Origin of the sequence: Psychrobacter aquimaris (genome assembly GCF_016107525.1) — a bacterium.
Classification (GTDB): Bacteria; Pseudomonadota; Gammaproteobacteria; order Pseudomonadales; family Moraxellaceae; genus Psychrobacter; species Psychrobacter aquimaris.
This window is the reverse complement of record NZ_JABASR010000001.1, coordinates 288358-346028: the sequence shown is the minus strand read 5'-3', so window position 1 is coordinate 346028 and position 57671 is coordinate 288358. Positions and strand designations below refer to the sequence as shown.

The window sequence follows — 57671 nt, the reverse complement described above, 5'->3', positions numbered from 1 at the left end:
ACAGGCTGCCCTGAAATACACCATGCTAATTGGTGCCACGGGTGGTATCGGACAAGAGATCGCACGGCAATTATGTGCCAATAATCGACCCGTAATCTTGGTCGGGCGTAACAACCAGACCTTGACGCATTTGGTGGATGAGTTAACCAAAGACTATCCTGATGTCCCGCTTCTGTCTCATACGTGTGACTTAAGCTCGCAGGCGTCGCAAACGCTGCTGGTAGAGGGACTGGGTGATATGACACAAGGCCATGAAAACGTCATTGATACGGTCATACTCAACGCAGGTATCAATGACTTTGCATTACTCACGGATCAAAGTGATGGTACGATCGAACAGATGATGTTGGTCAATGTGGCTTATCCACTTCAGTTGATAAAAAGACTGCTACCTATCTTGATAGCGCAGCATAGCCCGAGCCAAATAATCAGTGTTGGCTCAACCTTTGGCAGCATTGGCTACCCAGGTTTTAGTGCTTATAGCGCTAGCAAGTTCGCCTTACGTGGCGCAAGTGAAGCGTTAGGTCGCGAGTATGCCGACACCTCAGTGAAGTTTCGCTATTTTGCGCCCAGAGCCACCAAAACAACCATGAATAAAGACGCAGTCGTCGCTATGAATGAGGCATTGAAAGTAAAAATGGACTCACCTGAGACCGTCGCAAAAGCATTAATTAACTTTATATCAACCAATCAAGCGCACCAGCATTTGGGGTTTCCCGAGCGTTTTTTTGCATGGCTCAATCGATTGTTTCCCAACATCGTTGGCAACGCCATTGTCAAAGACCTACCCACCATCAAACAATATGCTAAAAAATCATGATAATCAGTAATCCCACTATCGTCAAAGATTAAGCATAACAGCAACAACGATACGCCCAAGCGTGCTGATAAAGTCCTTGCCACGATACTGGTAAAATCAACAACGCCCCTGCCAAGACAGCGTTGCTACTGCCCAAGCAACGACCCCTAATAATAGCGCCTTGTACAAGCCAATTTAGCCGATTCTAAAAAACACCACAAAAGTATAAATCAGATGCGGTATGACCCCGAGTATCTAAATATCAATGTGAATTTTAGATGAGCGGGACTACGCTCAGTACAACAATGAAATGACTGATCAAAGTAAAAGTGAGAAAAAGTGGCGCAAGCGCAGCTAAATAGAAAAACTCGTTTGCGCAACCAGTTGAATCATAAAAACAGTCAAAAAAAACCCATTTAGTCACGAAACTAAATGGGTTTTTGCTTTTATAATCAAAACTTAACAAATACTATGAATCGGCTTTCGGCTTAAGGGCGGCGCTGATATCGGCTAGTAATGGCGGAATATCATGCTTGTCTGCAATTACTTCAATCATCACAAGCTTATCGGTAGTAGCGGCTGCTTTGTCGAGAGCAGATTTTAGCTCGCCTGCTGTCTCTGCTTTGAGTAATAAGCTATTCGCTTCTGTCGCGCCAAATGCTTGCGGCATGATCTGCCAGTCACATTTAGGAATATCGTTGTAGTATTGGTTTTCACCATGAATCGCACGCTCTACCGTATAACCGTCGTTATTGATTAGCACAATCACAGGATTGATACGTTCTTTGATAATTACTGCTAGCTCTTGGATAGTCAACAATGCTGAGCCATCACCAATTAGTAAGACACTACGCTTATTCGGTGACGCAATGGCAGCGCCTAAACTGGCTGGCAACGTGTAGCCAATGGAGCCCCACATCGGCTGCCCATATGACGTTACCCCTTCTGGTAGACGCACATCACTGATACCAAAGTACGCAGTCCCTTGTTCAGAAAACACCAAGTTATTATGATCTAAGCGATCAGCGATAATGTGCCAAAGATCATCTTGGCGGATAGCTTCATCGTCTTTGCCATTCTGCTTATGCGGTTTAACCGGCTCACAGAAGGGTTTTGGCACAATATTGATGCCAGAGGTCATCACTTCATGCACAGCCTGTAACGCATCCTTTAAAGCAATCGGTGCAAAATTCTTACCACTGATAGAGGCGCGCTCATAATGCAAATCAACCACGACATTTTCATCGATATCTTGGCTAAATCCTGCGGTGGTGGTATCGGTATATTGCACCCCTATTTTGATTAGACATTCGCACTTTTCTACTGCATCTTTGACGACTGGACGCGAGGCAACACCTGCATAAGTGCCTGCCCAGCGATCGCTGTTTTCATCAAGCAGCGTTTTGCCCCAAGATAGCGTAGTATAAGGCACATCGGTATCAGCGATCAAAGCTTTGAGCTGTGGCTGTAGTCCCAAACGATGCACCATCAAATCTGCCATTAGTGTCGTGGTCTTATTTGGCAAAAACTCTGTTAACGCTTGCTTAAAGTCTGTTAGGGCAGCTTGGCTAGTAATATCTTCTTGGCTGTCATCGAGCTTAGTCGTCGGTGGATAAATAGGCAGACGCGCAACATCAGGTGATAGCAGTAGATAACCTGGACGATGCTTTTTGAGAATCAAGCGAATCACTCTATCGATTTCTGATGCGGCATTTTCAGGCGTAATATGTGCGCGGGCTACCGTAACAGGCTCTACCATCTTGATAAAATGGTTAAATATGCCATCACCCAGCGTATGGTGAATGCGGCGCTTTGAGTCTTGTAATGCGGTACTTGGTGCACCCACGATGTGCAGCACTGGCGCGTACTCGGCAAAAGAGCCTGCGGTCGCATTAATCGCTGATAGTTCGCCTACACCAAAAGTCGTCACCATAGCCGCAAACCCGCGTTCGCGTGCGTAGCCGTCCGCAGCGTAACCCGCATTTAGCTCATTGGTGTTACCCACCCAGCGCAGCTTATCAGAGGCGAGGACATTGTCTAGAAAAGTTAAGTTAAAATCACCAGGTACGCCAAATATCTCAGATGCACCCGCTTCTGCGACACGATCAAACAAATAATCGGCGATGGTATATTGCTGACTCATTTTTTATCCTTATGACTTATCTTTGTAAGTATTGATAATGGTAAATGTAATTGAAGTTCAATTATAAAGTGCATCCCTGCCTATTTATGTAATACAAATCTTTTGGAATACATATCATAATAAACCGTTATAACATACATCCATGGCTAGAGAACATGCCTATTTTATTAACTTTACTTTTTTTCGTCATAAGTGTTGACAGACAAAAAAAACTGCGTATAATACGCCTTCATCAACTGACGATAGTTAATTGATAATTAGCGGGAATAGCTCAGTGGTAGAGCATAACCTTGCCAAGGTTGGGGTCGAGAGTTCGAATCTCTTTTCCCGCTCCAAATACTTAAAAAGCCTCACTTAACAGTGAGGCTTTTTTTTGTCCAATTTTTAGGGGCTACAGCGTTTTTATATACTATTAATCCATCAAACTATTAAGTTAATCTAACGAGATAAAAGTCTCAAAATCAGCACCGTGACCAAAACGTGACCATTTCGTGCCCACGCTATAAACACTGATTTTGTAATTGAGCCCAACTTACTATTCCTACCTTTATAAGAAGCGATGCTAAGAAATATTTTCTTAGCATCGCTTTTCCTTTTCCATTGCTTTTTTACAATTAGCTCATGGCGTGACCAAAACGTGACCAAATCATGAAAAAATAAATATTAAAAATAACCCCAACCTTAATTTTATACTCTGAAGCGCCTTGCATATAAGGCTATACCGCTTTTTCTCTATGCATATATGTCCCGTTTTATAGGTCTTCAGGACTGGTCACCCACATCTTTATTTGGCTTATAGATAAACAAGTCACCCACCTGCACGTCTAAAAACTCACATAGCTGATCAATAGTATTGAAATCAATTCTTGATGACTCTTCATTATATAGTTTATGAAGGGTTGATTTACTCATGCCTGTTGCTCTTACAACATCTGCTACACGCAATTTTTTCTCTGCCAAAATCACAGGAAGTTTAGACACAATCATAATTAATACCTCTTTTCGGGTAAAAATGCTTTACATTGAGGTAAAAAGATAATATAGTACACAAATCGGTTACTAATTACCTTTAAGCGGGTAAATTATAGCTGATACTTCAAAGGTGCATTTTTACAGGCTGATGAAATAATTTTTATTCTATCACTTAATGCAATGACTTAATAACTGAAAAGAGGTAAATACCATGAGCAATACTTATTTAACAACTGATGAGTTAGCCGAACGTATCAAGTACGACCCACGTACTATCCGCAATCAAATGAAAGACACTGTTTTGATTGAAAACATCCATTACATTCGTCCTTTCGGCGGTCGCAAGATTTTGTACGTATGGGAGCGTATCGAAGAAGATATGTGTAAGCCGGTTATGAGCGCTATCAACGGTATGGCACTTCAATAATAGAAGGAGATTTATCATGGCTACTATGAGAGGACGGTTTGGCAAGCTGGTCGTTGACTTCCGCTACTTAGGTAAGCGCTGTCGAGAAAAGACGAGTTTAGAAGACAATCCAGCTAATCGTAAAAAATTAGTGCAAGTAATGAAGAAAATGGAAGCAGAAATCACCCTAGGTATCTTTGACTATGCTGCTTACTTTCCAAAAAGTGAACGGGCACAGGAGATGATGGCACTGGCTGATAGAGCGGAGGCTTGTATCAGTCGCAATCCGACCTTTAGGCAGTTTTCAGAGATATTTTATGAGGAGAGGAAAATTGAATGGCGGCCGAGTTACCGACAAAAAACTCAGATCATTCTATATAAGTATTTATTACCTGAGTTTGGTGGTAAAGCAGTACATGCGATAAAAAAACCAGACTTGCTGACCTTCCGTAGCTCCCTCGCCAAAGTTCGTTACGGTAAAGATGGTCAGTCAAGTCTGTCAGTAGCACGGATCAACCAGATCATGATACTTCTTCGTATGATACTAGAAGAAGCATCTGATCGCCATGAGTTTGAGATGCCTTATAAAAATATTAAGAATCTTAAGCAAGCTCGTCCTGATGTGAATCCTTTTACACTTTCTGAGGTATGGCTGATTTTAAAGAATGTCCGTACTGATTATAGGCCCTATTACACCATTCGCTTCTTTACAGGAATGCGTACCAGTGAGATTGATGGGCTGAAATGGGACTGCATTAATTTTGATCGCCGTGAGATCAGTATCAGAGGCGCATTAGTAAACGGTGAGATGGGTCCAACGAAGACCTTAGGCTCGCAACGTGACATTGCAATGTCACAGTTAGTGTATGACGCCTTGCTAGAGCAGAAGACGCGCACCTTTGGTAAGTCAGAGTTTGTGTTTTGCAATTCACAAGGCAATCCGATGGAGTATCGCAATGTAAATCGGCGGGTATGGAAACCCACACTTGCCCTACTCGGTTTGAAACATAGGCGGGCTTATCAAACTCGGCACACGGCAGCGACGCTTTGGCTCGCTGCTGGTGAGAACCCTGAGTGGATAGCTCGGCAGATGGGCCATAGTAGTACGGAGATGCTGTTTCGAGTGTATAGCCGCTATGTGCCTGATATCACCCGTCAAGATGGTTCAGCAATGGATAACTTGCTACTGGCGAGCAAAGAGAAGTTAACTAGCGCATCAAATAGCTTTGAGGCTAAAGAAGTCGTTACAAGTGCACAAACTGACAAGGAGACGTCACAATGAAAATCATTAATTATGAAGAGCTGTTTGCTGAATTTAAGCCTGATGGTGCGATCAGTGATGATGCGAATGAGATTGCTAATGCATTAATGCGTGAGTTGTATATTTCATCGGGTCATAACCTCGCACGCTTCTTAGGAGTAAAGCACTGCTTTAATAATGATATGGCAATGCGTATATGGGTGCAGAAACGCTTAGATGCTCAGGATGGGTACTTTATAGAAGATATGAGTAGTAAGCTTCAAAGCGAGCTTTATGAGCTATTACCGCAGCCTGGCTATGTCGGCTACTAAGGAGAATGTGATGACTGTAAAACTTCAGCCAAATATAACGCAGAACGCACGAGATCTAAAAATCTGTGAGGATTACTGGTCATATGATAATAAAAGCGGCTTTATCAAACATGTGAAGACACTTTGTGATAAGTATGAGGTAAATCCTCAAGTATTCTTTGAGACAGTCGCTCAGTGTTATGCCTACTTGGACGATGTTGTGTGTGAGTACTGCGGTTATGCTGGTCCAATTGAAGTACCTGCTGATATCCCTTATATGCGAGCAAAAGACAGTTGGTTATGCGCAATATGTGAGCATGCTTTATGGCGGACAGATAAAGAAAACAAATGAGCATTAATCGTCAAAAAAGCCAGACAGCTCAAGCTGTCTGGCTTTTTTGACGATTAATGCCTCTTAAACACTGTCCAAATTTAGTGTGTCACTACACTTTGCTTCTTAAGTGATTATGTATCAACGATGCCCACAATTTCATTCAATCTATATTTATATTTATATTTATACTTAATATAACTACCCAACCATATATATCATACCCATCCAGCAGTGCTCAGGCTCATCGACAACTTCTGTACTATAGAAAATATGTTCATCTTCTATATCCATTTTATCAATAGTATCTGATACAATTTTAAACTCATCAAGCGTAAATTCACGGCTACTTCTAGCGTGAAATATTATAGCTTTTATAGTAATATCCTCAGGAATTTGATCAATCACCTGATTAAATACCTGGCCTGATTTGGACATTTCTAATGCGCTAGCTTGTATAAACTTAGCAGGTCTTGCAAAACTTAGCGCCTCTTCAATATCTGCATGGTCTATAGACACATAACCTTCATAAAATGTAGGTTTAAACATTTCCATTACTTGTTGTACTTCATCAAGCTGGCAAATAATAATGCCATCTATCACATCAAAATTATCAATAGTTTGTTCAGTGGTTTGCAAACCGAGTAAGAAATCTGGTGCTGTTTCGAACTTCAGGTCAATGAGTGCTTTTTCGTCCCAATCATCACTAATAAGAAAAAATTCGTAACGAGATAAGCCATAATTATTTTCCAAGGGTGTATTTAATGCAGTAAAAGCTATACGCTCTATACATAACCTTTCATTTTCATTACGATATTTATTCATAAGAGTCGTGGGTAACTGATTGCTTAAGTGAGTAGGAATGTTTAGTGAATCTAAACTAATTAGTCTAGCAAAGCTCTCAGGAAGTTGCTTAACCTTATCACTAGTAATCGTCAGTCTCTCTAACTGGCTTAACTGCCCTATAGACTCTGGCAAACGCTCAAGCGCTTTGCAGTTTAGCGCTAAATGGGTTAGGTTGTGTAAGTAACCAATACTTTCAGGCAGCTCAGTAATCTGGTCAGAGCAGATATCCAATTCTGTTATCGCTAATAAACTCACTTCGTTCCGTGGTAAATCATTTTCAGAAATCCCATACTCATCGGCCCATGTCCAAAGATCTGCGAGATTTTTTTCGGTTATACTATTTAACTCTGACATATGATCGGACTCCTTAATTATCCAAAATAATCATTTATTTAATAAATCATTATTTTTTAGAGTTTGATAGTAAGCATCCAGCTCCTTAATAATTTTATGTGCCATCTCACCGTTATGAATTTGTTCCCACGGTACAGTTTTAGACCACCAATCGTGTGGTTCAAAATTGTACCAAGCACACCAACAGCCTCCTTTTAATTTATCCTCTTCTCCTTTTAAATTTTCACCAACAATAATGTTACTGGCCTTGCACTCAGTCAGAATTTTTTCATAATATTCATGATTTAGTTCTACATCTTCATTAGCTATAAAGATACCCAAGTAGGGATTAGTAAAAACTGTACCCCCAAACCCTAGACAAAAATCTAGAGCGCTTTCTTTAATCTTAAAAGTGATTTGCTCTTCTTTATTGATACCTTTCAGATCGGTTTTAATCATTGAATAAGGTTTGTTTTCTTTTGCAATAATAGTCATAAGATCGCGTTGTAACTTCTCAATAAGTTGCTTTTTCATGTCATGAGTACTCAAAGCTATTTTTAATGCGCTAGCTATATTTTCTTGGCTAGATAACATCGTATTTAATACAGACTTTGCTTCATTCATATCTTCTATCCCCATAAACGATTTTTGAATAAACTTAATGAGTTGTGCAATAAACTCGCTGACACTAGAGTTTTGGCATTCTACCTGACACGCTTTGAGCCAACCAATCAAATCGCTAAATCTAAGATGACTATATTGATTGCTTGTTATCCAACTGTCTAAAGTTTTAGTATCGACACTATGTCCACTGGGTGTGTCGTTATGCTCGTTTAGGTAAATAATATGTCGATTGATATGTCCTCTTCCCTCAAGTTCTTTATAATAGTCAATTAATTGATTATATTGGTCTGCTGCATAAGGTTTATTCTCGATACAAATACCGTAGCTTTCTCCACCTACCTGACATTTTAAGTAAATATCCATACGGCGCTGAGTACCACTTGCTAAGGCCTGCTCTTCAAGCTTAACTTTAGTTTCATCTAAATGTTCAATAAATGGTTGCCAATTCGGTTTCGAATAGATAGTAGGTAAGCAATGCTCGATAAATAGCTTTAAGAAAATCTCTTGCTGAGCATGACTTCCTTTAGGATCCAGCAGAGCCGCTAGAATACGACTAAGTCCTAATTCATCAGTATTAATATAATCAAAAGTACTGAAGTCTGGAGACAATTGACGGCTATAGAGTGCTTGCGCAGCCTCTAAAGCGTTAATCTTTTGGCTCACATCATTTATCAAATTTTGCACGGTACTCATACATCCTTTTTAAAATATCATGCGGTTATTTTTAGCCTTGTTATTGATCACTCAATTGCTTTAATATTTTTATAGTGTTTATATCGTAACTGCCATCGAAGAACTGGTATAAAAGCTGCTCAAACACACACTTGTTACCAGCTGCAAAGGCAAATAACGTTAGCGAAGATTGCAGTTTCAGATTGTCCGATGAACCAAAGATATCTACAGCGCTTTTATCAGCATGCAACAATAGTAATTCAGCGCACTCTATTAACCGTGCTCCAAGCATCTCATGCTGCAAATACGCTTTTGCTTGCTCCAGACTGTCTATTGCAAAGCGTCGAGACATTGTACTGTGTCCTAATCCTTTAACCTGTGGAAAGATAAACCACATCCAATGCGTACGCTTATGTCCTTCTGTTAACTCTTTAATAACCGATGGATAAACAGCATTTTGAGCTTGGATAAAATCGTTGAACAAAGAATCATTCATAGTGCTACTCCTATGTATTCTCTCGGAAGTTTAAACTTCTAGATTACTTTGAATCTATGAATAACTAAGCCTGATTTTTATAAAGCTCTAACGCACTCTTTAAACGTTCAAGAATTACCTCATGAAGCTCACTTGGCTCAATGACTACTGCTAGCTGTGACATACTTACCAGCCAATCTTGCAGACGAAGCGTATTAGCAACCGTAGCCCTGACTTGATTCCAATTGTCATCAATCTTAGTAATCTTCTGATCTATCGATAATGGACGCTCGAACAAGTGCTGACAGGCATACTTTTGTACTTTTAAAACCAGTTTAATCTGGCTATCAATAGTTGGCTCTAGCTTCCCCAGTTGATGCAAATGCTCTAATGAAAAAGCATCACGCCCTACCCAGTCAGGTATTGGCTTATCTATGATTACGGCCTCGGTAATACGATTGACCGCAAAGTTGCGATGTGCTTTTAATAACACATCATCATTGATATGATCATCAGTAACATTAAAGCCTGTGAGATAGACCATATTTTCAATAAAGATCAGTCCTTTGGGATACACCACTCTTACAGCTTGCTGTCCTTCCCATTTATTTTGATAGACTATTCGTAATTGATGATTTTGTAGCAAAGCCTGATGAATACCGCCAAGTACATCACTATCCAGTTGTGGTGCTTGCACGACACTAGGCAAAGTAATGAGATGATCTTGCCATTGTCCTAACGGACTTTGATGGAAACTCTCCTTATCCTGCCGTCGTAGTTGTGTGAGCTTATCTGTGATCCCTTGTTTAAAAGATACTGGTAAATAGTGTGCGGTATATTTATCTAGCATTTCCCAAAAGAATACGGTTTGCTCGTTAAGGGTATCGATACTAAAACTCGGTTCAATATAAAATCGTGCTGTTTGTCCGCTGATTTTTTCTCCCCATCTCGGTACTCGAACCAGAGCATCACTATAAAAAATATCGTTAAATATTTGATTTAGGCCAATCAAATCGTTCTCTAAATTTTTGCGCTCATTTGTATATTTATCAGGATCATTACCATAGTTTTGCATAAGCTCAGTAAGTGAGATAGCCTTATTTTCGTCACGCGGCAAACGTTGATAGAGAATAAATAAACGTTCTGATTTGTTATAACTGGCTATAGAATGGGGGATCATAGTTATTACTTATTCTGATATCGATGGGCGATAATCTAACTCTAACTCGTTTAAACATCTCATTAGTTCAATAACATTTTTAGAAACCTCTTCTATATTGAAATTGTTAAACTCCCATGAAACGCCCCAAAAGGTGTTATTTGTTTCAAACCAGGTTTTTGAATAGTTTGTTGGAAAGTAATTACTCAGTAAACTCTTAAACTTTGCCACCAGTTCTTCTGACTGATTGCCAATATGTAAGTTAATATGATGTGATACAGTTTCATCGTAGGCTCTTATACACAAAAGAATGTCAGATTGTGTTGTCCAATTCACATTAGAAAATCTTCTTATCGGTTCGTAGTAATTCCATTTGCCGGATTTTTGCTTGCAAATAAAATCGACCAGTCCACTTCCATTTAAATCTGTTTCTATTTTTGCCCCTATTTTTGGCATCAAATCTTCATAGATATATGCGCTTAGCTTTGTAAACTCTTTGAAATTTTCATTTAAAAAATTTACTTCGTTTTCATTAATATCACCCACGTTATCCAACTCCTTTAAATGTAATAAAAACTCTCTAGCGAACAGACCCCATTTGTTATAAGGATTATCTAGTAAAACTTCTGCTAAATGCGGCTCGATACTTTGTGTCAGTTCAAAATAAGAAATACCATACCAACCACTAGCTTTTAGATCGTTACTAATACTTCCATCTAAGCAAAGCACTAATTTAATCAATCGTTTTTCTGAATTGAACTTTCTTCTACGTTGATCACCATATTGGCTATAATCTTCAAAAGGATTGTTTTGATCATGATAAATCTTGCACTCGACTATGATAATCTCAGTATCAGTCTCTAGTAGTAAGTCAATGCGCTGACCTATCATAGTTGAGACCTCAGTCTCTACACTCTCCAAGCTGCCAAGGGTAGTCATTTTGTTTTTGCCTTCTAATAGAGATTTTAGTCCCTTAAAAAAGCACTCACCTAAATTATGAGCTTTAGCGGTATCTAAAAAGAAACTAAGCAGTTCCGTCGTTGGGTTTTCAAAATGTCCACGCACACCAACATCGAATAGAGTTACCTCTTTCGTCGTTATATCTAATTTTTTGAATTTATTGATAAGATTTTTATAGCTCTCTAAATTATGATTACTTTTTGAATCCATCAGTCATAGTCCTTAGTTATAATTGGTCTTATTTTTTATAAGATACGATTTGTCTAATTAAGCAGTTATTAAATAAATAGTCCATTCAATCAAAACGAACCAAAATTGCTGTGCCAGTAGCATAAGCATTTCCCCCTGAGTCATAGACTTTGTTTTTAAGAGCAATTAGCCAATCTTGTAAATCAGTTTCATCATTGACAGACTGCCAATGATAACTCGGTACTAAGTCATGGATACCACCCGTACAAACCAAGATACAGTCGCCGTTATTAATCTCAGTCTTGCAAGAGTTGCCTTTTGGCGTTTCGCTGCTTAGATAACTGTCATCAGCCGTCAATGCAAAGCATTCAGTGATGCTGTATAAGCTGCCTGCCATTCCTTCTCGGTTATAGTCAGCGAACTCTGCTTAGCGGCCTTGCTCTTGTGCTTGCTGATCAATAAGTTCATTTAGCAAGTTATGATCTCGCGTTAGGCACTGCCATTGTGACGCACCTTTAGATAACTGGTAAACACGACTGTCACCCACATGCGTTATCGTCGCCTTTATTGTTCCATTACTATTTGACTCACAGGAAACCATTGCGAGGGTTGCCGCTGCACCATGACGCTTAGAGGAATGCTTGGTTTGATTAATCAGCTGATGAATACTATCTAAGCATATACTCTTCTGTTCATCCCATAGCCTTCTAATTGCTTTTACCACTGCCTTTGAGCAGTGCTGCGATTGATTAGGGCTTGCAACACCATCAGACACTGCCAAGCAAAATAGTGCGGTAACTGGCGTCACGGCCATCATACCTAAATCTTCTTGATACCAATTGTCTAAAAAGAAAAAAGCATCTTGTTGTAGATTATTACTGGCATTACCTTGGAAGATAATTGCACAGGCTTGTGCGATAGATAGAGTTTCTTTGACAGGAAAATTATTAAGAGAAGAAGTCATGATGGCAAACCTATATGTTTATCATAGAGGCTAGTATAGCGAACAACCTATAACTTTATTTTCTAGGTTGACATATAAAATCATTTAAATATCATATGAGTGATACAGAGCTGCTTCCTATAAATAAAAAAGCACCACTGTTTTCGTAACAGGATCCATCACAACCAAGCGATAAGGTTTTTTGTTGACATAGCCTGTGGCATTGGCCTCAAAGATATAGATAATCTGATTACCACTGAAGTACGTTAGGTTTACGCTCTTTGATAACGGTTGTACATCTCTTTAAACGACTGTCTGTACAAAAATTTTCGTCCTCAAAATCAAACTCAACAGGCACAAAAAAGGACACAACGATGACGCTGTGTCCTTTTTTATATTTTATGAATTTTACTATGATTTGATGTAGAGAAATTTTGGAATCATCTGTTCAGACTGAAATGATAATGTAAATCCGCAATCCTATCGAGTCTTAATCCCTTAAAAATCAGGGAGTGTTTCAGACTTTTACTACCACAGCTTTTATATTAGCTAGCAGTCCCATATCACTTTATCTGCAGCATCTTTTAGCAGCTGCCCTAGTGAGCTGACCCTCATACACCAATCTATGGTTTTGAGGACCGCTGAGAACCTCGACCTTTTGAAGGACGCTTGCCATTTGTAGCAGGCTTACCATTGCTCCCAGACTTCTTGCCACGACCGGTAGGACGCCCATCTTTACCTTTAGAACCCGCTGGTTTTCTGGCATCATCCTTGGAGTATTTGTTACGCCCCTTTGCTGCACCTGCTGATTTTGACGACGTTTTTGCTTTTGAAGAGGCATCAGTACGAGGTTTTTTTCGTGGTGCATTACGAGGTTTCTTGCCCGAATTACTGTCTTGCGAAGAAGAGTCTTCTATAGATTTCAGTAAAACAGACAACTCTTTTTGAGTCAAATCGCGCCAATCTCCAACGGGAATACCTTTAAGACTCACATTCATAATCCGCGTACGCTCAAGCTTTACGACTTCGTAGCCAAAGTGCTCACACATACGACGAATCTGTCGGTTTAACCCTTGCACGAGCGTGATGTTAAACACATTGGGCGCTACCTTAGTCACAGGGCATTTTTTCGTCATTTTCCCCAACATAGGCACGCCACCAGCCAAACCCTCAATAAAACTATCCGTTATCGGCTTATTCACCGTCACCAAATACTCTTTCTCGTGATTATTGCCAGCACGTAATACCTTATTAACCAGATCGCCATTGTTGGTCAAAAAGATTAAACCTTGGGAATCTTTATCCAAACGGCCAATCGGGAAAATACGTAAACTATGTCTCACAAAATCGACAATGTTATTTTTCTCGGAGCTTTCCGTGGTACTCACAATGCCCACTGGCTTATTCAAGACAATAAAAACAAAATCATCTGCTTCTCGTGGCTCAATAAGCTGCCCGTTGACTTTTACCGTATCTCCAGCGACCACTTGATCACCCACCGAAGCACGCTTGCCATTGATGTACACATTACCTTGTTCAATAAAGCGGTCAGCGTCTCTTCGAGAGCAAATACCACTTTCGCTGATGTATTTATTTAAACGAGTCGAGGAAGCGTTAAACATAAAGCACCGTTTTACCTGATAAGAAGCCTTTTTTGCTAAAAAAAAAGCCTAAATTGAATGGATCATCAACAACGAAATAGCTCACATTATATAGGAAATACAATGAGCCTTTGAGGAGAGATGGGCAAAAACCTAGAAATATATCCAGAATCGTATAAATTGAGATGGCGTCGAAAGAGCTTCTTCATGATACCAAAGGTTCAAAAAACTTATACAAACTGAAAAGCGTAGGACGGATGAACGAAAAAAACTACGATACAAAAGCTTTTGTATCGTAGTTTTAGGATAGTGAGTTACCTTCTTATTCCAAATTCAGCGCCGCTATAGCGATCAGATCCAACCCTCTTCCAAAAGCTGTTCAGTATTACTTATTTTGAATTCATGATATAGATTAAAAAATACCGCAGGGTCTTCAATATTATCAAGCAACTCGCGTTTATTAAGCGCCACAAACATCGCCAGCGCATAAGCCGCACAATGGATCGTTTTTTTAGGATTAAACTCAAGATCCGTAAAGGCTTGATATTGCATAACTTCTTCATGCAGGTGCGGGTTTTGCTTTAGAGCGTTGACATAGAGCCAGTCATAAAATGTCGTCAATGGCTCTACGCTCCACTCCATGCCAAAATAATTATAGCCAATCAGTTCCCCCGAGGTCATTAATCGCTCGTCTTTTCTGGCTTGTCTTGGCGGCGCACTTAGCAAGTCAGTATAGGGACCACCATCCTCAAAAACCATACTGCTTTGAAAGGCATTTTCGACACTATACTGCTGCCCATCTTGTTCATTCGTTAGCTTTAAGCTCAATGGACTCAGCGGAAAACTCAATTTGTTGCCAGATTTACTCGATAACTCTAAGACGTGATTAAACCCATATTTTTTGCGAATGACTTGATGCATATCATTGATGGATTTTTTCTTCTGGCGACTAGCAAACCCCACATGCCGCTCAAACCTAACCATGTCTGTTTTTACCAGATTGTCACTGTTGGTTCTCGGCATGAATACGGGTCTGTGTTCTACAGCATCTTGTCTTTGATCCACAGATTTCTGTGTTTGTTGCATAGCAATGTGCCTTATATCAATAGTCTTTTATAACTGCTCTCATAAAAACTGACATTAAAACGTATTGTCCTGACATCAATTTTACTGATAGCTACCTACTCAGCAGCATCTAATAACTTGTTAAGCGCCTCTACCATGGCATCATCTATGATACTGTCTTCCACATAGCTTATTATCTCGTCTATCGTGGTCAAATCCATTTCCCGAATACCTAAACTGGCTAGCTGCTCATTGATAGAGTCTAAACTGTCATTATCTTCAGTGTCGTCTAATAGATTTTCTTCAAATCTTCCTCTAACGAACCAGTACATTTTTTCTAGCACGGTTTCTTTTTTGGTTAAAGTAGAATAGCCATCACCATAAATAAACAAGTTGAAATGATAAGGTATTTCTACCTCATTAATGAAAAAAGTACGCTTACATTCTAGTGTATAGGCTTGAATGTCTTTGTCTTCAGCAGCTTCGTCATCTTTATTGCCTTCATCATATTCGATCGCTTCCTTGACCAACCCACCTAGTATTTGATAGTCACCTACTTTGATCTTGTGATTGTAAATGATGGAGGAATCTGCGATTGCATCGAAAATAATGGCGCTAACATCCAAGGTGTGATTATCAATATCATAAAATGCTTTTAGCGCGGGTAAAAACTCAGTCAGCTTTTCTTCAGGTACTTGAATGAGAAATTGCTGCTCATATATTTTAACCATGTCTTCAGGTGCATAGGTGTTGGCAGTATTGGCCTCGTTTCTACCAGTCGGCTGCAAAGGTACAAAATTATACGGGTTAGTATCGGTCATTTGGGACGGCCTTTTTATTTGGGTGTGCTTTGTTAAATTTTTAATTCTACCAATTGATGAGTGGTATATCACATCTTACTCACACTGCGGTAGATCATACTCGATTGTATCAACCATCTCATTACGCTGTTTAATGATAAGTTGATAACCATTAATCACGCCATTATACGGCAAGTGACCGTTATATTCTGCATAATGCGTAGCCAGACATTGTTGAATCACCGACTCACACTTTGCCTCATTCATTTTGGCAATATTTTGCCAAAGGATGGCGCGGTGTATAGTGATGACTATAGTTGGATTACTCAGCATAGTGGTTTTATATCGTGCTGGAAGTTGCAATGTTTGCTAAGTGACGATTCAACCACTTGGCAAACCCTTAAACTCACAATAATTTTATAGTAATTGATAAAGCCTTACTCTAAGGCTGACTGTATTTGCTCTTCCCCAACTTAGTCTTCCCCATGATACGTCGCGTCATCCATCCAAATAATGGGGTCTTCGCACAGATGAACCAAGTGATACCAAATATCTTCGCTACGAGCGATACGGTGATGACCACGCTCAAAATATTCTACTTCCCAGCTCTCAGGCAAATTGACCAGCGTGCGTCTGGCGACTTCCACATCTAAAAATTCGTCTTCGACTTCAATCATGACTATTACCATCTCAGTATTCGAGGTAGGAAATGACAATTTCATATCAGCCACTTTTGGTATGCGATCAGCTAAAACCTCACTGGGATAAATGCAAGGCGCAATCAGTAGCGCACGCAAATTATATTTGTGCGCGAAATGATTGGCAAACCATGCGCCAAGTGAGTGTCCTACTAAGACGACTCGCGGATGCTGCTGCATTTTTTCTTGGATTAATGTGTCATAAATATCGAAAATCTCGTTGAAATTCTCTCGATAATTGACAGTTTGGCAAGTTTTAGGTTCACGGCTAATACAGGTATATTTGCTGGTCTCATTGCTCGAATCCAAACCATGAAAAAACAGTAAAAAGGTATTGTTATTTTCAATAGGAAACATCATAGCGCTCTCCTTTATTTCATTAATTATTTTATTTATTCACCGTATTTTTATGCTTCAACCATAGACCATAAATGTGCTCGGCGACATCCATAGGAACCCTCGTATATCCAGCACCAAATGACACGTCGTAGACCTCAGTGATCATTGCGAGAACCTCATCTGCGCTATCAGCCTCCTCTTTTATCAGCATGTTGGCTATTTGCTCTGCCTCACTGCTGTACTCATCCCAATTATCATTGTAATAACATCCCACAATACCAAAGTCATAACGATAGATCAGATCTGTGATAGACCTCATCAAGCTCGCACTCACATGGTCATAATGTTCCGCCCATTGCTGGTATAACTGCTGACGTATGGGCAATACGCAAGGTAAAATAGGAAGATCTTGGGGTTCACTGAACTTATCGGCACTCACCACGTGTGGAGGCTTTATACCTTCCTCCCAGAGCAATGGAGAGGACGACGAAAACAAGCCTTTTTCGCACACGTTCAAACGCCATACTCCCCACATCTCCTTGCTGGCACGACTCATGGTATACACAATGATTTGATTAATATAATCACTATCATAGATGATATGTTGGCAATCAATTCTCACGCCTTGCTTTGGCAAGACATCGGTATAAGTGAGGGATTTATCACGTTCATTTGGTTCGGCAGCAACCACCACCTCAGGGCAGTCTACATCTCTCTTCATCAGCTCATAGGGAGCAACAAAGCTTAATGTCTCATCGCTGTTGTTCACAAAGTAAATATCATCTTCATAGTTATCGATAGACTCGTTATGCAGATAAAACAGCGGCGTCTTTTGCTTGGTTTGTAAATCATTTTGAATTAATTCAGGAAGTTCTGAGATACCTGACCAATTTAAATTATCGATACGTTTTGGTTCAAAAGCGAAATTTGTATTTGTCATAGTATTTTCCTTATTTTTTAATTTTTTATTTGATTCTCAGAGCAAATTTAAGTCAGCCGAGCGTGTCTGCCGCTTTTAGAGCAACGTTAAAAAGTAAAATGAGTGAATGATAATTTTTTAGTGACTAACTAGGGCATGTTCTCATTTTAAAAATAATGATAAAAATGAGATAAATGGCAGCCAAATAAGGAAAATAGCGAAGATAATATCGAGATATTAACCAGATACTTTACGCAGTTTGCAAACTTTAGCCATTTTTAGCCTAGTTAGGCGCTTTCGTTCAGATTGAGGACATGCCCTAGACTTATTTTGACAGTAAGAAGTCTGTTAACGTCGTCTTCATCATGACTACGATTTATTGTTAGTTTGAGTTTAGTTGCTTATGAGAATAATAAGTGATACCAGTCAGAGTTTTTGATATTTAACAGCAATAGCGGAGTTATAAGGTGAAGCGTTGCGCCTCGAGGGTTAACTCTACATTGCTTTGTTTTATGACTGAATAACTTCCTCACTCAATAACTATAATATAAAAATTGAAGAAAATGAAGCGCCTAATTAAAGCGTACGACAACTGCTGTCGCCCAGCCGTATCGTGTATTTAAGTTAGCAATATACGTTGGATTGAACCATAGGATGGCTTAATAATTAAAGCGTTTATATTAAAAACCGTTCAAATTTATAACCTACTCAAGTCTATAGCTTAATATCACTTATTTAGCGCAATCGCTGCCGATTTCAACCAAGCAGCAGCTTTACCTAATGGGCGCTGCTTGTGCCAAATAAGCTCCAAGGCTACTGGCCAATCATGATCGTCAAAATCCAATATTGGTGCGACCAAATAACCATTATCCAAGGCACTGGCGACTACACGCTCAGGCACAAACGCCCAGCCTAGATTGCGCTGTACCAGTTCAACGATAACCCACTGGCTCTCAACCCACCAAACATCCGCAGCTATTCGCAACCGCGCTTTTTCTTCGCTATGATTGCGAGTGGCGACCATCAATTGCCGATAGGACTGGATAGCGTCCACTGCGGACAAATAAGCTATTGTCTAAATCAATTTCTAAATTTGATACCGCCGTGCTAATGGCTGATTGCGCTTTGCCAAGGTGACGAGCGGCGGCTGAAAAAGAGCCTGTCTCTACCGTGGTGACAAAGGCTTGCAGTTGCTCTAATGAAAGGCTCATCTATCTAAAAATCCTATGGGTTCTAACTTGGTTATAAGAGTTTAACAGATACAATAGCTGGATTAATAACTGATTCAAATTAGGAAGCTTGATGCGTACCGTTAAAGATCGTATTCGCCATACTTTAGGTTTTGAGATAATAGGCTTAATCATATTTGTACCGTTGGCAAGCTGGTTATTTGGCTTTGATATTCATTCGATAGGTCTCATTGCTGTGGTAGGCTCCATTATCGCGACGCTATGGAACTACTTTTATAACTTATTATTCGACCATTCCCTGCTAAAGCTGCGCGGCGATGTACATAAGACCGTTCCGATTCGGGTCTTACATGCCTTTTTATTCGAAGGGGGTCTATTGTTATTGTTCTTGCCAATGATTGCATGGTACTTAGGTATCAGCCTCTGGCAAGCCTTTATGATGGATATTACGATGGCTACCTTTTATCTGATGTATGCTTTCGTCTATAACTGGCTCTATGACAAGGTGTTCCCTATTTCGGCAAACCCTCTGTTATCCCAACGTAAGGATGTGGTCGCCTAATAGCACTTACCTTTTATAAAACGTTTTGCGTTAAACACGCCATATCTGATTTAACCAGTCATATGAATAATATTATTTATTGAGAGCAGCACATGCTGAATACTCAGCCTTTTAAAGACTTATCGATATAAAAACAACTTGGTATTTGAATGGTTACTGGTGCTTGTATCGCTATCATTGCTTTGTAATAATGCCTGCATCTGATAGTGTTTCATGTCAGTAATTGGGACAGCAAGCACGATAATGTTGAGATAAATACCTCTACATAATAATTGCAGCAATAAACAATAAAGGACTTTATATGAAAAATATAACCAAGGTAATGATGGTAGGCGTTTTAGCAGTGGGTACATTGGCAGCAGGTTGTCAAACCACATCTACTCCAAGTGCACCAGTTACCCAGCCTATTACCTCTGATGCCTTGCAAGCCTATAATTGGCAACTCGTTGATGCCAAAAGCACCAATGGTGAGACCATCACCCCATTATTCTTTGATCCAACCAAACCATTAACCCTCAATTTTATGACGGCTAATGGAAGCAACATCGTTACCTTTATGAATACTTGCAATAATATGGCTGCTCAATACAGCGTGGTAAATGGTGAGGTAAAAATAGGCCCAGTCAGAAGCACGAGAATGGCCTGCCCTGCACCACAAGCCAACTTTGATACCGCCACACTAGCAACAGTAAACGGTAAATATAGCATGAGCAAAAATGCCAATAATATGCCTGTATTGACCATTACCAATGCGAACCAAGTGGCGAATTTTAAAGCAGTCGCTAAATAATCATTGCCGAATAGATGGCTAAATAAGCCACTCAATAAAAAAACGCCTCACTATTGATAAGTGAGGTATTTTTTTGTCTATATTTATCTTCTGTATGTTGACTTTATATTTAATATAGAAGCAATGGAGTCAGCAAGTAGTGCGGCTTTTTTGGCAGATAATCCACTATAAATATTGAATTAATAGGTATACGGTAAAATTTAAAAAAGACTACTTGAACCTATCTGCCAACCATATGACAAGCTCACGAGCAGGCGCATTATCTAATGCTTGAGGCAAATAAACATACGTCATGACGCAGTCATTCAGATCCGTCAGCATGTGCAAGACCAAACCCAAACCAATGATTCTATAAGGCTTAGGTAACATTAACATACCCACATATACTGCCATCGCATAATAACTGTGCAGCGGGTGAAAGTTAATACTACAGCGATTAGGCGAGAAGATAGGCGTTGCTAGTAGATGGTCCAAATCAACCAACATAGTGGCTAACAATATTAGATAAACCCTTTTATAGTCATTGCGAAAAAATACATAGGCGATGATAAAAGGCAGACCTAAATGAAAAAAATAGTGAATAAATGTTTGAAGCATTGACCTTTTTCCTATCTCATCGTGACCGTTCGTTTTTTGAGTTTATTTTACTTGAAAAACAGTACCTTGGATGCACCCGTGCTTGAGCAGACCTCATGTGCCAACGCAATAAATGCGTTGGTCGCTGCACTCTGATACGCGCCTTTTCGTTGCAATAATACCGCCGTACGCTGGAGTAAAGACGGCGCTAAGGTAATCGCCACCAGCTCATCATAGTTATGAGCGATGTTGGAGGGCAATAAGGTGGTCAATTGGGTGTGGCGAACAATTTCTATGACGGCGCTGAGCGAGTTTGCCTCCATCAATACGTTTGGCGCAATGTCATGCTGACGACAATAATGCTCAATCTGTTCGCGCGTGGCAAATTCGCGGCTCAGCAATACCAGCGACTGCGCGTGTAGTGTTGGCAAATCAATCGCCGCTTGCTTAGCAAGGACATTATGTTTACTAACAACCAATGCGAGCGTCTCTATCAGCAAGGTTTGTGTGTCGATATCGGCAGACTGTACATCTTCAAAAGCAATACCCACATCAAACTCATCATCAAGTATTTGCTTTTCCATCTGCTCCTGTGACATCTCCTGCACACTCAGCGTGAGACTCGGATAACGAGTATGAAACGCTTTAATTAAAGGTCCAAGCAAATAGGTGGTAAAGGTAGGCGTAATCGCAATCCGCAACGCGCCGCGACTGAGATCTTGCACGTCATGAATGGCGCGCCGTCCTTCCTCCAAATCCTGCAAGGCTCTATGAGCATAGCGTGCATAGACATCACCGGCATCGGTCAATGTGACACGGCGACCAGAGCGATCAAATAAAGTTGTGCCCAGACCTTCCTCCAACTGCTTAATCTGCTGTGATAACGCTGGCTGTGAGACATACAAAGACGCCGCTGCTTGGGTAAAGCTTTGGTACTCTGCCACTGCCAAAAAATACTTAATGTGTCGAAGAATCATGGGGCATCTCTTGTGGATTAGGGATCTATCAAGGTTTAATTATAAGTATTTCTTATCGATATTATAATATACCAGTATTTTACCTTATAACAATAGCGGCGTATCATTCCTCTTATCGACTCCACAGAGACCAACGCGATGAAAGATATTATTGAAGGTTTTCTAAAATTTCACAGTGACGCCTATCCCAAACGCGCCGATTTATTCAAAAACTTGGCGACCAAACAAAACCCACGCACGCTTTTTATTTCTTGTTCAGATAGCCGCTTGGTGCCCGAGCTCGTTACTCAACACGAACCCGGCGGTCTGTTTGTGATTCGCAATGCGGGCAACATTGTGCCCTCTTATGGTCCTGAGCCTGGCGGGGTATCCGCGTCAGTTGAGTATGCCGTTACCGCTTTGAAAGTCACGGATGTGGTGATTTGCGGACACTCTGACTGCGGCGCGATGACTGCGATTGCTAACTGCAGCTGCATGGATCATATGCCAGCGGTGGGCAGCTGGCTTCGCTACGCCGACTCAGCACGAGTGGTCAATGAAGCCCGTGACCACGGCAGTGATAGCGAGCGAGTCGCCTCTATGGTTCGTGAAAATGTCATCGCCCAAATCGAAAACATCAAAACCCATCCTTCGATACGTCTGGCACTAAGAGAAAATCGTTTAGCACTACATGGTTGGGTCTACGATATCGAGTCCGGTGATATCGATGCCTTAGACGGCGCGACCAATGAATTTGTCTCATTGGCAACACACACTGAGGTTCGTGCTTATCCGCTAGCGCCACTTGCAGTCGCCGTTTAGAGTTGCATAACTGTCATTATCAATGACTATGAATAATCCGAAAATTAATTAACCTAAATGATTCGCCAGAGTCATTAACTCAATAACCACCAACAATCTTAAAAGGTATTATTATGATTCAGTCTCAAGTGAGCAACACTGCACGCCAAACATTAACGGATACCATCATTGCTGCCAAAGCGGCAAAAAACCTCTCCTTTGAGCAAATCTCCTCAGGCACAGGCTTGAGTGATGTCTTTGTCACCGCCGCCTTGCTGGGTCAGCATCCGCTACCTGCTGATGCCGCCCAAAAAGTTGGCGAAACTTTAGGGCTTGATGAGGACGCCATCGCTTTACTACAATGCATTCCATCACGAGGCAGCGTTGGTAGTGAGATTCCTACTGACCCGACGATCTACCGTTTTTATGAGATGATGCAGGTATATGGCACCACGCTAAAAGCCTTGGTTCACGAACAGTTTGGTGATGGTATCATCAGTGCCATTAACTTCAAAATGGATATCAAAAAAGTGGCTGACCCTGAAGGTGGCGACCGCGCAGTGATTACTTTAGATGGTAAATTCTTACCCTTCAAACCTTTTTAAATGGCAATTTTTTAAATGACGCTTTAAGTATAAATAGCAGTTTTATCAGCGGTTTTTAAAAATAGCACTTATTGAAAAAGTCGGCGTATAGTAACGTCGACTTTTTTGGCGACTCAGGCGGTGATTTTTTGGTACTGCCTGTCTTAATACGGATTTTACATTATTCATGAGTACCGATCATATCTCCTCCACGGCGCGTGCGTCGATGCTGACCTTGTTGTTTCCTATGCTGGTGATTGCTGGGTTAGCAATGACGCTGCGTCCGACCATTACTTCTACTGGTCCATTGCTGACAGAGATTCGCCTAAGTACAACGATGGGTTTACAAGCTGCCTCATTATTGGTGGTGCTACCCATGCTATGTATGGGCATATTTCCGCTACTGTTGCCTTGGATTGGGCGACAATTTAGTGAAAGCGCATGGATCACAGGCGGTCTGTTGGCGATTGCCTTAGCGGGTTTATGGCGCTTGTGGTTAGACACGGGAGGGATGCTAATTGCCAGCGCCTTAGTAGGCGGTACGGGTATCGCCATCGTGCAAGCAATGGCGCCTGGTGTGGTCAAACGCTGGTATCCTGCACGCGTGCCACTTGCCATGGGTGTTTACTCTGCCGCACTGATGACTGGTGGCGGGGTTGCCGCTATCTTGAGTCCGGTAGTCGCTCAACATTACGGCAGTTGGCAATCCGGTTTGGGTATTTGGCTGATAGTGCCAGTTTTTGCTCTCGTGCTATGGTGGCGTCGCCCCTCTGAGCAGATGAAAAATAAAGACGACGGGGTAAAAATCAACTTTTTTAGCAATCGCCGTGCTTGGCTACTGGCAAGTTATTTTGGTCTGGCGAACGCCGGATATGCTTGTATGATTGCATGGTTGCCAAGCTATGCGCAGACTTTGGGCTGGAGCGCGCAAAATAGTGGCGAGCTGATCGGTATCATGACGATTTTTCAGGTCATTGGTGCGCTTGTTATTCCAATGTTGTCTGCCCATCGTCTCGACCGTCGTCCTTGGTTATTTTTTGCCGTAGGGATACAGATCGCTGGATTTATAGGTTTGATTACAATGCCGACAACTTTGCTAATTTTGTGGGTTGCCTTGATTGGCTGTGGTCTTGGTGCCTGCTTTTCATTGACATTGACCGTCGCGCTAGATCACTTGTCCAAGCCCAAACTCGCTGGGGCACTGGCAGCATTTGTTCAAGGCATTGGCTTTATTATTACCGCCATCGCGCCTTATGTCGCAGGTGTGCTACGCGAGTCGACTGGCAGTTTTCAAGCGGTTTGGTGGATGCTATTAATCAGCCTTATCGGCATGCTGTTTGTCACCATCAAGTTTGCCCCAGCAAGTTATCATCAGGTGATTGGCTTGTCTAAGCTTTGATTCAGGCATATTAATTCACGTCATACGATATTAAAAATAACCTCAAGGACTAACTATGAAAGGACTGATTATGAAAAAACTCGTTATCTATGCCGCGCTTGCAACCTCACTGTTGTCCATCTCCGCGTGTGCCAACACCTCGCAGTATCAAGCGATGAAACCAAACGTAGTAACCCAAGGAGCAGATGTGGCAATCATTCCATTATTGACCGGCGAGATGGCACAAAACATGGTGAATGCCGCCGCATTAGAAGCCAAAAACAACAATTTGATGGTGTCCGTCACCGTCGTTGATGCCTCTGGACAAACCTTAGCAGTGCTCAGAGATCACCGCGCAGGCGTGCATACCGTGCGTGCCAGTTATAAAAAAGCCTACACGGCAAACTCACAAAAAAGAGAAACGGCGGTCATCGCCAAAGGCATCAAAGACGGCACGATTCCTGAAGACCTACGCTATCTTGATGAAAATATCCTTATCTTAGATGGCGGCGTGCCCATTTATATCGATGGCATCGTAGTCGGCGGTATCGGGGTGGGCGGCGCACATGGCAGCGAAGACGTACACATTGCCAAAGCGGGTCTAAAAGCATTAGAGTAGCGCGGACTAAAGCACAGCGGGTAAAGTAGCGGTATCAGAGTATGGATGCGATACTGATGGGCTGAGCAGATTTATGAGTATATGATTGAAGCGACTATTGATGCCCTTAAAACCTTAGTCGCAAGGCAACGTCGTTGGAGTTTTTTAAAGGGCATACACGTATACATAAGCTTGGGTGGTTATTGGAATCACGATCATATATCTCTTTGAAGTTATGACAAGCTAAACAGTATCTTAGATGCATAAGGTTATTTAAGTAGATAAAACAACTATTTCAGTCTTAAGTGAGGAGTACAGTAGTCAAATTTATGACGTTTTTGGGATAAAAATATCAGTTTAAGCTTTAACAATAATTTTATTATTAATTCTGCTTTTCACATGTATACTGATTATTACCTTATAAACCTTTGTATATTCAATGGTTTACAAAAAACACCCAAAACAGCAGGCTAAAGTTTTAACGAATTAGAGATTTTTCTTTTGATTTAATTCAAAGAGCCTAAGGAGTTAACAAATGAACAAAGTCTATCGTGTGGTATGGAACGCAAGATTAGGTGTATGCATAGCCATTTCTGAACTCACTAAAAGTACACCTAAAAACACTCAAGCCGTATTTACGTCAGCATATTCTGTGCCTGATGCCATCTTTGGTTGGTTTGATAATGGGTACCAGCATATTATTAAGTACCACTCAAGCGATAGCAGCTCCGGGGATGGATTCGCTTGCCGCCGGTGTGGGTGCAGAGTCTACAGGGGTGCAGTCACTCGCAGCCGGCGTTAATGCCCTATCTTCAGGTGAAAGGTCGCTTGCCGCAGGTGTTGGTGCGGTATCGTCAGGAGGCAATTCGCTTGCCGCTGGTGTTGATGCCATATCATCAGGTAATTTTTCGCTCGCTGTGGGTTCTGGTGTTGAGTCTGCAGGTACGACCTCTGTCGCTATCGGTTTTGGTTCAGAGTCTAAAGCGGCCAGTTCGCTCGCTATAGGTCAGTTTTCACAGTCTTTAGGAGACAGTTCGATCGCTATAGGTCAGTTTTCACAGGCTACTGCTGATAACTCTGTTGCATTGGGACAAGGTAGCATCGCTGATGGTTCCACATTAAGTACAGCAGCTTATCAACCATTAGACGCTGATGGTAATGCCATCCCTATTAGCCTTGGCACCGCAACCAGTGAAGTTAATATTGGTGACCGACGTATGACCGGTGTGGCTGCAGGTGCTACCGATACTGATGCAGTGAACGTCTCACAGCTGAAGGCTGTTAACACCAGCTTAACTGCTAACACCAACAATATCAGCACCGCTCAATATCAGCACCGCTCAATATCAGCACCGCTCAAAATCAGATCAACCAAGGCATCAATTTCAACCTTAATGGTGATGCAAGAACCTACCAGTTAGGTGACACCATTGGGCTGACCACTGATAGTAATATCCTCACGACCACGACGACTGACGGGGCTAACTTTGCCTTAAACCCAAATATTAACTTGGGCGCAGCAGGTAGCGTGACCACAGGCGCGATGATCATTGACAATAATGGCTTAACCATTACTGGCGGACCTAGTGTTACCACCAGTGGTATCAATGCAAACAACTCTATTATTACTCAGGTTAAAGCAGGTGACGTTTCAGCAGCATCGAAAGACGCTATTAATGGTAGTCAGCTATATTCATTAGGAAACAATGTCACCAATGTATTTGGTGGCAATGCAGAATATGCTAATAATACAATTTCATGGAGCAACATTGGTGGTACAGGTCAAAACACCATTGATAAGTCTATCTAGTATATTAACAAACAGGCTGCAAACGCGAACCAAGGCTGGACAGTAACGACAGACACGGGCAATGATGCAACCAGCACAATCAAACCTGGAGATAATTTAAACATCAAAGGCGATGCTGTTAGCGGAGTGACTGTCACAAACAATAACAATGATATCTCTATCGGACTGGGCAGCCAAGTAACCATTGGTAATGGCAGTAATGCAGTGGTCATTAATGGCGATGATAGTGCAATCAATGTCGGTAATATCAATATCGATGGAATGGCAGGTAATCTTACTGCCGGTCAAGTTGCAGTTAATGGTAAAGAAGGTACAGTAAACGGCCTGACCAATACCACTTGGAATCCAAATAGCATTGTCTCTGGGCAAGCAGCAACGGAAGACCAGTTACAACAAATTGTGCGTGATGCAGCAACGGCAGCGAAATCCAAAGTATCAGCTGGTAGTAATATGACAGTGACACCCACTCAAAATTCAGATGGTAGTTATGATTATCAAGTAGCCACTAAAAAGGATGTCAGTTTCGATTCGGTTCAGGTTGGTAACGTTTCAATTAATGCATCTGGAATCAATGCAGGTGACAAGAAAGTGGGAAATGTTTCTAACGGTGCCATTAACTCAACATCTAAAGATGCCGTGAATGGCTCGCAGTTGTATACGAATAATACCGATATTTACAGCTATTTTGGTGGTGGTGCAAATTACGATACTAACACAGGACCTACTTATGCAGTTAATGGAGGGTCGCAGAGCAACGTTGGTGATGCACTTAATGCTTTAGATAATCGAGATAATCAGTTGGATAATAAAATTACCAATTTAGGTGACCAATTCCAACAGATATCTTATGTCACAAACGAACGAATCGATAATGTAGAAAAAAATGCTAATGCAGGTATTGCGGCAGCAATCGCATTAGAAACGGCACCCTACATTGCAGGCAAATATACTTATGCCGCCGCTGCCGCTTATCATGGTGGTGAAAATGCACTTGGTATCAGCTTGCGTAAAACAGCAGACAATGGACGTTGGTCATTAACTGGTGGTATTGCTGCTGCCTCGCAAGGTGACCCAAGCGTACGTATTGGGATTAGCGGTGTCATAGACTAGAATTTGTTAATTTTTCAGTATTAATACTTTATAATTTAGGTACGCGTTGGAATTTTAGCACAGTTATTTTCAGTCATTAATCCAGCGTATTCTAATCAGCTTAGTCGTATAGACACAATTAAGGCCTCATTTAATACCATTAAATGAGGCCTTACGGAAATATCTGGTAATCAATCATTTGCATTTTCAGACGGTATAAACTAACCGTGAGCGTTGTTGATTGGGTACTAAATTGCATCAAGACTTTTTACTCTCATTGAATGTTGGTATGAATCATGGTTATTGGTGACTAATTATTGCGACTGATGATGGTCATGCTATAGTCATGCAATGTTTCTCTTGAGTAGTCGTTACGCTTCATGAGCCAATTTTCTAAGCTTGTGACGCAGTATTTTGCCGACAGTTGATTTGGGTAACTCGTCTATGAATTCGATATGACGCGGGCATTTATAGGCGGCTAGATTTTCTTGGCACAGCGCTTTAATATCATCCTCATTTAAGCTGTCATCAGATTTTACAACGTAGGCTTTGACCGACTGACCCTGCAACTTATCATCGATACCAACCACCGAACATTCGGCAACCTTAGGATGCTCCTCAATGATGTTTTCTACTTCGTTAGGATAAACATTGAAACCACTGACGATAATCATGTCTTTTTTACGGTCATATATTTTGATAGCGCCCTGCTCGTTCATAGATGCAATATCACCTGTTTTTAAGTAACCATCAGCGGTAAAAAACGTGGCGCTGTCAATATTATGATAATGAGTAATGACGTTATCACCTTTGATGCACATCTCACCAATTTCATTGATAGCGAGGATATTTCCATCGTCATCACGGATACTGATATCGACACTAGGCAGTGGTAACCCTACATTGCCACTATATTCCATGCCATTAAATGGATTGGCGGTACCCACGCCTAGCGTCTCAGACATACCCCAGCCTTCGAGGATAGGTAGACCCGTGACTTCACGCCAGCGCTTAGCAGTTTCAGGGGTCGCTGCCATACCACCGACTAAGGTCAATTTACATTGCGAAAAATCTAGCTCCTTAAACTTAGGGTTCATCAGCAGTGCTTGGAACAAAGTATTAACGCCAGGTAATAGGTGAAACGGATGCTTGCGCAATATCTTGATAAACCCTTCAATATCACGTGGATTGGTGACTAATGTGAGATGCTGACCCATACTCAACCCAACTATTGAGCAGATAAACGCATAGATATGATACAGAGGTAGAGCAACAATGGTATTTATTTGGGTGCTATCAGACATGGTGTCATAGACTGGCTTGAACCATTCGACGAACTGGTAAGTGGCGGCCACAACATTACGATTGGTAATCAAAATACCTTTGGCAACACCTGTCGTACCTCCGGTATATTGCAACATCAATACATCGTTCGCTTGAATAACAGGACGAGAATAGCTTAAATTTTTGCCTTGTTTTAAGACTGCTTTATAGCAGGTCACGGTATAATGGGAATTGGATTTCAATTGATAACTGGGAATGGCTTTTTTGACAGTTTTGGCAGCAATATTGACAAGAGTACCTTTCACTACCCCTAACATATCGCCAATCTTGCTGATGACCACGGTTTTGACAAGCGTGTCTTTGATGATTTTCTCTAATGTTTTGCAAAATGGTTCTAAAATAAATAGTACAGCGGTATCTGAGTCAGCCAATTGATGTCTCAATTCACGAGGGCTATACAGCGGATTGATGAGCGTTGCGACCATACCCGAGCGAATTATCCCTATGACAATAGGCAAATACTGGTTGATGTTGGGCATCATGATGCCTATGACCGAGCCTTTTTCTAGACCCAGACTTTGAATCCAAGCCGCAATAGCCAATGATAGGCTATCTACTTGCCCATAAGAATAAGTGACACCCATGTTGGTGATAAATTCATGGCTGGCATATTCTGTTAATTTGTCATCAAACATGTCAATCACTGTATTATGCGGCGGCTCTATCTGTGCCTTTACCCCTTTAGGATAATGCTGCGTCCAAAACTGATCCATAATTTACCTTCCTTGGTAATTCATTTATGAAAGACTCCATGCTTTTAAAGCGTTTTTTATAACAAATATAACTACTAAACCTGCTGCCATCCTGATGTTGCATCATACTCATCTTGATGGGCAAATAAGGGGTGTACTTTTGCTTCACTGAGGCTAAGCACAGGGGTGACACAAACATCAACGAGCGCAAAAACTTGTTGCCAATGCTCAAGCGTTTGACTGGCAAACTTATCGCTTATCGCCTTAGCCGCCGCTTGGCTTTCAGAGGTGTTAGGCATCACACCAAGTTGCCAATGGATATTTTTGAGCGCAGACAAATCCAAAACTTCACACAAGCCTTGCCAGAATTTCAGCTCTAGCGAACCAACGGCCATATAGCGAGCATCTGAGGTTCTGTATAGTCGATAGCAAGGCAATAATCCACCCAAAAAATCATGATGCGGCGCTGGTTGTTGTCCTAAGAAGCTTTTCACCAGTGCGCCCGTTGCCTTTGGCATGACCATATGCTGATACAAACTATGCGTCATACTGACGACAATATGACGACCTTTTCCTGTACGCTGGGCGGCGAATACCCCAGCCAGCAATGCAATCACAGCGGTATCACTGCCACCTGCTAAATCTGCAAACTGAACGTTAGGCATCGCCTGCTCGCCACTCGCCGTTTTTAGTTGGTCTAAAATACCGCTCATGGCCATAAAGTTAATATCATGACCAGCTTTATTGACCCAATCATGATTGATTCGTTTATGGTTTATTTGTTTATGCTTAATTCCTTTATGATTAGTACCACTCTCAGATTTCGATGCCTTATCCGTTATCCCATAGCCGGTGATCGATAGCATGACTAGCTTTGGATTAATCGTATGCAATGTTTTGGCATCCAGTCCCATGCCTTCTAGGACACCAGGGCGAAAGCTGTCTAACATAACATCGGCATCTTTGAGATGCGCTTTGATAGCAGCAATGCCTTTGGGATCACGGAAGTCATGATTTTCAGTGGTTTTACCATGATTTAATGCGGCAAACAATTCGCCAAATGCTCTAGCAGGATCACCATTTTTAGGTTCAATTTTAATGATGTCTGCGCCCAAGTCAGCAAGCAAACGCGTCGCAAAAGGTCCTGGCAAGTTACGAGTCAAATCAACGACACGCAGCCCCTGTAAGCAATCTGCCATCAAATCCACTATTAAACCAGTGCTCGTATTAACCGTAGCATCAGTCATCAGCTCAGTCATCAGAAAATACCTCGCCTTTATCTGCCATGTCTAGCAGAATTTGCGCTGGCTCAAAACGCTCACCGTATTGAGCAGCGAGTTCGCGACTGCGTGCAATGAATGTCGTTAGTCCCATCGCATTGATAAACTGCAGGGTGCCGCCTTGATGTGGTGCAAAACCCCAGCCAAAAATGGAGCCGATATTGGTATCAGCGACAGAGCGCACGACGTTTTCTTGATAGCATTTAGCAGATTCATTGGCTTGGATAAACATCAAACGGTCAATTAAATCTTGCTGTGATGGCTGCTCTGTTTTTGCTGGATATAAATTTATAAGCTCGGGCCACAAGTATTTTTCGCCCTTATCGGTATATTCATAAAAGCCTTTGCCATTCTTTTTGCCTTCTCGACCATACTTTTTGACCAGTGTTTTTAGTATCTCGTACGAGGGGCGCATAGCAATAGGCTTACCTTCGGCTTGCATATCCAGCTGCTGCTGTTCGCTCACGTGCAACGCCAAACTTAATGACACCTCATCTTGCAACGCCAGTGGCGGCATGGGCATGCCCGTTTTCATGCCAGCAACTTCGATACTGCGTGGATGGACGCCCTCACCTAGCATGGTGACGCCTTCTGATACATAAGTGCCAAATACCCGTGACGTATAAAAACCACGACTGTCATTAACGACGATAGGGGTTTTACCGATTTGCAGCACATAATCAAAAGCTTTTGCTAAAGTGGCGTCATCTGTGTGCTCGCCCATGATGATCTCAACCAACGGCATCTTATCGACTGGCGAGAAGAAATGCAGCCCGATAAATTGATTGGGACGCGTGCTGGCTTTTGCCAAACCAGTAATAGGCAGTGTCGAAGTATTAGACGCATAAACAGCATTTTTAGGAATCACCGCCTCGCTTTTCTGGGTGCACTTGGCTTTAATGTCGCGATTTTCAAACACTGCTTCGATAACCAGATCGCAGTCTGCCAAATCATCATAAGACACTGTCGGCTTGATGCGATTGAGTAATGCCTGCTTTTTCTCTTCCGTGGAGCGCTTACGGCTAATGGCTTTATCCAAAATGGTGGCAGAATATGCTTTGCCTTTTTCAGCACCTTCAATAGTAGTATCTAAAAGAACCACTTCTATGCCCGCTTTGGCTGAGACATAAGCGATGCCAGCACCCATCATGCCCGCACCAAGAATACCAACGGTTTTGATTGTTGTACGTCCAAAACCATTTGGACGCGACTGACCTTTTTTAATACTATTCAGCTGAGTCCATAGCGTATTAATCATATTTCTAGATTCAGCAGACAGCACACAAGCAGCGAAATAACGCGACTCAATTTCAAGACCAGTGTCAATATCCACTAAGCAGCCTTCGAACACGCAAGACATGATATGAGTAATGGCTGGATAATTGCCATGTGACTTTTGATTGGACATGGCAGGCGCGATAGAAAATACTTGCACGATGTTGGGGTGTTTACTATCACCACCGGGGATTTTAAAGCCTTTTTTATCCCATGGCTGCTGGATATCAGGATTGGCGTTAATCCAATCTGTCGCCTGCTTGAGCATATCTGCTTTATCAGTGGCAATGGCATCGATTAAACCCATATCTTTAGCAGCAGTTGGATGCAGCGCTTTACCTTGGGTCATAAGCTCTAATGCCGATTGAATACCAATCAATCGTGGCAAACGCTGAGTACCACCGCCACCCGGCAGCAAGCCCAATTTGACTTCAGGTAGACCCAATTTAGTCTTAGGAGCATCAATCGCGATACGATAATGACACGCCAATGCCAACTCTAAACCACCGCCAAGTGCCGTTCCAGTCATGGCGGCGACGACAGGTTTACCTGATTTCTCTAGTTTGCGTAAGCTAGCTTTCAGGTCTTCGACCAGCTCAAAGGCTTGTTCAGCAGTTTTAATATTAGCCAACTGGTCAATATCGGCACCGACGACAAAGGTTTCTTTGCCAGAGGTTAAAATCAAACCTTTGGCGGACGCATCGTTGATAAAGCTGTCAGTCATCACCGCAAAAGTATCGGTGAAGCCATCGCCGATGACATTCATTTTGCGATCTGCTTGATCAATAGTAACTGTGATAATGCCCTTATCAGATTCGGCAGAAAAGTGGTTCAATGCATTGATGACATCTACGCTGTTCATGCTCATACTAAGTCCTTTTTATATTATTCTATGTCGATATCAGTCACTAGAAACTAATGACAATCACTAAAATCTATTAGCGCTATCAGCACTATACGCGCTCAATAATGGTGGCAATGCCCATACCGCCCCCGACACAGAGCGTAATCATCGCGGTTTTTAGATCGCGACGTTCTAACTCGTCAAGAACGGTAGTCATGAGCATCGCGCCCGTTGCGCCAAGTGGATGACCCATAGCAATAGCGCCGCCATTAACGTTGACGATATCAAGTGAGATGCCCAAGTCATCGGCAGTATTGAGTGGTACGGCAGCAAAGGCTTCATTGATTTCCCATAGGTCTATATCTGAAGCTTGCATACCTGCTTTATTAAGCGCTTTTTGGCAGGCAGGCGTTGGCCCAGTCAGCATAATGGCAGGTTCTGAGCCAATGACTGCAGCCATGGTGATTTTGGCACGTGGTTTTAAGCCCGCCTTTTGACCTGCAGCAGCGCTACCGACTAAGCAAATTGCCGCACCATCGACGATGCCCGATGAATTACCTGCATGATGCACGTGATTTACTTTCTCAATGGTGGTATATCTGTCCAAGATAACGCTATCAAAGCCCATCTTGCCCGGCATAATAAAAGAAGGATTGAGACCAGCTAAGGTTTCGATATTAGTGTTGGGACGGATGGTTTCATCTTTATCCAACAATGTCATACCGTTGATATCAGTGACGGGGACGACCGATTTATCATAATAGCCCTGCTCCCAAGCATGCGCGGCGCGGCGGTGCGACTCAGTAGCAAACGCATCGACATCGGTGCGACTAAAGCCTTTTAGCGTCGCTATGGTATCTGCGCCAACGCCTTGCGGAACAAAATGCGTCGCTTCGTTAACCCGCGGGTCCATATACCATGCACCGCCGTCAGAGCCCATCGGTACACGGCTCATGGATTCTACGCCTCCGGCAACCACCATATCTTCCATACCTGACATAATTTTGGCAGCGGCAAGATTGATAGACTCCAGACCTGAGGCACAAAACCGAGATAAAGTGACACCTGCCACACTTTGCGCCCAGCCAGCATCAATGACGGCTATACGGGCGATATCAGATCCCTGCTCGCCAACGGGCGTCACGCAACCAAACACCACATCATCGACCAAACTGGTATCCAAGTTATGACGCTGCTGCATCTCCTTTAATAAGGTACGAGCAAGCCAAATCGGTGATGCCTGATACAAAGAGCCATCCTTTTTACCTTTACCACGCGGGGTACGAATAGCATCATAAATGTAAGCAGTCTCAGTCATAAAAAATCCCTTTTTTTCTTTTTTAAATAAATAACAGTTATAGACATATAATTGATTTCTTAGAATCAATAAATAAGTCAGCCACTTACATAAAGCGCGACGCCAGCTCTTTCATGATTTCATTGGTGCCGCCGTAGATTTTTTGTACTCGCGCATCAGCATATAGGCGAGCGATTGGGTATTCTGTCATATAACCATAACCGCCAAATAACTGGACGCATTCGTCGATCACGTCACACTGCTTTTGGGTCACCCAATATTTAATCAAAGACGCCTGTGGTACTGTCAATTTGCCCTCTAACATCGCATCGACAGCAGCATCACACATCGTGCTGGCCGCGAGATAATCGGCGTAGCATTCTGCCATTTTAAAGCGCGTATTTTGAAACTTCCAAATCGGCTTGCCAAACGCTTCCCGACCTTTGACATAATCTAGCGTCAAATTAATCGCCAGCTTCATCGCACCAACGCCCGTTAAGGCAATGATTAGACGCTCACGTGGCAGCTCTTGCATCATTTGAATAAAACCCATGCCCTCTACTGTACCCAACAGGTTCTTTTGAGATACACGGACATTGCTAAAGAATAACTCCGACGTATCTTGTGAGGTCAGACCAATCTTGTCGAGATTACGACCACGTTCAAACCCTTGCACCTTATCCGTTTCTACCACGATAAGAGAGACGCCTTGCGCGCCTTTTTCCCGATCGGTTTTGCATGCGAGCAAAATCAGGTTGGCATGCTGACCATTGGTGATAAAGGTTTTTGAGCCATTAATAATATAATCATCACCATCTTTTACTGCATAGGTTTTGATGTTCTGCAGGTCTGAGCCAGTGCCAGGTTCCGTCATGGCAATCGCGGCGACATACTCTCCCGTCGCCATCTTAGGTAGCCATTCTTGTTTCTGTGCTTCCGTACCATGACTGAAAATATAAGGCGCAACAATACCTGAATGTACCATGCCACCGAATCCGGATTGATTGGCCTCCGCCTGCGCATAGAGAAGTGCAGCTTCATGACCAAAGTCACCACCGCCGCCGCCATATTCCTCTGGTATCGATGCACATAAGAAGCCCATCGCGCCTGCCTCTTCCCACGCGGAACGGTCAATCATGCCGTTTTTGCGCCACTGCTCATCCTTTGGCTCCCACGATTGAAACATTTTAAGCGCGCTGTCATAGACCATTTCGTGCTCTTCGGTCATCCATTTTGGGGTAAAGGTTTCAATACTCATGGTGTCTGTCCTTGACGAGGGGAAGTTAATCATCGTTAGAGCGTATCCTCAATTCAAAAGAGGAAATATTCTAATATTAAATACTATTAAGCATAAATATATTATTTATGGTAATTTTAATTACCTTTATATAAAATCTACATATTCTTTATATTTAATATCATGCAAGACTTATACTAGGGCAGTAAAAGACAATGCGCAATCTAATAAAAAACAATAGTAATTTATATTACCTATTTTAACTTTAGTTCATCAAGCCGTTAAATAAGCCGCTATGGCACTGTCTAGAAATTCTCACCACACAGGAATTATCAAATATGCAATCCACTAATCAGATACCTAGCATAAATCCAACCCGAGCCTTAGCACCTTTATCAGATATGCGCCCTGCGACTTTAGAAAAAATTGAAAAAGCCGTTCGTAAAGTGTTTGCAGGTTTTGACTCTAACGAAGTGACCATGGCGCAGATTGCGAAGTCTGCCAATGTCTCACTACAAACCCTGTATAAATACTTTGGTGATAAGCAGACGCTGTTCTATACCATTATGGATATTGTATTGGGCAGATTAGCGGCGCGCATCATGGATCATTTGCAAGGCATTGATAGCGTGCAAGATCGGCTGCGCAAGACATTATGGGTATGTTTTGACTTTGTAGACTCGCATCCTGATGCGGTGATGGTACTGTCTTCAGTATCGGCATCGCGTATTCGTAATATTGCGATTTATGAAAATAAAGAACTGATTGGGGCATTTTTAAATGTATTAGAAGATGGTCAAAAGCGTGGGGTACTGAATGACACCGTGCCCCTTTATATACTTTTTGATGTGTTTATGGGCTTTATTAGTCGTCTTGGATTGATGCATATTATTCGCCAGACCGATATGCCAATTAATACAGATTTTGATGCGTTATTCGTGATTTTATGGCGTGCCATATCTAAGCCTGAGGTATAAAAATGCTTTTATGGGCTGACAATTTAGACTCGCCGAATTTTAAATTCCACAATCAAAAATCACAACGAAAAAAGCCTCACTATAAAGTGAGGCTTTGCTTAAAAAAGCGAGACTGTACTTAAAAATTTAAAACTTAACACGTCTTAGATTTTGGCAAACCATACTTTACGCTATCAACCACTTCATTATGTTGCTCAGTAATCAATTGATAGCCTTTAATCATACCGTCAAAAGGTAGATTGCCCTCGTACTGCTGATAATGCTCGGAGATTCTTTTTTTCACTACAGACGCGCGCTCAGACTCATTGAGTTTGGCAAACCCATCTGGCAACCGTATATGAGCCAAGCGCGACGCAGCACCACGAGACATCCAGTTCGCATCCGCAGTAAACTCAAAGTCCACCTCTGCTTGCAAACTATATTTTGGTAGATGGTTGGGATAATGCGCTAAATCATCTTTAATCTGGGCGATGTCTTCCGCAAACGGCGCGTGAGGTATCTCAAGCACTGTAAATAGCGCGGCTAAAAATTCATCAGCGGTAAAATATTTATCAATATAGCTGCCATCAAGCCCAAGATATTTATTCGATAATACGTGACGCAGTCGCTCACAAGCAGGCATGGTATGCTTGATAGGATAGCCCATTGCTTTAATAATATCTTGCGAACGCAGCTCAAGCGTTGCTATCTGATTGATCGCATACTGTGCGAGAAGGTGACGTGGATGATAATGACGGGTATATTTGGATTGGTTGGCAATGTGGCTCATGATATTGAACACCTTAAACTCCTATAACTCCGACGAAAAAGGTTGAAATATGCCCAAATAGGCAAATAAAATCAGGCACAAATGAGGATGTCGGAGTACAGGCTCATGCGCTTTACCAGAATTTTTTTATATCGTGCTGGAAGTTGCAAGGTTTGTACACCACCATTCATAACGATAATGGCTGGCAATAACAAAACTGTTAAACCCACGATAATGACTCAAAGATAATAGCATATCAGATAATAGAAAATAAATACTGATATTAATACGTTTTGGTAATCATATGATTATATTCAAACAACTTTAAAAAAATCAGACAATGACTCAGTAAAGCTATCTAATTATTTTTAGACATTGTCCTGCATGATACAGCGTCAGCCCTATCTCAGTAAATCCAGACTTTAAAGCACCTAATGATATTTTCGACTCTTCCAAGGTTTTAAATGGCAATGGAATACTGGCTCTGTCTCCCGTCAAGATATAATCTGCAAAGCATTTACCCATGAGCGTGCCAGTAGTAATGCCGCGACCGTTATAGGCAGTCGCTGTCAGTAAGCCTTCGTCAGGTTCCAAAACGCGGAAGATATGATCTTGCGTAAAACCAAAATTGCCGCACCATTCATATTGCCAATTAAATGCTGGTAGATCAGGATAATAGCTCTTTTGTACAGCATTGGCCCATGACTGATAAAAGGATTTCGGTTTTAGCTGTCTGCCGCCGACTGTTCCCAATAACAAGCGATCGTCCTTGTCACGGCGAAAGCTCGATAACGCCAAACGCGTGTCCCACGCCCCTGTTTTGTAAGGTAAGATACGATCTGCTGCCTCGCCGCTGAGCGGCTCAGAAGCGATCTGATAATAAGCAACGAGATAGAAAGTCTTAGCAATTTCTGTCCATTCGCCTTCAGTATAAGCATTGGTCGCAATGATGACGCGCTCAGACTTGACCCGAGCTTTAGCAGTTCTGGTGTACCAATGACCGTCTACTTTTTCTAGTGCTTCAACAGCTGAATGCTCGTAGATAGTCACGCCAAGACTGGTAGCGACTTTTGCAAGTCCTCTGACATAAGCCAGCGGATTGATAGTACCCGCGCGATGATCTAATAGCGCTTTATTGATACTTTTAGTCCCGCAATATTCATGGCATTTGCTGCCAGTTAACACTTCGACATTCGCACCGCGACGACTCAACTGCTCATATCTAATCTCGACATCGGCTTCACCTTTGGCGTTATGTGCCATATGGATATTACCAGCTTGAGTGGCCTGCGCATCGATATCGTAGCGCTTGATTAAATCAAAGACTAAACTCGGTGCTTGTCCCAGCGCTTCAGTCAGACGCTCACCTGCTGATTCGCCCAAAGTGACGCTCAAATCATCTGGACGCGCCCACGTTCCTGCATTGACCAATCCGACGCTTTTACCTGAGCCACCATGACCAATTGCTTGGTTCTCAAGCAAGATAACCTTGACGCCTTTTTCGGCCAGATGAATCGCCGCCGACAACCCTGTATAACCGCCGCCAATGACACAGATGGTCGCTTGAGTATCGCTAGTCATTTGACTATAGGACTCAATATTGGGCGCAGTCATGTTCCATAAACATTGCTCTTGTAACATCTCACACTCCCTTGTGTCACACGTCACTAATTGACGTTGAAGTAGCCGTGTCGAGCTTTTCTACTGATGGCTCTTCACGCGGTATAAATTTATCAAGAAACGCCCATAACAAACCAAACAAGGGCGACAACCAGCAGGCAAAAGCAAAAGGCGCATAAGTCAATGTGGCTATGCCCAATGTAGCGGCGACAAAGCTACCGCCCATGTTCCAAGGAATAAGTGGCGACAACAGCGTGCCACTGTCTTCGATAGAGCGCGTGAGCGTCGTGCGCTTGTAGCCCATCTCTTTATATTTGTCTTTTAATAAACGCCCCGGCAGCACCAACGTCGTATAAACGTCTCCGATTAAAGTACCAACACCAAGGACGCTGGCATAAGTCGTCAAAATCAAACCAATACGCGACTTCACCGCCTTATCTATTTTTGCCATGATGGCTTTTAGGGTGCCGTAATGCTCAAGTGAGCCAACAAAGGCAAGAGCAAAAATAGTCAAGGTAATGACCCATGTCATAGACATCACACCGCCTTTTGACAGCAATTTATCCACAACTTCAAACCCTGTTTCACTGACGAAGCCGTTCTGTAAAACGTTAAAAATCTCACTAACCCCGACACCTTGCATAAAAAAGGCAATAAATGACGCTACTACCACGCCGCCTAAAACGGTCGGTATCGCTGGCATTTTCATAACCGCAGCGACAACAACAACCAGTGCGGGTAATAAGGTAATGACACTTAAGTTGTAATTATCAGCCAAGTTGGTTTGTAAGGCGCGGATAGAAGACAAATCAATGCTGTCATCGCCATAACCCATGCCAATCCATGCATAAATTGCTAAGGCAGTAATCATGGCTGGGACAGTGGTCGGTAGCATACCTTTAATATGATCCCAAAGCTCAACGCCAGCTGCCGCAGGTGTCAGGTTGGTGGTATCTGACAGTGGCGACATTTTGTCGCCAAAAAAAGCACCAGAGACGATAGCACCGCCTGTAAAATGCGCTGGAATACCAAGCCCCATACCGATACCCATCATCGCGAGACCAACCGTACCCACAGTGCCCCATGAGGTGCCAGTAGCAACAGAAATAATGGCGCAAATAATACAAACTGAAAATAAAAAGGAGGAAGGAGAAAAAATACTAAAACCGTAATAAAGAATGGTCGGCACCGTCCCTGCAATAATCCATGAGCCAATGAGCATACCGACGCCCATGAGAATAATCATTGCAGGTAAGCCGATTTTAATAACTTTTAAAAACCGCTCCTCCATACCTTGCCAATCACGGCCACGCAGCTTCATAAATAAGCCAGTGATTAAAATGCCACAGGCCAATGGTATATGCGGAGTAAAGTCTTTAAATACGAAAAACTGCACCATCAGAATCATGGCAGTCAATACCAGAGGAGCAATATCAAGTAAAAAGCTAGAAGACGGACCATAGCCGTCATTAGCGGGGTCGTACGGTTTGTCATCGATCATGATAATTCTACCTTCCTTAGTAGTCGTCCATGGATATCGCAATCAATCCTTGATTGCTTATAACGCTTAGCCTGCTAAGCACACGTGGAGTATGCTTAGCAATTTATGTAAAACAATTTGCATTCAGTAAATCTATACAGAAACTACAAAATAGAAGCTACAAAATAAATCAAAAGCTAAAACGCTAACTGCTCAAGCAAATCGGCATTAACCAAAGCTAATACCTTGGGCAAGTGGCAGCTCTGTTGAATAGTTGATGGTATTGGTTTGCCGACGCATATAAGCCTTCCATGCATCTGACCCTGACTCACGTCCGCCGCCTGTTTCTTTTTCGCCACCAAATGCACCGCCAATTTCAGCGCCACTGGTGCCGATGTTAACGTTAGCAATACCGCAGTCACTGCCGCGGTCACTGAGGAAAGTTTCCGCTTCACGCAAGTCATTGGTAAAGATACATGATGATAATCCTTGTGGTACATCGTTTTGCATCTCGATTGCCTCATCAAAGTCTTTATAGGTCATGACATATAAAATCGGCGCAAAAGTCTCACTTCTAGCCACATCATTTTGCTCATCAAACTCGACAATGGCAGGCGTGACATAATAGGCATCAGGGTATTTATCTACTAATACACGCTCGCCGCCTGTCACTGTACCGCCCGCTTCGCGAGCCTTTTTTAACGCGGCTTGCATATTATTAAAACTGTCTTCATCAATCAGTGGGCCGACCAAATTGCCTTCAAGTGGATGACCAATACTGACGGTCTCGTAAGCTGATTTTATCCGTGGCAAGATATCATCTTTGATAGATTCGTGGACAAATAGACGGCGTAAGGTCGTGCAACGCTGACCCGCTGTGCCAACCGCTGAGAATATAATGCCGCGTAGCGCTAAATCCAAATCTGCCGTGGGTGCCAAAATCATGGCGTTATTACCACCAAGCTCAAGCAAACATTTGCCAAAGCGCTCAGCGACTTTAGGCCCTACTTCTCGGCCCATGCGAGTGCTACCCGTAGCACTGACCAAGGCGATGTCTTTGTTTTCAACCAAGGCATTACCGACATCGGTTTCGCCCAATAGGATTTGAGATAAATGTGCTGGTGCATCGCCAAACTTTGCCAAGGCTTTTTCAAATAACGCTTGGCAAGCTAAGGCGACAAGTGGGGTTTTTTCTGAAGGTTTCCAGATGACAGGGTTGCCACAAACGATGGCCAGCGCTGTATTCCAAGACCAAACGGCGACAGGGAAGTTAAAAGCAGAGATAACGCCGATGACGCCGAGTGGATGCCATGTCTCACGCATGTGGTGACCTGGACGTTCTGAGGCGATGGTTAGACCATAAAGCTGACGCGATACGCCCACGGCGAAATCACATATATCAATCATTTCTTGTACTTCGCCAAGGCCTTCTTGTTTGATTTTTCCGGCTTCTAGCGATACTAAGATACCTAGATCTTCTTTATGCTCACGCAGCACTTCACCCAACAGACGAATCAACTCACCACGTTTGGGAGCAGGCACGACACGCCATTCTTGAAAGGCTTTTTTGGCATTTTGGATTTTAGTATCGACGTCGGCGACTTTATCTAATGTCACTTTACCGATGACTGAACCATCAATTGGGGTGGTGACGTCAAAGTCGCCATTTTGATAGTGTGCTTCTTCTACGCCCATCGCAGACATATATTGCTTAATCATAATCAATCCCTTGTATATTGGTATAGTGGTTTATTACATCCTTGACTGACTTATAAAACTACCTTGCTACCTACTAAGTTGCAAAATAATAAATTTCTTGCAGTCATTCCTTTTTGGAATGATGTGGCAATAGGTCAGCTATCATCTGGCTATCTACAGCTTAACTTTACTAAATATTGGAGGTAGACAAGCAGTGCTCAAGGCTTTGCATCTGCATCGCTTCATACAATGCCATCTCATCATAAATAGCAGTGCCTAAATCACGTTCAAACTCTTGTTGGCTTGAGCGACCGTCATAGTGACTTGGCTGTGCCTCTTGCAGATTCGATTGAAAGATACCGGCAGCGCTGACAGGCAAGAAATCCTCATAAACAATCGGTTCAATGCGAAGTACTTCGTCATGAATCAGAGCTATCAGCTTGGCATTAGGCACTTCATTTAAATCATCACGGGTTAAGGTGGCGGCCAACAACGCTTGACCGTCTTCAGAATCAAGGGTGCCATCCGTCAGCTGATAATAAAAATACGCCAGCCCCTCATCGTGTAGAGTTTGATAATCATCAGGAAAAGTCGTAAATACCTCGGCTAAAATTTGATTGTATTGAGCCGTGTTGTCCTCATTTGGGGTAGCACCAAGCTGGCTGCGAGCTTCGCTCAGCAATTCATCATAAAGCACCCTGCCCTTTTGCGTTAACGCCACACCGCGTTGTTCAATCTCTCCAAAGCGAGCGGTATGATGCCCTTGCTCATAGTCCTCTTTGGCACCATCTGAAGTATCGGCAACTTTAAAACCAACCGCTTCTTGTAGCGCTTTAAAACTGGTTTGTCTTAATAAGATAGGACAAGCTCTGCGGGGTGGCCCTTCGATAATGGCTTTTGATGGTATCCCTCTCGCTTGCATTCCTTGTTGCACCGCATCAATATCTAAGGTTCGAGGCGTTAAATGATTGATATGCGGGCCCTTAAAGCCGACCACATCAGCGACCAGCGGATGCTGATTTAATAGACGCTGATAGAGTGCTTTTGCCACCGGCGTTTTATCATGCCAGCGAAATGTCTCTAGCGCTTCTTGCACAAACTGCTGTGCTTGCTCAGTAGTCAAACCACCTTGCGCCTCAAAATTCTCAATAAGTTCAATAGCCCCAGCCGTGAAAATCTGACGCTGCGCCAGTGTGGCCATGGCTTCTTGTTTTAAAATTTCATCAGTAATCAAATCTAAACGCAATAACGAGGTAAATACGCGAAAAGGGCTTTTATGCAATGAATGCGAGTCAAGCGCGCGAAAGGCAGTTGAATGTACGGGTACGCCAGCAGACGCTAAATCGTAGTAGCCAACAGGGTACATACCCATCACTGCAAAAAGCCGACGCATCATACTTAATTCTGCTGCGGTACCTAGCCTGATTGCTCCGTGGCGCTCCATACTTAGACGCTCAATCTCGCCCGTATGTAGCAGTTGTGATTTGACATCGGGATGTATGGTTAATACCTCGGCATTGACATTACTGACCAAATCGATCAAGTCGCCGTACAGCGGCACCTCGTTTTGGTACATGGCTGACATGGCCATAGAAAAATGATGGCGGATATCATCGCTACAGATAAAATTCTCATCTAGACTGACGCTATTATTTTTCACAAATAAACATCCTTTTAATAAAGTTAATAAATTTTTAAGCAATTAATATTTGATTTCGAGCATTTGGTTATGACGATGCACTATAAACCCTAAGCATTTCTAAGCATTAAGCGACCGGCAATCCATCAGGAAGTGCGAGGAGCACCTCTTTCAGAATATCCAATCCTTCTTTTAGGGTGTCAGGCTCTATGGTGAGTGGCGGTAATAAGCGAATGATATGGCGATATTGCCCACTTGGCATAAGCAATAGACCACGCTCGCGTGCTTTGGCTAATACTTGTGCCATGACACTTGGATGCACATCATGCTCAGGATGACGCAGCTCAATACCGCGCATGGCACCGATACCGGTAAGACCAAATAACCAAGGCGAGATACCTTCTTGCTGCCATTGGCTGATAGTCGCCTCAATCGTCTGGGCATAATGCTTAGCTGACTGCCAAACGTCATCAGCTTGCATGATATCAAGCGTGGCATTGGCGGCGGCGCAAGCAACTGGATTGCCCGAATATGTACCACCCAAGCTGCCTTTAGGTAGACCATTGACCACACTAGCCTTTCCTATGACCGCACCTAAGGGCAAGCCGCCTGCGATACTTTTGCCAAGTAAGATAAGATCAGGCTCAACTCCTAAATGGGTAAAAGCAAACGGCGTACCAGTACGACCATAGCCGGATTGGATTTCGTCCATGATGAGTAACATCCCATGCTCATCACAAAACTGGCGTAGATATTGCGCAAAGGTGGGCGACAACAATTGAAAACCGCCTTCCCCTTGTACGGGTTCGATGATAATGGCACCGATATTGTCGATATCGGTTTCTACCATAAACAACCGCTGTAGCGCGTCAATCGCTTGCTCGTCGCTGATATTGTTATCAGGGCTGGGAAAAGGAATGTGATAAACACCGCTGGCCAGTGTACCAAGGCCGCGCTTATAAGGGCCGACCTTACCATTGAGATTGACGGCAGCCAGTGTGCGTCCGTGAAAGCCGCCATCAAACGCAATGACACCCGTGCGACCTGTTTTCATGCGGGCTATCTTTATAGCGTTTTCGGTCGCTTCTGCACCGCAGTTGGTGAGCATGCCTGCCAGCTCGCCGCTGATGGGCACAAACTCACACAATCGAAGCATAAAGGTTTGATACGGCTGATGCGCTGCCGCATTGTAAGCATAATGAATCAGTGACTGGGTTTGATGAATGATGGCGTCAACGATGTGAGGGTGGCAGTGACCAAAATTCAAAACACCAATACCGCCAACAAAATCTATATAGCTGTGGTTATTGTCGTCCCAAACTCTGGCATTTTTGCCTTTGATGAGCGTGAGCGGATGCACCATCGTAAAGGCATCCGTCACGTTATAAAACTTGTCCATGATAAGTCTCTATCTCTTCCTTGAGTTAGACTCATTTCAACAAAACATCACTTAGGCAGCAAACGAATAATAGTTGTGGTGGCATTCCTTTTTGTCATTACCAGTAAATTAATTTTCTAAACAAATCCTTTAAAAACAAAAAAACTGCGTATGAAGGCAGTTTTTGAGGTTTGCTTAGCTTGTTAGATTCTCACAAAAAATCACTTTGCAAGATAAAAATAACAAGGCCAATGCTATAGAGAAATGCTTTAAGTTATAAAGAAACACGATAGAGGGATATTATAAAACCAACCCTAACGCCTTTTCACGCTCATCTGAGATTGCCAAATAAGCAGTAATCCATTCTAAAACTGCTTTCACCTTATGCGATTGCCCCGAAGAAACAGGATAAGTCACATAATAGCTGCCGCGACCCTTTGCCGCATAATCCCACGCCATGACTAAAGCGCCTGATTGTAGTTCGGGTTCCACCAAACGTAACGGCACCAAGGCAATACCATAGCCAAGTAAGGCAGCAGAAATGCAGGCATGGAAGGTCTCAAAACGCGGGCCCACAAAGGTGCCATCGACGCTAACATCTTGTTGCTTAAAATACTCATACCATGCACTTAGGCGCGAGCTTATTTGCAATAATACATAGTCATTTAAACACTCGGTACTTTTCAAACACTCAGTGCTTAGCGTATTATCTTGCAAATACTGCGGCTGACAGACCGCAACACAGTATTCATCGAACAACTTTACGGCCTCCATGTTACCCCACATGCCATCGCCATATAAAAAAGCAATATCGACATTTTGGTCTTCAGAAAAAAACGGCCCCGCCAGCTCTTTAATATCCAAGTTAATAAGGGGATATTCTTGACTAAAGCCACTGAGTGCTGGAATCAACCAACGGGCACAAAATGTCGGATGCGAGACGATTTTTAGCAGCTCAGTATTACTGCTATGCGACATCAAATTGGTGGTCGCTACCTCGATATGTTTTAAAATCTCTAAGACTTCAAGATAATATGTTTTACCAGCAGGGGTCAGTGAAATCCGATGCGGCGTGCGATAAAACAAAGACAGGTTTAGCATCTCCTCTAACTGCGCCACTTGCTTACTGATGGCGCTTTGGGTCATGTGCATCTCGTGCGCAGCATTGGTAAAACTCAAATGACGAGCAGCGGTCTCAAAACATTGCAGTGCCGTTGTTGAAGGATATCTTCTAAAAGCTAATGGTTTATTGGTGTCTGTTTTCATAGATTGTTTTTCTTTTATCCTATCTCAGTAAAATATCAATAAATATTTGAACTTACGCTATCAAGCATCCCTAGCCGATGGGGTCATCATACCCATATTCAAGCTTAAATAGCGATCTCTCACTATAAGTGCTATGTAACTGGCACTGATGCCATCATTAGGCTTATTTGAGCATTTATTTGATAATTCATTTAATTATTCAATCCATTATTTAGTCGTTAGTTTTAAAGACTCTCCTACAAAAACACCATCGATTGCTGATAAAATACGGCTGTCTAATGATAGGCTCTGACATACTGCGATTGATTTGCTATCTTGCCCTCCTTCTCTTCATCATTACGACCTATTTCCGCCATTATTCTTAAGTTAATGAATTATTTTTAAGCTAATTTTTACTATTAGCGCCTTCTTTATTTGTATTGGATCATATGAAACATAACCTTGAGGTGAGCTCAAACGCTCGCCGAACTCAGTATTTCCAAGTATTTTTGATGGGCGTCAGCGCCTTTATTATGAATACCACCGAATTTGTCCCCGTTGCCCTATTAAGTGACATCGCCCAAGACTTTTCTATCACTACGGCTGAGACTGGCTGGATGTTGACACTGTATGCGTGGATTGTCGCGGCTATGTCATTGCCGTTAATGCTGCTCACCAGTCGTTTTGAGCGTAAAAGCTTGCTCTTGGGCTTGTTTGTGGTTTTTATTGCCAGCCACGTTTTATCAGTATTCGCATGGAGCTTTGATGTGTTGCTGATTAGCCGCGTGGGCATTGCGCTTTCGCATGCGATATTTTGGTCAATTACGGCAGCGATTGCGATACGTGTAGCACCGGAAGGCAAAAAAGCACTGGCACTTAGTGTACTTGCGACCGGTACTTCATTAGCGATGGTATTGGGTGTGCCGTTAGGACGCTTAGTCGGTCAATGGTTTGGCTGGCGGGCGACATTTGGCGGTATTGGTGTGATTGCTTTTATCGTATTTATCCTACAAGCAAGGCTATTACCAACGCTGCCGAGTATGTTTGAAGGCTCGTTTAGAAAGATTCCAGAACTGCTCAAAAACCCTTTATTGGTTTGTTTGTATCTGCTTATTTTACTGGTCTTTACTGCCCACTATACCGCTTACTCGTATATCGAGCCTTTTATGCGGCAGGTTGGCGCTATTAGTGAAAACGCCGCAACTGTCATCTTGCTATTGTTTGGAGTGGCAGGGATTGCGGGCAGTGTGATATTCAGTCGCTGGGGTGATCGTTTTAATACCAGATTGATGCTGATATCGACGATATTGATGCTACTCTCTATGCTCGTGTTACTGTTTGCCGTCACCTCTATCTGGGCGCTGAGCTTGATTGCATTACTGTGGGGCGCGGCGCTTATGCTGTTGATTATCTCTATGCAAGCCAAGGTCATCATGATTGATGTCACGGCGCAAGACATGCTGATGTCGATGTTCTCAGGTATTATTAATTTAGGCATTGGTGCAGGTGCGCTGTTCGGTGGTTATGCAGTGACGCATATATCCATATCGAGCGTGGGCTATGTCGGCGCGGCTATCGCAAGTGTGGCGCTGATATTGATGCTGTTTATGATAAAGCGCTTTCCTGAATTAAGCAAAAGGCTTGGATAGCTAAAAATCTAGTATTAAATAAGCCTATAAAAAATGCCAGCCACTTAGATGGGCTGGCATTTTGCTGTTTGTTTCATTTAAAAATAGAAAATAAGTAGCCTATTTAAAAATCTACCTTACCACGTAAGGCTTTGGTTTTGCCGCGCTGAGTTTTTTGATCCACTCGTTTGCGTTTGGCATTTCTGCTAGGTTTGGTGGGCCGTCTGGTTTTATTGACATGAGTGGCTTTTGTGATAAAGCTTTGCAGTCGCTCAAGCGCATCTATTTTATTGCGCTCTTGCGTACGAAACTGCTGTGCTTTGATGACGAGCACGCCTTCTTTAGTTATACGGCTGTCTTTGCTGTCTAGCAATCGCTGTTTGTACTCACCACTCAGGCTTGACGCATGAATATTAAAGCGTAGATGGATCGCAGAAGATACTTTATTGACATTCTGCCCGCCTGCGCCTTGCGCGCGCATGGCGCTGATCTCTACCTCATTATCATTGAGGCTAATATGGTTGTTGATAAAAATCATAGTGTACTTTTATATACGAGTAGATATGGCTCATGATAAAGCATTATAGATTTGTCTGCTACTTTGCCAAGAGTTGACGGCTTCGCTCAATCACTGGCGCATCCACCATTTCACCATCCATTTTAAATACAGCCTGCCCACTCCGCTCGTATTCCTCTACCACACGCCGAGCAAACGACAGCGCCTTGTCGGTCGGTTGTAGTGCTTGCTGGACGATCGCGACTTGCTTTGGATGAATACAAAGCATTCCTGATATGCCCATTTGTGACCACAGCTGTACTCGATTAGCTAGCCCTACTTCATCATTGAAATCAGGATAAATGGTATCGATTGGCGGCGATAATTGATGCACTTTTGAGGTCAAAATAAGCTGATAGCGAATCTGATTGGCGATAATGTCCGCTGCTGGCATCCCTACTTGTACCTGCAAGTCGTTACATAGATCCAAAAACCCATAGCTAAACGCGACCAACCCAACTGCTTTTGCCATCTCATCAATTTGATACAATCCAATAGCGCTCTCTATTAGCGCAATGATAGGTAGCTTGGTAAGCTGATGTACGCTTTCAATATCAGCTACTTGCTCGGCCTTAGCTAATAACACGCCAGCCAAGTTAGGCATTTGCTGACAGAGCACGATGTCTTTAAAAAATTCCTCGCTACCAGCTTTATTAATACGTAGCCAAATGGGCCGATAAATTTGCGCTTTATTTTGCTCATTGTAGTAGTTTTTTAACGTATCTCGAGCCTTGGCTTTGTCTTGTTTGGCAACGGCATCTTCTAAATCTACGATCACGGCATCTGCGCCACTAGCAAAGGCCTTCTCTACTCTGTCGATGCGAGTCGCTGGCACGAATAACCATGTCTTATTGTGAGCAATGCTATTTATTTTATGATTAGTCAATGAGTCCACGATTCACTCCTTTTAATTATTTGGACTTATTATGCCACGGTACTGCCTATTTTTGCTTCGCACTAGCAATCCATTCAATGGCAACGTATGAAAAATAGCTATACAATTCGTTAAAAATAAAGTCAAAAAAACCGCACGAAACGTAATCTCATGCGGTTTTCAATAGTAACTCTTATTTTGCGAATCACTTTCTATAAATTGTTTTTATAGATGAACCGATTAAGCCAGCATACCACCATCGACGACAATCGTCGCACCTGTGGTATAGCTTGATGCATCGGACACCAGATATAATACAGTACCTGCCATCTCATCAGGCTCAGCCACGCGCCCTAGCGGGATCGAGTGTAGCGCCATTTTCAAGACCTTATCATTAGTCGTCAAGGCTGAGGCAAACTTGGTATCCGTCAGACCTGGCAATAGCGCATTCACACGGATATTAAGTGGACCACATTCTTTAGCAAAAGCTTTGGTCATGCTAATGACTGCTGCTTTGGTGATTGAATAAATACCTTGCTTATCGCCTGCCACTAATCCATTGACAGACGCGGTATTCAAGATAACACCGCCGCCTTGCTCTTTCATCATTTTGCCAGCGGCTGTCGACATAAAGAAGTAACCACGTATATTAACCTCAACAGTCTTATCAAAGGCGGCTAAGTCTGTATCTAAAATATGACCGTAATACGGATTGGCTGCTGCATTATTGACCAAGATGTCAATTTGACCAAACTCACTTTTAATATGCTCAAAAATCGCGTCAATTTGTTCCATATCTCCCACATGACAAGCAAATGCACTGGCCTTATGACCGTCCGCTTTGATGCTATCTGCTACTGCTTGGCAAGCATCAATTTTACGGCTAGAGACAATCACATGCGCACCTCTTGAGGCCAATAAACGGGCAATAGACTCACCAATACCGCGACTGGCACCCGTCACTAGGGCAATCTTACCGGTTAAATCAAATAAATCTTTCATGATATTTCCTTATATTTTTGCACACTGTATACGTAAGCGTAAAAGTCAATCTTATGCCAACATGCCACCATCCAGGGTAAATGCATGACCATTCATAAAGCTACTTTCGTCGCTAGCTAACCATGCAATCGCGGCAGACACCTCATCCACCTCTCCCAGACGGCGCAGTGGGCTGGCCTTAACGGTTGCTTGCTGCGCACGTTCATTCATCATTGCCATGGTATTACGCACCATTGGCGTGTCAATAAAGCTTGGGCATACTGCATTGAAACGGATATTGGCGCGCGCATATTCATGGGCCGCAGATTTGGTCAGCCCCATCACTCCATGTTTAGCAGCGCTATAGGCTGAAATCATAGGTGCGGAACGTAGACCTGCGATAGACGCAACGTTAATCACATGACCACCACCATTCGGTATCATACAATTGACAGCAGCACGCATACAGTGCCAAACCCCTTTTAAGTTCACGGCGATATTACGGTCAAAGTCATCATCACTTAGCTCATGCATAGGCGAAGGTTTATGGTCGATACCTGCGTTGTTTACCACCACATCTATGCCACCTAATGTCTCCATCGCGAAGTCAAACAATGCACGCACTTCATCACCGCTGGTCACATCTACTTTTCTGAAGGTGATGCTGTTGCCTGCCTCTTGACCTTGCTGGGCAACAGATTCACCCATTTCTTCTGCCATATCACCGATGACGACTTTCGCGCCGCGACTGGCCAATAGCAGTGCGCTTGCGGCACCAATACCTGATGCGCCACCAGTTATCAAAATACGCTTACCCGTTACATCTGATGCAATTCCGTTTGTATTCAGTGTCATGATTTATCCCTCTACCTTAAGTACTAGTTTGCCGAAGTTTTCACCGTTAAAGAGCATCATAAGCGTCTCAGGGAACGTCTCGATACCCTCAACGATATGATCTTTCACTTTGATATCACCTGACTGGATCCAGCCAGCAATCTCTTTCATCGCGATTGGATATTCTTTGATGTTATCAAACACTACAATGCCTTCCATACGAGCACGATTGACCAATAGCGATAGATAGTTCGATGGGCCTTTTACTGCTGTCGTGTTGTTATACTGACTAATAGCCCCGCAAATCACGATACGCGCACGCAGATTAATCTGAGTAAGCACATCATTTAAAATATCACCGCCAACGTTATCGAAATAGACATCGACTCCGTTTGGACAGGTTTTCTTGAGTGCTTTTTTTACGTCTTCGTTTTTGTAATCAATCGTCGCATCAAACCCAAGCTCATCAACCAAGAATTTACATTTCTCAGCACCGCCTGCGATACCAACGACGCGGCAGCCTTTGATTTTGGCAATCTGACCGACCAAGCTACCAACGGCACCCGCAGCACCTGATACCACGACAGTCTCGCCTGCTTTTGGCTGACCTGTTTTTAATAGACCAAAATAGCCTGTCATACCCGGCATACCCAAGACACCCAAATAGTAAGGTAGCGGTGCAAGATTTGGATCGACTTTGTGCAATCCTGTGCCATCACTGACCGCATATGACTGCACGCCATCGTGACCTGCGACATAGTCACCAACGACAAATTTCTCATGCTTACTTTCAATCACTTCGCCAACCGTACCGGCGCGCATGACGTCACCAATTTGTACCGGTGCGATATAAGATTTGGCATCGTTTAGCCAACCACGCATCGCTGGATCAATAGAGATATAATCAACTCTAATCAGCAACTGACCATCGGTGATGGCCGGTAATTCTGTCTCGGTATAATCCCAAGTTTCAGCGCTCGGTTCGCCGACTGGTCTTGCTTTTAGTCGCCACTGTTTATTTATTGTTGTCATTACTCTTTCCTTAGAGTTTTTCTTAAAACCAGTCCGCTTGCATATCAGTACAAACAGCATTGGTGTTAGTTAAAATTGCTATATCACGGTTGATCAACGGTAGTTCCCAATCAATGAAATATTTGGCCGCTTGTATCTTACCTTTGTAGAAATTCTGCTGCTCCACATCTTGCGTTGTACTTAGTAGTTGTTCGGCTTTGCTTGCCTGACGAATCCAAATCCAGCTCAGCACGATTGAGGCAAAAATATTCATCAGCGCTTGGGCGTTACCTGTGAGCGTAATGGCCTCTTCTGTCTGCAACACTTTGCTCAAATGCACCAATACTTCATGCAAATGACCCATATAAGGCGTGAGCTTACCCGCGAGTGCAGCAGTCTCAGGCGTAGTGATATTTTCTAAATCTTGCGTGATTTCACGTTTTAGAATCTGAATACCAAGACCACCTTTTTGCCACAACTTTCGGAATGACAAATCTAACGCCTGTACGCCATTTGTGCCTTCATGGATAGGATTGAGACGATTGTCGCGCCAAAACTGTTCGGCATGATATTCACGCGTATAACCCGCACCGCCCAATACTTGAATACCCAAATCATTGGCTTTTGGCCCATATTCAGACGGCCATGCTTTTAGTACTGGTGTGAGAAGATCTAATAGTTCTGTCAGCTCGTTTTTTAGTGTTTCGTCTTCACAGGTGTTGATCCGGTCGATTAGGTTTGAGCCGTATAAGCACAGGGAGATACCGCCCTCAGAATAGGCTTTTTGTGCCAATAGCATACGCTTTACGTCACCATGCTGGATAATGGCAGTCGCATCGTCTTCAGGTTTGTTGTTCGGTGCGATCCGACCTTGCGTTCTGTCTTTGGCGTAATCGAGCGAATACTGATAACCGCGATAGCCAATCATCGCTGCCCCAAAACCAACCGCAATACGTGCCTCGTTCATCATCTTGAACATGTAACGCAGACCAAAATGCTCGTCACCGATCAGATAACCATGGCATTCGCCTTCATCACCGAAGCTCAATGCCGTCGAGGTAGCCCCTCTATAACCAAGTTTGTGAATCAGACCCGTCAGATGCACGTCATTGCGCTCGCCAATCGATGAATCATCGTTGAGTCGATACTTAGGTACGGCAAATAAAGAAATCCCTTTGACGCCACCAGGACCACCTGGGATTTTAGCCAATACCAAATGGACAATATTGTCAGACAGCTCGTGGTCGCCTGCTGAGATATAAATCTTACTACCTTTGACACGATACGAGCCGTCGTCTTGTTTGACCGCGGTGGTTTTGATATCGGCAAGTGATGAGCCTGCATGTGGTTCTGTCAGTGCCATGGTTCCGGTAAACTCGCCTGTCAGCATACGTGGCATAAAGGCGGCTTTGATATCCTCACTGGCAAAATGCGAAATGACGTTGATTGCTGCTGTCGTCAAAAATGGATAGGCCGTCGTTGATGGGTTGGCTGCCATAAAATAGCCTGCCACGGCTGTCATAACCGTTTCGGGCAGTTGCATGCCGCCGTCTTCGAAACTGTAACGACCAGCGATAAACCCCGACTCACGAAACGCGTCAAAAGCGACTTTTACATCGCTTATCATGCTGACTTTTTTACCATCGAACTGCGGTTCGTTCTTGTCTGCCAAGTGATTATGCGGTAGAAATAAATCCGTCGCGATCTTGTTTGCCGTATCTAATACCGCATCAAAGGTCTCACGGCTGTGCTCTGAAAATTTCGAATGCTCAGTGAGGGTTTCTGTTCCCAATACATCGTATAGCTGGAACGGTAATTCAAAGTCGTTGATAAGGGTATCTGCTGCCATAATCGTCTCTTTTAGTAAAGTTCAAATATCGTAAGTCATGAAAATCCGTTTATCTTACTGCCACCTGTAATGACTTTATCTCTTCTATTTACTGCATCGTTGAGTAAGGCAAAACAAAGGTCATAAATACTTATCAATTGATATTAATCTAATTTAGCACCTTCCCGTATTGTCATTTATGACATAATCATGGTCAAATGAGACAAAAATTTAAGAAAAATTCATTAAGAACACCCTATTTTTAACAAGCGCACCTAAAGATACGAGAGAGTTATGCCTTATTTCAAACCGTTTAAAGTGATCATTCTTGGCTTCGATGGTGTGCTCGGTAGCGTGCTCGCTGGTGCATTGGACCTATTTTCTTTCACAGGGGTTAGCTGGCAGCGATTTTTAGATGAAGATGTAGAGCCTAGATTTAAGGTACAGATCGCAAGCTTGGGTGGCGGTGCTATCAGATGTAGCAATCGCTTAATGGTTCATGCCCATTGTGATATCCGAGACGTCATGGAGTGCGACTTGTTGCTGGTGCCAACCATTGGCGATTCCATTGATAAGGTGCTCAGGCAAAATAGTGAGCTACTACCGCATCTGAAGCGTCTGGCGGATACCAACGCTGATATTGCGAGTAACTGTAGCGGGGCTTTTTTCTTGGCGGAAGCAGGATTATTAGACAATAAAATAGCCACGACCCATTGGGGCTATGCCAATAAATTTAAGGCAGACTTTCCACTGGTGGACTTACAAGAAAATCAATTTGTTACCCAATCGGATAACATATTTTGTGCAGCAGGTGGCAGTGCCTTTTATGACTTAGGGTTGTTATTGATAGAGCGCTACTGTGGGCGGGAGATTTCTACACAAGTAGCAAAAACTCAGATTATTGACAGCAAGCGAGGCAATCAGAATAGCTATACCAACGTGACTTTGCACAAGCCGCATTCCGATCAGTTGGTCAAACAAGTCCAAGAATTCATTGAGCAAAACTTCCAGCAGCCAATACAAGTCAGCAGTCTGGCTGCCATGGTAAATATTACCCCACGCACCTTAAATAGACGCTTTCAAGCCAGTGTGGCGATGCGACCAGTTGAGTATATTCAGGCCGTCAGAATTGAACAAGCCAAGCGCTTGCTCGAGTTGGGCGATGTGACCATCAAATCGCTTGCCGATCAAGTCGGTTATGATGACATCTCTTCGTTCACACGATTGTTCAAACGTGCGACAGAGCTTACACCCAAAGAGTATCAAGACAAGTTTTCGCGGCTGGCGATTTAGGATTGGTCGTGTCTAATGTTTATTGATACTGAGGATTTAAACAGTCTGCCATAAACCTTCTACATGAATGGCATCCGCCTTAATGGTTGGATAATCGGTAAATGCCAACTGATAACCGCCCACTATATTAGGAATCAGCTGACAAGTCGCCCCAAGCGGGAAGCTATGTTTTTTGCCAATATGACCGAAACGCATGCCACTATAAATCGGTAGCCCTGTCAGCTTATGCAATTGATGAATCACCGTGGCGACATCATAACGCTTGTCGTAGCTATCTTCGCCTGTACTGGACAACGCGCCAAACACAATTGCTTGTTGATCTTTGAACACACCTGCCAGATACAAGTCATACAGCATGCGCTCAATGCGATACGTTTGCTCGCCCACATCTTCTAAAAACACAATACCGCCATCAATACGTGGTAAGTACTCACTGCCTGCCAGCGCCGATACGACGCTTAAGTTACCGCCCCAAATAGTACCAGTTAATACTTTGGGTTCACCCGTTGTCAGTATGGTAGGCAGTTGCTGACTGGTTAAAGCTGCATCTCGTATGGTGATAGTTAGGTTAGGATTGCTCAAGGCCTCAGCAAATTGCCGACAACTGACTTGATCGGGTGCTGTTTTGCCAAACTCGCTATAAAGCATCGGTGCTGCGAGTGAGCTCATCGCTCCTTTCGCCAGTAGCGCACATTGAATAGCGGTCACATCACTGAACCCTGCGAGTATCGTGCCGCGCTCCTTCATAATCCGTCCTAGCGTTGTCCAGTCAACCATGGGTAATATACGCATAGCGCCATAGCCACCGCGCACGCCTAATAGCAGTTTTGGTGCCGTTATCGCACCAGTAGCGAGGTTTTGTAAATCACTGGCTCGCTGCGAATCAGTACCTGCAAAACGCAAATACTGCCGCGTGGTAACCGTAGGATTATCGACTTTAAAACCAGCACAAGCCATGCGACCCAATGCTAATTGATTGCGCTCGTTGCTACCACCGACATTGGAACTGGCAAAAAGCCGCGTCTCAATCGTTGGCGTGATACAACTTGTCTGTGTTGGGAGCGTTTGTGATGATGAGCGCTCACCCAACAACGCAGTCGGCAGATCATCTTTGGTAAGTTGCGTACTATTATTTTTATCAATGACATCGGAGGCCAGCGACTGAGTCATATTTTGGGTTATTAATAACCCTGCCCCTGCGCTGAGACCTACTCGACGTAAAAACTGGCGACGATTCAAGCCAGCTGCCATTTCCATCGCTGTATGACCATTTTTATTTTTATCATCTGTTAATAACTGATTCTTGGAAACCATCTCTCGCTGCCACCTTATCGTTTTTATTTTGATATATTTTTAACCCATCTTTATCTTTGCAATCTGCTTGCTTAAACATCACAGCAGCATATTGTAGACGTTTTTTTGGCTATGATAGTTGCCCAACCCTTGCCTATATTTAATTTTTCGCTATGGTACATAGCAAAAACCTAGCCGTATTGGCACATCCCACGACTTTGTTGTAGTATGAGAATACCGATTTCGGTTAAATAAGGATAATAATAATGGCTGAGAAAACGACTGATAAACAGAAAAAAGATGACATATTGGACACCGATTTAGAGTACCTCATCAACGAAGAAGAAAAACTGCAAGAAAAGCTAAAAGATAGCAGCCATCTTGAGCGTTTTGCCAAAGATTTGATGCTATTCATGAGCTTGATTAAAGATTATTATCAAGGAAACTATCGCGATATTCC

General features: G+C 42.9%; 55 protein-coding genes, 1 tRNA gene and 2 pseudogenes (2 of these 58 only partly in view). 20 read left to right on the top strand and 38 right to left on the bottom strand.

Annotated elements, in window-relative coordinates:
• On the top strand, positions 1-820 hold the 3' portion of the coding sequence (locus tag JFC10_RS01525; protein WP_227685868.1) for an SDR family oxidoreductase. Its footprint begins 32 nt before the window's first position; only the last 820 of its 852 coding nucleotides appear in the window; its start codon lies off the left edge, out of view; the stop codon is at positions 818-820.
• 448 nt (positions 821-1268) lie between these two features.
• Here JFC10_RS01525 and JFC10_RS01520 read toward each other — a convergent pair whose 3' ends face one another.
• Positions 1269-2942: an alpha-keto acid decarboxylase family protein gene (locus tag JFC10_RS01520; protein ID WP_198331340.1), complete on the bottom strand. Its 1674-nt coding sequence runs from the start codon at positions 2940-2942 to the stop codon at positions 1269-1271.
• A gap of 260 nt (positions 2943-3202) precedes the next feature.
• Between JFC10_RS01520 and JFC10_RS01515 the strand changes: the two genes are divergently transcribed.
• Positions 3203-3277 (top strand) — tRNA-Gly (locus tag JFC10_RS01515).
• A gap of 427 nt (positions 3278-3704) precedes the next feature.
• Here JFC10_RS01515 and JFC10_RS01510 read toward each other — a convergent pair.
• Complete coding sequence (locus JFC10_RS01510; protein WP_193008784.1) at positions 3705-3929, bottom strand: helix-turn-helix domain-containing protein; 225 nt, start codon at positions 3927-3929, stop codon at positions 3705-3707.
• Positions 3930-4125: 196 nt separating this feature from the next.
• Between JFC10_RS01510 and JFC10_RS01505 the strand changes: the two genes are divergently transcribed.
• The 4 genes from JFC10_RS01505 to JFC10_RS01490 are packed head-to-tail and all read left to right on the top strand — an operon-like array spanning position 4126 to position 6223.
• Positions 4126-4341 carry a hypothetical protein gene (locus JFC10_RS01505; RefSeq protein ID WP_045454368.1) on the top strand — a complete coding sequence of 72 codons (216 nt, stop codon included), beginning with the start codon at positions 4126-4128 and terminating at the stop codon, positions 4339-4341.
• 16 nt (positions 4342-4357) lie between these two features.
• Positions 4358-5602 (top strand): tyrosine-type recombinase/integrase, encoded by a 1245-nt coding sequence (locus JFC10_RS01500; RefSeq protein WP_198331339.1) that lies wholly within the window; start codon positions 4358-4360, stop codon positions 5600-5602.
• A complete protein-coding gene (locus JFC10_RS01495) occupies positions 5599-5892 on the top strand; it encodes a hypothetical protein (protein ID WP_198331338.1) in 294 nt (97 codons plus the stop codon). Before JFC10_RS01500 ends, JFC10_RS01495 begins: the two co-directional genes overlap by 4 nt.
• Positions 5893-5902: 10 nt before the next feature.
• Positions 5903-6223 (top strand): hypothetical protein, encoded by a 321-nt coding sequence (locus JFC10_RS01490; RefSeq protein WP_227685869.1) that lies wholly within the window; start codon positions 5903-5905, stop codon positions 6221-6223.
• Positions 6224-6403: 180 nt separating this feature from the next.
• Here JFC10_RS01490 and JFC10_RS01485 read toward each other — a convergent pair whose 3' ends face one another.
• The 15 genes and pseudogenes from JFC10_RS01485 to JFC10_RS14975 all read right to left on the bottom strand — a co-directional run.
• The gene (locus JFC10_RS01485; protein ID WP_198331336.1) at positions 6404-7402 is read right to left on the bottom strand and encodes a leucine-rich repeat domain-containing protein; all 999 of its coding nucleotides are present in this window, start codon (positions 7400-7402) and stop codon (positions 6404-6406) included.
• 30 nt (positions 7403-7432) lie between these two features.
• A complete protein-coding gene (locus JFC10_RS01480) occupies positions 7433-8698 on the bottom strand; it encodes a PDDEXK-like family protein (protein WP_198331335.1) in 1266 nt (421 codons plus the stop codon).
• A gap of 40 nt (positions 8699-8738) precedes the next feature.
• Entirely contained in the window at positions 8739-9173 is a 435-nt protein-coding gene (locus JFC10_RS01475) for a DUF1810 domain-containing protein (RefSeq protein WP_198331334.1), read from the bottom strand.
• Positions 9174-9237: 64 nt separating this feature from the next.
• Positions 9238-10332 (bottom strand): helix-turn-helix transcriptional regulator, encoded by a 1095-nt coding sequence (locus tag JFC10_RS01470; RefSeq protein ID WP_198331333.1) that lies wholly within the window; start codon positions 10330-10332, stop codon positions 9238-9240.
• Positions 10333-10341: 9 nt separating this feature from the next.
• A complete protein-coding gene (locus JFC10_RS01465; RefSeq protein WP_198331332.1) occupies positions 10342-11481 on the bottom strand; it encodes a PD-(D/E)XK nuclease family protein in 1140 nt (379 codons plus the stop codon).
• Positions 11482-11566: 85 nt separating this feature from the next.
• On the bottom strand, positions 11567-11857 hold the full coding sequence (locus JFC10_RS14850) for a hypothetical protein (RefSeq protein ID WP_227685871.1): 291 nt from the start codon (positions 11855-11857) through the stop codon (positions 11567-11569).
• Positions 11858-11887: 30 nt separating this feature from the next.
• Positions 11888-12424 carry a PP2C family protein-serine/threonine phosphatase gene (locus tag JFC10_RS14845; protein WP_227685873.1) on the bottom strand — a complete coding sequence of 179 codons (537 nt, stop codon included), beginning with the start codon at positions 12422-12424 and terminating at the stop codon, positions 11888-11890.
• Positions 12425-13026: 602 nt separating this feature from the next.
• Positions 13027-14025: a 23S rRNA pseudouridine(2604) synthase RluF gene (gene rluF, locus JFC10_RS01455; RefSeq protein WP_198331331.1), complete on the bottom strand. Its 999-nt coding sequence runs from the start codon at positions 14023-14025 to the stop codon at positions 13027-13029.
• A 330-nt stretch (positions 14026-14355) separates the two neighbouring features.
• Positions 14356-15069: a DarT1-associated NADAR antitoxin family protein gene (locus tag JFC10_RS01450; protein ID WP_198331453.1), complete on the bottom strand. Its 714-nt coding sequence runs from the start codon at positions 15067-15069 to the stop codon at positions 14356-14358.
• Positions 15070-15185: 116 nt separating this feature from the next.
• Positions 15186-15890 carry a hypothetical protein gene (locus tag JFC10_RS01445; protein ID WP_198331330.1) on the bottom strand — a complete coding sequence of 235 codons (705 nt, stop codon included), beginning with the start codon at positions 15888-15890 and terminating at the stop codon, positions 15186-15188.
• A 75-nt stretch (positions 15891-15965) separates the two neighbouring features.
• Positions 15966-16202: a hypothetical protein gene (locus JFC10_RS01440; RefSeq protein ID WP_198331329.1), complete on the bottom strand. Its 237-nt coding sequence runs from the start codon at positions 16200-16202 to the stop codon at positions 15966-15968.
• A gap of 140 nt (positions 16203-16342) precedes the next feature.
• Positions 16343-16927: a YqiA/YcfP family alpha/beta fold hydrolase gene (locus JFC10_RS01435; protein ID WP_198331328.1), complete on the bottom strand. Its 585-nt coding sequence runs from the start codon at positions 16925-16927 to the stop codon at positions 16343-16345.
• Between the two features lie 28 nt (positions 16928-16955).
• Positions 16956-17846, bottom strand: coding sequence for a hypothetical protein (locus JFC10_RS01430; RefSeq protein WP_198331327.1), 891 nt, complete (start codon positions 17844-17846; stop codon positions 16956-16958).
• 706 nt (positions 17847-18552) lie between these two features.
• Positions 18553-18849 (bottom strand): LysR substrate-binding domain-containing protein, encoded by a 297-nt coding sequence (locus JFC10_RS14980; RefSeq protein WP_198331326.1) that lies wholly within the window; start codon positions 18847-18849, stop codon positions 18553-18555.
• A gap of 13 nt (positions 18850-18862) precedes the next feature.
• Positions 18863-19036: pseudogene (locus tag JFC10_RS14975) on the bottom strand (helix-turn-helix domain-containing protein); the annotation flags it as partial.
• A 91-nt stretch (positions 19037-19127) separates the two neighbouring features.
• On the opposite strand from JFC10_RS14975, the gene JFC10_RS01415 reads away from it, so the two are divergent.
• Together JFC10_RS01415 and JFC10_RS01410 are read left to right on the top strand one after the other, a co-directional pair.
• Positions 19128-19577 (top strand): PACE efflux transporter, encoded by a 450-nt coding sequence (locus JFC10_RS01415; RefSeq protein WP_198331324.1) that lies wholly within the window; start codon positions 19128-19130, stop codon positions 19575-19577.
• Between the two features lie 301 nt (positions 19578-19878).
• Entirely contained in the window at positions 19879-20367 is a 489-nt protein-coding gene (locus JFC10_RS01410; protein WP_198331323.1) for an META domain-containing protein, read from the top strand.
• A gap of 210 nt (positions 20368-20577) precedes the next feature.
• Here the strand turns inward: JFC10_RS01410 and JFC10_RS01405 are convergent, their stop codons facing one another.
• Complete coding sequence (locus tag JFC10_RS01405; RefSeq protein ID WP_198331322.1) at positions 20578-20964, bottom strand: DUF6122 family protein; 387 nt, start codon at positions 20962-20964, stop codon at positions 20578-20580.
• Positions 20965-21011: 47 nt separating this feature from the next.
• Positions 21012-21920: a transcriptional regulator CynR gene (gene cynR / locus JFC10_RS01400; protein WP_198331321.1), complete on the bottom strand. Its 909-nt coding sequence runs from the start codon at positions 21918-21920 to the stop codon at positions 21012-21014.
• Positions 21921-22058: 138 nt separating this feature from the next.
• On the opposite strand from cynR, the gene JFC10_RS01395 reads away from it, so the two are divergent.
• From JFC10_RS01395 to JFC10_RS15105, 8 genes and pseudogenes are all read left to right on the top strand, one after another.
• On the top strand, positions 22059-22721 hold the full coding sequence (locus JFC10_RS01395) for a carbonic anhydrase (protein ID WP_198331320.1): 663 nt from the start codon (positions 22059-22061) through the stop codon (positions 22719-22721).
• Positions 22722-22834: 113 nt separating this feature from the next.
• Positions 22835-23305, top strand: coding sequence for a cyanase (gene cynS, locus JFC10_RS01390; protein WP_198331319.1), 471 nt, complete (start codon positions 22835-22837; stop codon positions 23303-23305).
• A 166-nt stretch (positions 23306-23471) separates the two neighbouring features.
• On the top strand, positions 23472-24683 hold the full coding sequence (locus JFC10_RS01385) for a CynX/NimT family MFS transporter (protein ID WP_198331318.1): 1212 nt from the start codon (positions 23472-23474) through the stop codon (positions 24681-24683).
• 70 nt (positions 24684-24753) lie between these two features.
• Complete coding sequence (locus JFC10_RS01380) at positions 24754-25281, top strand: GlcG/HbpS family heme-binding protein (protein ID WP_198331317.1); 528 nt, start codon at positions 24754-24756, stop codon at positions 25279-25281.
• A 514-nt stretch (positions 25282-25795) separates the two neighbouring features.
• Entirely contained in the window at positions 25796-26062 is a 267-nt protein-coding gene (locus JFC10_RS01375) for an ESPR domain-containing protein (RefSeq protein ID WP_198331316.1), read from the top strand.
• Complete coding sequence (locus tag JFC10_RS01370; RefSeq protein ID WP_227685874.1) at positions 25944-26681, top strand: hypothetical protein; 738 nt, start codon at positions 25944-25946, stop codon at positions 26679-26681. The genes JFC10_RS01375 and JFC10_RS01370 overlap by 119 nt, the downstream gene beginning before the upstream one ends.
• Before the next feature lie 89 nt (positions 26682-26770).
• Positions 26771-27070 (top strand): hypothetical protein, encoded by a 300-nt coding sequence (locus JFC10_RS14835; RefSeq protein ID WP_227685875.1) that lies wholly within the window; start codon positions 26771-26773, stop codon positions 27068-27070.
• A gap of 540 nt (positions 27071-27610) precedes the next feature.
• Positions 27611-28180, top strand: a pseudogene (locus JFC10_RS15105) (YadA-like family protein); the annotation flags it as partial.
• Between the two features lie 350 nt (positions 28181-28530).
• Here the strand turns inward: JFC10_RS15105 and JFC10_RS01360 are convergent.
• The 5 genes from JFC10_RS01360 to JFC10_RS01340 all read right to left on the bottom strand — a co-directional run bounded on the left by JFC10_RS01360 (position 28531) and on the right by JFC10_RS01340 (position 36149).
• On the bottom strand, positions 28531-30216 hold the full coding sequence (locus JFC10_RS01360; protein ID WP_198331314.1) for an AMP-binding protein: 1686 nt from the start codon (positions 30214-30216) through the stop codon (positions 28531-28533).
• Between the two features lie 74 nt (positions 30217-30290).
• Positions 30291-31454, bottom strand: coding sequence for a CaiB/BaiF CoA transferase family protein (locus tag JFC10_RS01355; protein WP_406947318.1), 1164 nt, complete (start codon positions 31452-31454; stop codon positions 30291-30293).
• Complete coding sequence (locus JFC10_RS01350; RefSeq protein WP_198331313.1) at positions 31447-33618, bottom strand: 3-hydroxyacyl-CoA dehydrogenase NAD-binding domain-containing protein; 2172 nt, start codon at positions 33616-33618, stop codon at positions 31447-31449. Before JFC10_RS01350 ends, JFC10_RS01355 begins: the two co-directional genes overlap by 8 nt.
• Before the next feature lie 85 nt (positions 33619-33703).
• The gene (locus JFC10_RS01345; protein ID WP_198331312.1) at positions 33704-34912 is read right to left on the bottom strand and encodes an acetyl-CoA C-acetyltransferase; all 1209 of its coding nucleotides are present in this window, start codon (positions 34910-34912) and stop codon (positions 33704-33706) included.
• Between the two features lie 85 nt (positions 34913-34997).
• Positions 34998-36149 (bottom strand): acyl-CoA dehydrogenase family protein, encoded by a 1152-nt coding sequence (locus JFC10_RS01340; protein WP_198331311.1) that lies wholly within the window; start codon positions 36147-36149, stop codon positions 34998-35000.
• A gap of 317 nt (positions 36150-36466) precedes the next feature.
• On the opposite strand from JFC10_RS01340, the gene JFC10_RS01335 reads away from it, so the two are divergent.
• Positions 36467-37105, top strand: coding sequence for a TetR/AcrR family transcriptional regulator (locus JFC10_RS01335; RefSeq protein ID WP_198331310.1), 639 nt, complete (start codon positions 36467-36469; stop codon positions 37103-37105).
• 133 nt (positions 37106-37238) lie between these two features.
• Here JFC10_RS01335 and JFC10_RS01330 read toward each other — a convergent pair whose 3' ends face one another.
• The 7 genes from JFC10_RS01330 to JFC10_RS01300 form a co-directional block, all read right to left on the bottom strand.
• Complete coding sequence (locus JFC10_RS01330; RefSeq protein WP_198331309.1) at positions 37239-37874, bottom strand: hypothetical protein; 636 nt, start codon at positions 37872-37874, stop codon at positions 37239-37241.
• A gap of 333 nt (positions 37875-38207) precedes the next feature.
• Positions 38208-39494, bottom strand: a complete 1287-nt coding sequence (gene amaA, locus JFC10_RS01325) for an L-pipecolate oxidase (RefSeq protein ID WP_198331308.1) — start codon at positions 39492-39494, stop codon at positions 38208-38210.
• Between the two features lie 16 nt (positions 39495-39510).
• On the bottom strand, positions 39511-40974 hold the full coding sequence (gene nhaC, locus JFC10_RS01320; RefSeq protein WP_198331307.1) for a Na+/H+ antiporter NhaC: 1464 nt from the start codon (positions 40972-40974) through the stop codon (positions 39511-39513).
• 207 nt (positions 40975-41181) lie between these two features.
• Positions 41182-42672 carry an L-piperidine-6-carboxylate dehydrogenase gene (gene amaB / locus JFC10_RS01315; protein WP_198331306.1) on the bottom strand — a complete coding sequence of 497 codons (1491 nt, stop codon included), beginning with the start codon at positions 42670-42672 and terminating at the stop codon, positions 41182-41184.
• Between the two features lie 169 nt (positions 42673-42841).
• On the bottom strand, positions 42842-44242 hold the full coding sequence (gene hglS, locus JFC10_RS01310) for a 2-oxoadipate dioxygenase/decarboxylase HglS (RefSeq protein ID WP_227698005.1): 1401 nt from the start codon (positions 44240-44242) through the stop codon (positions 42842-42844).
• A gap of 175 nt (positions 44243-44417) precedes the next feature.
• The gene (locus JFC10_RS01305; protein WP_198331304.1) at positions 44418-45689 is read right to left on the bottom strand and encodes a 2-aminoadipate transaminase; all 1272 of its coding nucleotides are present in this window, start codon (positions 45687-45689) and stop codon (positions 44418-44420) included.
• A gap of 279 nt (positions 45690-45968) precedes the next feature.
• Positions 45969-46934 carry a LysR substrate-binding domain-containing protein gene (locus JFC10_RS01300; protein ID WP_198331303.1) on the bottom strand — a complete coding sequence of 322 codons (966 nt, stop codon included), beginning with the start codon at positions 46932-46934 and terminating at the stop codon, positions 45969-45971.
• A 428-nt stretch (positions 46935-47362) separates the two neighbouring features.
• Between JFC10_RS01300 and JFC10_RS01295 the strand changes: the two genes are divergently transcribed.
• Complete coding sequence (locus JFC10_RS01295) at positions 47363-48562, top strand: sugar transporter (protein WP_198331302.1); 1200 nt, start codon at positions 47363-47365, stop codon at positions 48560-48562.
• A gap of 103 nt (positions 48563-48665) precedes the next feature.
• On the opposite strand, the gene arfB is transcribed toward JFC10_RS01295, so the two are convergent.
• From arfB to JFC10_RS01265, 6 genes are all read right to left on the bottom strand, one after another.
• On the bottom strand, positions 48666-49079 hold the full coding sequence (gene arfB, locus JFC10_RS01290) for an alternative ribosome rescue aminoacyl-tRNA hydrolase ArfB (protein ID WP_198331301.1): 414 nt from the start codon (positions 49077-49079) through the stop codon (positions 48666-48668).
• 58 nt (positions 49080-49137) lie between these two features.
• Entirely contained in the window at positions 49138-49992 is an 855-nt protein-coding gene (locus JFC10_RS01285; protein ID WP_227685877.1) for an HpcH/HpaI aldolase/citrate lyase family protein, read from the bottom strand.
• A gap of 219 nt (positions 49993-50211) precedes the next feature.
• Positions 50212-50973 (bottom strand): SDR family oxidoreductase, encoded by a 762-nt coding sequence (locus JFC10_RS01280; RefSeq protein ID WP_198331300.1) that lies wholly within the window; start codon positions 50971-50973, stop codon positions 50212-50214.
• A 51-nt stretch (positions 50974-51024) separates the two neighbouring features.
• Positions 51025-51807 carry an SDR family NAD(P)-dependent oxidoreductase gene (locus JFC10_RS01275; RefSeq protein WP_198331299.1) on the bottom strand — a complete coding sequence of 261 codons (783 nt, stop codon included), beginning with the start codon at positions 51805-51807 and terminating at the stop codon, positions 51025-51027.
• A gap of 3 nt (positions 51808-51810) precedes the next feature.
• The gene (locus JFC10_RS01270; RefSeq protein WP_198331298.1) at positions 51811-52818 is read right to left on the bottom strand and encodes an NADP-dependent oxidoreductase; all 1008 of its coding nucleotides are present in this window, start codon (positions 52816-52818) and stop codon (positions 51811-51813) included.
• Positions 52819-52840: 22 nt separating this feature from the next.
• On the bottom strand, positions 52841-54646 hold the full coding sequence (locus JFC10_RS01265; RefSeq protein ID WP_198331297.1) for an acyl-CoA dehydrogenase: 1806 nt from the start codon (positions 54644-54646) through the stop codon (positions 52841-52843).
• Positions 54647-54919: 273 nt separating this feature from the next.
• On the opposite strand from JFC10_RS01265, the gene JFC10_RS01260 reads away from it, so the two are divergent.
• Entirely contained in the window at positions 54920-55918 is a 999-nt protein-coding gene (locus JFC10_RS01260; RefSeq protein WP_198331296.1) for a GlxA family transcriptional regulator, read from the top strand.
• 36 nt (positions 55919-55954) lie between these two features.
• Here JFC10_RS01260 and JFC10_RS01255 read toward each other — a convergent pair whose 3' ends face one another.
• Entirely contained in the window at positions 55955-57175 is a 1221-nt protein-coding gene (locus tag JFC10_RS01255; RefSeq protein ID WP_198331450.1) for an LD-carboxypeptidase, read from the bottom strand.
• A gap of 302 nt (positions 57176-57477) precedes the next feature.
• Here JFC10_RS01255 and JFC10_RS01250 point away from each other — a divergent pair, with 302 nt between their 5' ends.
• Positions 57478-57671, top strand: partial view of a YkvA family protein gene (locus JFC10_RS01250; RefSeq protein ID WP_198331295.1) — the 5' end (the start) only. 217 nt of this gene lie beyond the right edge of the window; only the first 194 of its 411 coding nucleotides appear in the window; it begins with the start codon at positions 57478-57480; the stop codon falls past the right edge of the window.

Excerpts from the sequence above, each read along its gene's own strand:
- JFC10_RS01520 (WP_198331340.1), bottom strand. The coding sequence starts at position 2,942 with ATGAGTCAGCAATATACCATCGCCGATTATTTGTTTGATCGTGTCGCA.
- JFC10_RS01510 (WP_193008784.1), bottom strand. The coding sequence starts at position 3,929 with ATGATTGTGTCTAAACTTCCTGTGATTTTGGCAGAGAAAAAATTGCGT.
- JFC10_RS01505 (WP_045454368.1), top strand. The coding sequence starts at position 4,126 with ATGAGCAATACTTATTTAACAACTGATGAGTTAGCCGAACGTATCAAG.
- JFC10_RS01500 (WP_198331339.1), top strand. The coding sequence starts at position 4,358 with ATGGCTACTATGAGAGGACGGTTTGGCAAGCTGGTCGTTGACTTCCGC.
- JFC10_RS01495 (WP_198331338.1), top strand. The coding sequence starts at position 5,599 with ATGAAAATCATTAATTATGAAGAGCTGTTTGCTGAATTTAAGCCTGAT.
- JFC10_RS01490 (WP_227685869.1), top strand. The coding sequence starts at position 5,903 with ATGACTGTAAAACTTCAGCCAAATATAACGCAGAACGCACGAGATCTA.
- JFC10_RS01485 (WP_198331336.1), bottom strand. The coding sequence starts at position 7,402 with ATGTCAGAGTTAAATAGTATAACCGAAAAAAATCTCGCAGATCTTTGG.
- JFC10_RS01480 (WP_198331335.1), bottom strand. The coding sequence starts at position 8,698 with ATGAGTACCGTGCAAAATTTGATAAATGATGTGAGCCAAAAGATTAAC.
- JFC10_RS01475 (WP_198331334.1), bottom strand. The coding sequence starts at position 9,173 with ATGAATGATTCTTTGTTCAACGATTTTATCCAAGCTCAAAATGCTGTT.
- JFC10_RS01470 (WP_198331333.1), bottom strand. The coding sequence starts at position 10,332 with ATGATCCCCCATTCTATAGCCAGTTATAACAAATCAGAACGTTTATTT.
- JFC10_RS01465 (WP_198331332.1), bottom strand. The coding sequence starts at position 11,481 with ATGGATTCAAAAAGTAATCATAATTTAGAGAGCTATAAAAATCTTATC.
- JFC10_RS14850 (WP_227685871.1), bottom strand. The coding sequence starts at position 11,857 with ATGGCAGGCAGCTTATACAGCATCACTGAATGCTTTGCATTGACGGCT.
- JFC10_RS14845 (WP_227685873.1), bottom strand. The coding sequence starts at position 12,424 with ATGACTTCTTCTCTTAATAATTTTCCTGTCAAAGAAACTCTATCTATC.
- rluF (WP_198331331.1), bottom strand. The coding sequence starts at position 14,025 with ATGTTTAACGCTTCCTCGACTCGTTTAAATAAATACATCAGCGAAAGT.
- JFC10_RS01445 (WP_198331330.1), bottom strand. The coding sequence starts at position 15,890 with ATGACCGATACTAACCCGTATAATTTTGTACCTTTGCAGCCGACTGGT.
- JFC10_RS01440 (WP_198331329.1), bottom strand. The coding sequence starts at position 16,202 with ATGCTGAGTAATCCAACTATAGTCATCACTATACACCGCGCCATCCTT.
- JFC10_RS01435 (WP_198331328.1), bottom strand. The coding sequence starts at position 16,927 with ATGATGTTTCCTATTGAAAATAACAATACCTTTTTACTGTTTTTTCAT.
- JFC10_RS01430 (WP_198331327.1), bottom strand. The coding sequence starts at position 17,846 with ATGACAAATACAAATTTCGCTTTTGAACCAAAACGTATCGATAATTTA.
- JFC10_RS14980 (WP_198331326.1), bottom strand. The coding sequence starts at position 18,849 with ATGGTCGCCACTCGCAATCATAGCGAAGAAAAAGCGCGGTTGCGAATA.
- JFC10_RS01415 (WP_198331324.1), top strand. The coding sequence starts at position 19,128 with ATGCGTACCGTTAAAGATCGTATTCGCCATACTTTAGGTTTTGAGATA.
- JFC10_RS01410 (WP_198331323.1), top strand. The coding sequence starts at position 19,879 with ATGAAAAATATAACCAAGGTAATGATGGTAGGCGTTTTAGCAGTGGGT.
- JFC10_RS01405 (WP_198331322.1), bottom strand. The coding sequence starts at position 20,964 with ATGCTTCAAACATTTATTCACTATTTTTTTCATTTAGGTCTGCCTTTT.
- cynR (WP_198331321.1), bottom strand. The coding sequence starts at position 21,920 with ATGATTCTTCGACACATTAAGTATTTTTTGGCAGTGGCAGAGTACCAA.
- JFC10_RS01395 (WP_198331320.1), top strand. The coding sequence starts at position 22,059 with ATGAAAGATATTATTGAAGGTTTTCTAAAATTTCACAGTGACGCCTAT.
- cynS (WP_198331319.1), top strand. The coding sequence starts at position 22,835 with ATGATTCAGTCTCAAGTGAGCAACACTGCACGCCAAACATTAACGGAT.
- JFC10_RS01385 (WP_198331318.1), top strand. The coding sequence starts at position 23,472 with ATGAGTACCGATCATATCTCCTCCACGGCGCGTGCGTCGATGCTGACC.
- JFC10_RS01380 (WP_198331317.1), top strand. The coding sequence starts at position 24,754 with ATGAAAAAACTCGTTATCTATGCCGCGCTTGCAACCTCACTGTTGTCC.
- JFC10_RS01375 (WP_198331316.1), top strand. The coding sequence starts at position 25,796 with ATGAACAAAGTCTATCGTGTGGTATGGAACGCAAGATTAGGTGTATGC.
- JFC10_RS01370 (WP_227685874.1), top strand. The coding sequence starts at position 25,944 with ATGGGTACCAGCATATTATTAAGTACCACTCAAGCGATAGCAGCTCCG.
- JFC10_RS01360 (WP_198331314.1), bottom strand. The coding sequence starts at position 30,216 with ATGGATCAGTTTTGGACGCAGCATTATCCTAAAGGGGTAAAGGCACAG.
- JFC10_RS01355 (WP_406947318.1), bottom strand. The coding sequence starts at position 31,454 with ATGACTGAGCTGATGACTGATGCTACGGTTAATACGAGCACTGGTTTA.
- JFC10_RS01350 (WP_198331313.1), bottom strand. The coding sequence starts at position 33,618 with ATGAGCATGAACAGCGTAGATGTCATCAATGCATTGAACCACTTTTCT.
- JFC10_RS01345 (WP_198331312.1), bottom strand. The coding sequence starts at position 34,912 with ATGACTGAGACTGCTTACATTTATGATGCTATTCGTACCCCGCGTGGT.
- JFC10_RS01340 (WP_198331311.1), bottom strand. The coding sequence starts at position 36,149 with ATGAGTATTGAAACCTTTACCCCAAAATGGATGACCGAAGAGCACGAA.
- JFC10_RS01335 (WP_198331310.1), top strand. The coding sequence starts at position 36,467 with ATGCAATCCACTAATCAGATACCTAGCATAAATCCAACCCGAGCCTTA.
- JFC10_RS01330 (WP_198331309.1), bottom strand. The coding sequence starts at position 37,874 with ATGAGCCACATTGCCAACCAATCCAAATATACCCGTCATTATCATCCA.
- amaA (WP_198331308.1), bottom strand. The coding sequence starts at position 39,494 with ATGTTACAAGAGCAATGTTTATGGAACATGACTGCGCCCAATATTGAG.
- nhaC (WP_198331307.1), bottom strand. The coding sequence starts at position 40,974 with ATGATCGATGACAAACCGTACGACCCCGCTAATGACGGCTATGGTCCG.
- amaB (WP_198331306.1), bottom strand. The coding sequence starts at position 42,672 with ATGATTAAGCAATATATGTCTGCGATGGGCGTAGAAGAAGCACACTAT.
- hglS (WP_227698005.1), bottom strand. The coding sequence starts at position 44,242 with ATGGCCATGTCAGCCATGTACCAAAACGAGGTGCCGCTGTACGGCGAC.
- JFC10_RS01305 (WP_198331304.1), bottom strand. The coding sequence starts at position 45,689 with ATGGACAAGTTTTATAACGTGACGGATGCCTTTACGATGGTGCATCCG.
- JFC10_RS01300 (WP_198331303.1), bottom strand. The coding sequence starts at position 46,934 with ATGAAAACAGACACCAATAAACCATTAGCTTTTAGAAGATATCCTTCA.
- JFC10_RS01295 (WP_198331302.1), top strand. The coding sequence starts at position 47,363 with ATGAAACATAACCTTGAGGTGAGCTCAAACGCTCGCCGAACTCAGTAT.
- arfB (WP_198331301.1), bottom strand. The coding sequence starts at position 49,079 with ATGATTTTTATCAACAACCATATTAGCCTCAATGATAATGAGGTAGAG.
- JFC10_RS01280 (WP_198331300.1), bottom strand. The coding sequence starts at position 50,973 with ATGAAAGATTTATTTGATTTAACCGGTAAGATTGCCCTAGTGACGGGT.
- JFC10_RS01275 (WP_198331299.1), bottom strand. The coding sequence starts at position 51,807 with ATGACACTGAATACAAACGGAATTGCATCAGATGTAACGGGTAAGCGT.
- JFC10_RS01270 (WP_198331298.1), bottom strand. The coding sequence starts at position 52,818 with ATGACAACAATAAATAAACAGTGGCGACTAAAAGCAAGACCAGTCGGC.
- JFC10_RS01265 (WP_198331297.1), bottom strand. The coding sequence starts at position 54,646 with ATGGCAGCAGATACCCTTATCAACGACTTTGAATTACCGTTCCAGCTA.
- JFC10_RS01260 (WP_198331296.1), top strand. The coding sequence starts at position 54,920 with ATGCCTTATTTCAAACCGTTTAAAGTGATCATTCTTGGCTTCGATGGT.
- JFC10_RS01255 (WP_198331450.1), bottom strand. The coding sequence starts at position 57,175 with ATGGAAATGGCAGCTGGCTTGAATCGTCGCCAGTTTTTACGTCGAGTA.